At 44.4% G+C, this 57,671-nt stretch carries 52 protein-coding genes (1 of these 52 running past the window's edge); 25 read left to right on the forward strand and 27 right to left on the reverse strand.

Features of this window, described 5'->3' with window-relative positions; all coding sequences use genetic code 11:
- Window positions 1-94: IS3 family transposase (locus DUK53_RS15580; protein ID WP_141087949.1), on the forward strand; the 94-nt coding region annotated here is incomplete at its 5' end.
- 67 nt (window positions 95-161) lie between these two features.
- Here the strand turns inward: DUK53_RS15580 and DUK53_RS15585 are convergent.
- The 4 genes from DUK53_RS15585 to DUK53_RS15600 all read right to left on the reverse strand — a co-directional run bounded on the left by DUK53_RS15585 (window position 162) and on the right by DUK53_RS15600 (window position 3,540).
- Window positions 162-578 (reverse strand): organic hydroperoxide resistance protein, encoded by a 417-nt coding sequence (locus tag DUK53_RS15585; protein WP_036130535.1) that lies wholly within the window; start codon window positions 576-578, stop codon window positions 162-164.
- The gene (locus DUK53_RS15590) at window positions 562-1,026 is read right to left on the reverse strand and encodes a MarR family winged helix-turn-helix transcriptional regulator (RefSeq protein ID WP_036092416.1); all 465 of its coding nucleotides are present in this window, start codon (window positions 1,024-1,026) and stop codon (window positions 562-564) included. Before DUK53_RS15590 ends, DUK53_RS15585 begins: the two co-directional genes overlap by 17 nt.
- 117 nt (window positions 1,027-1,143) lie before the next feature.
- Window positions 1,144-2,382 (reverse strand): beta-ketoacyl-ACP synthase II, encoded by a 1,239-nt coding sequence (gene fabF / locus DUK53_RS15595; RefSeq protein ID WP_036130532.1) that lies wholly within the window; start codon window positions 2,380-2,382, stop codon window positions 1,144-1,146.
- Between the two features lie 219 nt (window positions 2,383-2,601).
- Complete coding sequence (locus DUK53_RS15600; protein ID WP_036092411.1) at window positions 2,602-3,540, reverse strand: beta-ketoacyl-ACP synthase III; 939 nt, start codon at window positions 3,538-3,540, stop codon at window positions 2,602-2,604.
- Between the two features lie 877 nt (window positions 3,541-4,417).
- Here DUK53_RS15600 and DUK53_RS15605 point away from each other — a divergent pair.
- Entirely contained in the window at window positions 4,418-4,606 is a 189-nt protein-coding gene (locus DUK53_RS15605) for a YjzD family protein (RefSeq protein ID WP_036066947.1), read from the forward strand.
- A gap of 217 nt (window positions 4,607-4,823) precedes the next feature.
- Here the strand turns inward: DUK53_RS15605 and gpmA are convergent, their stop codons facing one another.
- Window positions 4,824-5,513 carry a 2,3-diphosphoglycerate-dependent phosphoglycerate mutase gene (gene gpmA, locus DUK53_RS15610; protein WP_036130543.1) on the reverse strand — a complete coding sequence of 230 codons (690 nt, stop codon included), beginning with the start codon at window positions 5,511-5,513 and terminating at the stop codon, window positions 4,824-4,826.
- A gap of 101 nt (window positions 5,514-5,614) precedes the next feature.
- On the reverse strand, window positions 5,615-8,209 hold the full coding sequence (gene clpB, locus DUK53_RS15615) for an ATP-dependent chaperone ClpB (RefSeq protein ID WP_036130530.1): 2,595 nt from the start codon (window positions 8,207-8,209) through the stop codon (window positions 5,615-5,617).
- A gap of 223 nt (window positions 8,210-8,432) precedes the next feature.
- On the opposite strand from clpB, the gene DUK53_RS15620 reads away from it, so the two are divergent.
- A complete protein-coding gene (locus DUK53_RS15620) occupies window positions 8,433-10,772 on the forward strand; it encodes a helix-turn-helix domain-containing protein (RefSeq protein ID WP_036092405.1) in 2,340 nt (779 codons plus the stop codon).
- Between the two features lie 46 nt (window positions 10,773-10,818).
- On the opposite strand, the gene DUK53_RS15625 is transcribed toward DUK53_RS15620, so the two are convergent.
- Window positions 10,819-12,021, reverse strand: coding sequence for an MFS transporter (locus tag DUK53_RS15625; protein ID WP_036130527.1), 1,203 nt, complete (start codon window positions 12,019-12,021; stop codon window positions 10,819-10,821).
- 245 nt (window positions 12,022-12,266) lie between these two features.
- Between DUK53_RS15625 and DUK53_RS15630 the strand changes: the two genes are divergently transcribed.
- The 4 genes from DUK53_RS15630 (at window position 12,267) to DUK53_RS15645 (ending at window position 18,459) form a co-directional block, all read left to right on the forward strand.
- On the forward strand, window positions 12,267-13,445 hold the full coding sequence (locus DUK53_RS15630) for a M20 family metallopeptidase (RefSeq protein ID WP_036092399.1): 1,179 nt from the start codon (window positions 12,267-12,269) through the stop codon (window positions 13,443-13,445).
- Between the two features lie 15 nt (window positions 13,446-13,460).
- A complete protein-coding gene (locus DUK53_RS15635) occupies window positions 13,461-14,648 on the forward strand; it encodes an amidohydrolase (RefSeq protein WP_036092396.1) in 1,188 nt (395 codons plus the stop codon).
- 345 nt (window positions 14,649-14,993) lie between these two features.
- Window positions 14,994-16,580 carry an immunoglobulin-like domain-containing protein gene (locus tag DUK53_RS15640; RefSeq protein ID WP_124893030.1) on the forward strand — a complete coding sequence of 529 codons (1,587 nt, stop codon included), beginning with the start codon at window positions 14,994-14,996 and terminating at the stop codon, window positions 16,578-16,580.
- A gap of 217 nt (window positions 16,581-16,797) precedes the next feature.
- A complete protein-coding gene (locus DUK53_RS15645; protein WP_036130521.1) occupies window positions 16,798-18,459 on the forward strand; it encodes an immunoglobulin-like domain-containing protein in 1,662 nt (553 codons plus the stop codon).
- Window positions 18,460-18,525: 66 nt separating this feature from the next.
- Here the strand turns inward: DUK53_RS15645 and DUK53_RS15650 are convergent, their stop codons facing one another.
- Together DUK53_RS15650 and cas6 are read right to left on the reverse strand one after the other, a co-directional pair.
- Window positions 18,526-19,194, reverse strand: coding sequence for a Bax inhibitor-1 family protein (locus tag DUK53_RS15650; RefSeq protein WP_036092393.1), 669 nt, complete (start codon window positions 19,192-19,194; stop codon window positions 18,526-18,528).
- A gap of 157 nt (window positions 19,195-19,351) precedes the next feature.
- A complete protein-coding gene (gene cas6 / locus DUK53_RS15655; protein ID WP_036092391.1) occupies window positions 19,352-20,074 on the reverse strand; it encodes a CRISPR-associated endoribonuclease Cas6 in 723 nt (240 codons plus the stop codon).
- Window positions 20,075-20,228: 154 nt separating this feature from the next.
- Here cas6 and treR point away from each other — a divergent pair, with 154 nt between their 5' ends.
- The 7 genes from treR to DUK53_RS15690 all read left to right on the forward strand — a co-directional run bounded on the left by treR (window position 20,229) and on the right by DUK53_RS15690 (window position 28,548).
- Entirely contained in the window at window positions 20,229-20,948 is a 720-nt protein-coding gene (gene treR / locus DUK53_RS15660) for a trehalose operon repressor (RefSeq protein WP_036130516.1), read from the forward strand.
- Between the two features lie 67 nt (window positions 20,949-21,015).
- Window positions 21,016-21,684 (forward strand): response regulator transcription factor, encoded by a 669-nt coding sequence (locus DUK53_RS15665; protein ID WP_036092385.1) that lies wholly within the window; start codon window positions 21,016-21,018, stop codon window positions 21,682-21,684.
- Window positions 21,659-23,113, forward strand: a complete 1,455-nt coding sequence (locus DUK53_RS15670) for a sensor histidine kinase (RefSeq protein ID WP_052164826.1) — start codon at window positions 21,659-21,661, stop codon at window positions 23,111-23,113. Before DUK53_RS15665 ends, DUK53_RS15670 begins: the two co-directional genes overlap by 26 nt.
- Before the next feature lie 66 nt (window positions 23,114-23,179).
- The gene (locus DUK53_RS15675; RefSeq protein WP_036092382.1) at window positions 23,180-24,601 is read left to right on the forward strand and encodes an ABC transporter permease; all 1,422 of its coding nucleotides are present in this window, start codon (window positions 23,180-23,182) and stop codon (window positions 24,599-24,601) included.
- 17 nt (window positions 24,602-24,618) lie between these two features.
- Complete coding sequence (locus DUK53_RS15680; protein ID WP_036092379.1) at window positions 24,619-25,296, forward strand: ABC transporter ATP-binding protein; 678 nt, start codon at window positions 24,619-24,621, stop codon at window positions 25,294-25,296.
- Between the two features lie 147 nt (window positions 25,297-25,443).
- Window positions 25,444-26,862 carry a PTS trehalose transporter subunit IIBC gene (gene treB, locus DUK53_RS15685; RefSeq protein ID WP_036130514.1) on the forward strand — a complete coding sequence of 473 codons (1,419 nt, stop codon included), beginning with the start codon at window positions 25,444-25,446 and terminating at the stop codon, window positions 26,860-26,862.
- 12 nt (window positions 26,863-26,874) lie between these two features.
- Entirely contained in the window at window positions 26,875-28,548 is a 1,674-nt protein-coding gene (locus DUK53_RS15690; RefSeq protein WP_036130511.1) for an alpha,alpha-phosphotrehalase, read from the forward strand.
- Between the two features lie 242 nt (window positions 28,549-28,790).
- On the opposite strand, the gene DUK53_RS15695 is transcribed toward DUK53_RS15690, so the two are convergent.
- Together DUK53_RS15695 and DUK53_RS15700 are read right to left on the reverse strand one after the other, a co-directional pair.
- Window positions 28,791-29,561, reverse strand: coding sequence for a Cof-type HAD-IIB family hydrolase (locus DUK53_RS15695; protein WP_036130538.1), 771 nt, complete (start codon window positions 29,559-29,561; stop codon window positions 28,791-28,793).
- A gap of 126 nt (window positions 29,562-29,687) precedes the next feature.
- The gene (locus DUK53_RS15700) at window positions 29,688-30,035 is read right to left on the reverse strand and encodes a hypothetical protein (RefSeq protein WP_036092373.1); all 348 of its coding nucleotides are present in this window, start codon (window positions 30,033-30,035) and stop codon (window positions 29,688-29,690) included.
- Between the two features lie 247 nt (window positions 30,036-30,282).
- Here DUK53_RS15700 and DUK53_RS15705 point away from each other — a divergent pair, with 247 nt between their 5' ends.
- Window positions 30,283-30,507, forward strand: coding sequence for a hypothetical protein (locus tag DUK53_RS15705; protein WP_036092370.1), 225 nt, complete (start codon window positions 30,283-30,285; stop codon window positions 30,505-30,507).
- A 59-nt stretch (window positions 30,508-30,566) separates the two neighbouring features.
- Here the strand turns inward: DUK53_RS15705 and hemY are convergent, their stop codons facing one another.
- Genes hemY through hemE form a run of 3 tightly spaced genes read right to left on the reverse strand, consistent with a single transcriptional unit; the run spans window position 30,567 to window position 33,994 of the window.
- A complete protein-coding gene (gene hemY, locus DUK53_RS15710; protein ID WP_036092366.1) occupies window positions 30,567-31,982 on the reverse strand; it encodes a protoporphyrinogen oxidase in 1,416 nt (471 codons plus the stop codon).
- Window positions 31,983-32,015: 33 nt separating this feature from the next.
- Window positions 32,016-32,939, reverse strand: a complete 924-nt coding sequence (gene hemH / locus DUK53_RS15715; RefSeq protein ID WP_036130508.1) for a ferrochelatase — start codon at window positions 32,937-32,939, stop codon at window positions 32,016-32,018.
- On the reverse strand, window positions 32,936-33,994 hold the full coding sequence (gene hemE / locus DUK53_RS15720; RefSeq protein WP_036130505.1) for a uroporphyrinogen decarboxylase: 1,059 nt from the start codon (window positions 33,992-33,994) through the stop codon (window positions 32,936-32,938). Before hemE ends, hemH begins: the two co-directional genes overlap by 4 nt.
- Before the next feature lie 213 nt (window positions 33,995-34,207).
- Between hemE and DUK53_RS15725 the strand changes: the two genes are divergently transcribed.
- Window positions 34,208-34,711, forward strand: coding sequence for an antibiotic biosynthesis monooxygenase family protein (locus DUK53_RS15725; RefSeq protein WP_036092356.1), 504 nt, complete (start codon window positions 34,208-34,210; stop codon window positions 34,709-34,711).
- Window positions 34,712-34,764: 53 nt separating this feature from the next.
- On the opposite strand, the gene DUK53_RS15730 is transcribed toward DUK53_RS15725, so the two are convergent.
- Both DUK53_RS15730 and DUK53_RS15735 read right to left on the reverse strand, forming a co-directional pair.
- The gene (locus tag DUK53_RS15730) at window positions 34,765-35,982 is read right to left on the reverse strand and encodes an ABC transporter permease (protein ID WP_036092353.1); all 1,218 of its coding nucleotides are present in this window, start codon (window positions 35,980-35,982) and stop codon (window positions 34,765-34,767) included.
- A complete protein-coding gene (locus DUK53_RS15735; protein WP_036092350.1) occupies window positions 35,972-36,721 on the reverse strand; it encodes an ABC transporter ATP-binding protein in 750 nt (249 codons plus the stop codon). Before DUK53_RS15735 ends, DUK53_RS15730 begins: the two co-directional genes overlap by 11 nt.
- Before the next feature lie 165 nt (window positions 36,722-36,886).
- Between DUK53_RS15735 and DUK53_RS15740 the strand changes: the two genes are divergently transcribed.
- The 4 genes from DUK53_RS15740 to DUK53_RS15755 all read left to right on the forward strand — a co-directional run bounded on the left by DUK53_RS15740 (window position 36,887) and on the right by DUK53_RS15755 (window position 39,669).
- Window positions 36,887-37,306: an HIT family protein gene (locus DUK53_RS15740; protein ID WP_124893032.1), complete on the forward strand. Its 420-nt coding sequence runs from the start codon at window positions 36,887-36,889 to the stop codon at window positions 37,304-37,306.
- A 13-nt stretch (window positions 37,307-37,319) separates the two neighbouring features.
- A complete protein-coding gene (locus DUK53_RS15745; protein WP_036092345.1) occupies window positions 37,320-37,691 on the forward strand; it encodes a YtxH domain-containing protein in 372 nt (123 codons plus the stop codon).
- 198 nt (window positions 37,692-37,889) lie between these two features.
- Complete coding sequence (locus tag DUK53_RS15750) at window positions 37,890-38,432, forward strand: DUF3267 domain-containing protein (RefSeq protein ID WP_036092343.1); 543 nt, start codon at window positions 37,890-37,892, stop codon at window positions 38,430-38,432.
- 346 nt (window positions 38,433-38,778) lie between these two features.
- Window positions 38,779-39,669, forward strand: a complete 891-nt coding sequence (locus tag DUK53_RS15755) for a peptidylprolyl isomerase (protein ID WP_036092337.1) — start codon at window positions 38,779-38,781, stop codon at window positions 39,667-39,669.
- A gap of 50 nt (window positions 39,670-39,719) precedes the next feature.
- Here DUK53_RS15755 and DUK53_RS15760 read toward each other — a convergent pair whose 3' ends face one another.
- From DUK53_RS15760 to DUK53_RS15775, 4 genes are all read right to left on the reverse strand, one after another.
- Window positions 39,720-40,100, reverse strand: coding sequence for a VOC family protein (locus tag DUK53_RS15760; protein ID WP_036092335.1), 381 nt, complete (start codon window positions 40,098-40,100; stop codon window positions 39,720-39,722).
- A gap of 395 nt (window positions 40,101-40,495) precedes the next feature.
- Complete coding sequence (gene yhaM, locus DUK53_RS15765; protein ID WP_036092427.1) at window positions 40,496-41,437, reverse strand: 3'-5' exoribonuclease YhaM; 942 nt, start codon at window positions 41,435-41,437, stop codon at window positions 40,496-40,498.
- A 51-nt stretch (window positions 41,438-41,488) separates the two neighbouring features.
- Window positions 41,489-44,296 (reverse strand): ATP-binding protein, encoded by a 2,808-nt coding sequence (locus DUK53_RS15770; RefSeq protein WP_036092332.1) that lies wholly within the window; start codon window positions 44,294-44,296, stop codon window positions 41,489-41,491.
- Complete coding sequence (locus DUK53_RS15775; RefSeq protein ID WP_036092328.1) at window positions 44,293-45,531, reverse strand: metallophosphoesterase family protein; 1,239 nt, start codon at window positions 45,529-45,531, stop codon at window positions 44,293-44,295. The genes DUK53_RS15770 and DUK53_RS15775 overlap by 4 nt, the downstream gene beginning before the upstream one ends.
- A 162-nt stretch (window positions 45,532-45,693) precedes the next feature.
- Between DUK53_RS15775 and DUK53_RS15780 the strand changes: the two genes are divergently transcribed.
- Complete coding sequence (locus DUK53_RS15780) at window positions 45,694-46,128, forward strand: NUDIX domain-containing protein (RefSeq protein WP_052164825.1); 435 nt, start codon at window positions 45,694-45,696, stop codon at window positions 46,126-46,128.
- A gap of 59 nt (window positions 46,129-46,187) precedes the next feature.
- Here DUK53_RS15780 and DUK53_RS15785 read toward each other — a convergent pair whose 3' ends face one another.
- The 4 genes from DUK53_RS15785 to DUK53_RS15800 all read right to left on the reverse strand — a co-directional run bounded on the left by DUK53_RS15785 (window position 46,188) and on the right by DUK53_RS15800 (window position 51,434).
- The gene (locus tag DUK53_RS15785) at window positions 46,188-46,541 is read right to left on the reverse strand and encodes a YlbF/YmcA family competence regulator (protein WP_036079920.1); all 354 of its coding nucleotides are present in this window, start codon (window positions 46,539-46,541) and stop codon (window positions 46,188-46,190) included.
- A gap of 72 nt (window positions 46,542-46,613) precedes the next feature.
- The gene (locus DUK53_RS15790; RefSeq protein ID WP_052164824.1) at window positions 46,614-47,747 is read right to left on the reverse strand and encodes a DUF445 domain-containing protein; all 1,134 of its coding nucleotides are present in this window, start codon (window positions 47,745-47,747) and stop codon (window positions 46,614-46,616) included.
- A gap of 97 nt (window positions 47,748-47,844) precedes the next feature.
- Complete coding sequence (gene fumC / locus DUK53_RS15795; RefSeq protein ID WP_036092421.1) at window positions 47,845-49,203, reverse strand: class II fumarate hydratase; 1,359 nt, start codon at window positions 49,201-49,203, stop codon at window positions 47,845-47,847.
- Between the two features lie 92 nt (window positions 49,204-49,295).
- A complete protein-coding gene (locus DUK53_RS15800) occupies window positions 49,296-51,434 on the reverse strand; it encodes a transglycosylase domain-containing protein (RefSeq protein ID WP_036130502.1) in 2,139 nt (712 codons plus the stop codon).
- Window positions 51,435-51,964: 530 nt separating this feature from the next.
- Here DUK53_RS15800 and DUK53_RS15805 point away from each other — a divergent pair.
- The 3 genes from DUK53_RS15805 (at window position 51,965) to DUK53_RS15815 (ending at window position 54,972) form a co-directional block, all read left to right on the forward strand.
- Window positions 51,965-52,384 (forward strand): arsenate reductase, encoded by a 420-nt coding sequence (locus tag DUK53_RS15805; RefSeq protein WP_036092322.1) that lies wholly within the window; start codon window positions 51,965-51,967, stop codon window positions 52,382-52,384.
- A gap of 95 nt (window positions 52,385-52,479) precedes the next feature.
- Window positions 52,480-53,355 carry a cation diffusion facilitator family transporter gene (locus DUK53_RS15810; RefSeq protein WP_036092320.1) on the forward strand — a complete coding sequence of 292 codons (876 nt, stop codon included), beginning with the start codon at window positions 52,480-52,482 and terminating at the stop codon, window positions 53,353-53,355.
- A 294-nt stretch (window positions 53,356-53,649) separates the two neighbouring features.
- On the forward strand, window positions 53,650-54,972 hold the full coding sequence (locus tag DUK53_RS15815; protein ID WP_036092317.1) for a hemolysin family protein: 1,323 nt from the start codon (window positions 53,650-53,652) through the stop codon (window positions 54,970-54,972).
- A gap of 41 nt (window positions 54,973-55,013) precedes the next feature.
- On the opposite strand, the gene DUK53_RS15820 is transcribed toward DUK53_RS15815, so the two are convergent.
- From DUK53_RS15820 to DUK53_RS15830, 3 genes are read right to left on the reverse strand one after another with little or no spacing between them, the layout of a single operon-like run.
- The gene (locus DUK53_RS15820; RefSeq protein ID WP_036130499.1) at window positions 55,014-55,400 is read right to left on the reverse strand and encodes a VOC family protein; all 387 of its coding nucleotides are present in this window, start codon (window positions 55,398-55,400) and stop codon (window positions 55,014-55,016) included.
- Window positions 55,401-55,412: 12 nt separating this feature from the next.
- The gene (locus DUK53_RS15825) at window positions 55,413-56,039 is read right to left on the reverse strand and encodes a DNA alkylation repair protein (RefSeq protein ID WP_052164828.1); all 627 of its coding nucleotides are present in this window, start codon (window positions 56,037-56,039) and stop codon (window positions 55,413-55,415) included.
- Window positions 56,040-56,093: 54 nt separating this feature from the next.
- Entirely contained in the window at window positions 56,094-56,963 is an 870-nt protein-coding gene (locus DUK53_RS15830; protein WP_036092312.1) for an aldo/keto reductase, read from the reverse strand.
- Window positions 56,964-57,442: 479 nt separating this feature from the next.
- On the opposite strand from DUK53_RS15830, the gene DUK53_RS15835 reads away from it, so the two are divergent.
- Window positions 57,443-57,671: the start of a DUF47 domain-containing protein gene (locus DUK53_RS15835; RefSeq protein WP_036079902.1), read on the forward strand. The gene runs 392 nt beyond the window's last position; 229 of the gene's 621 nt are visible here — the first part of the coding sequence; its start codon is at window positions 57,443-57,445; its stop codon lies beyond the right edge, outside the window.

A 57,671-nucleotide genomic window follows, 5' to 3' on the forward strand; every position in this document is an offset into this window, starting at 1 on the left:
GTATATTGACTACTACAATCATCGGCGTATCAAATTAAAATTGGCTGGCTTGAGTCCGGTAGAATACCGTCTTCAGGCCAGCCAAGAAGTCTAATTAAATTTGGTCCAACTTTTGGGGTTCAGTACATTTTTAGAAAAGGTATGGCAGGATTTTTGTGTATTTAGATAATGTTTAATTCTACTTCGATATTACCGCGTGTTGCTTTCGAGTACGGGCATACTTGGTGAGCTGTTTCTACTAGTTTTTGCGCAGTTTCTGCATCAACGCCTTCGATGTGGACAGCTAGGACAACACCAATTTTGAAGCCGTTATCTTCGGGATCGCTGTATAACGATACGGTTCCTTCTACTGTGCTCGCTGCTTCGATTTTTTGTTTGGACATTACTAATTCTAGCGCGCTATTGAAACATGCGGAGTAGCCAGCTGCAAATAATTGTTCTGGATTTGAGCCTGAACCGCCCTCGCCGCCTAGTTCTTTTGGTGATGCGATGTCTTGGAAGAAAATGTTGTCTGGAGAATGTACTTCTCCTTTACGTCCACCGGTATTGATTACTGTTGTTTCATATAATTTTTTCATGTTTCGTTCCTCCATTATTTTCTTGAATTTTGGTCGTCAGTTCTTTTATTCCCTTTAGCATCTGTTTGTAATCTTGCTCGGTAAATGCGAGCTTGGAGATGCAGTCGGCTACACTTTCTAAAACGGCTGGCTTCATATCCACTGCTTTTTTGGTGAGCTCGATGTATACTTTTCGTTCGTCTTCTGTACTGCGTGATCGTTTGACTAGTTCCATGCCTTCCATTCGCTTCAACATCGGCGTTAAGGTTCCGCTGTCGAGTGAGAGGTTGCTTCCTAGCTCTTTCACCAGCTGCTTCGGTTCTTCCCAAAGCGCCAAAAGGACTAAATATTGCGGATAAGTAAGTTGAAAAGGTTCCAATGCTTGTCGGTAAAATTTCGTGAATTCACGTGAGGCGGTATAAATAGAAAAGCAAAGTTGTTCGTCTAGGATTCGTTTTTGACTGGCCATCGTTCTTCCTCCTAATTAATTTGTGCACAATTTAATTGTAAGCTATTTTTATAAGAAATGCTAATTTATTGCTCAAAAAAAGAGAGACACCTCCAAATTGGGCGCCTCTCTTGCGTTTTATTGATACTTTTTAAATACTAGTGTTGCGTTGTGTCCACCGAAACCAAAGGAATTGGACATCGCCACATCGACGTTCATTTCGCGAGCTACGTTTGGAACGTAATCTAAATCGCAAACTGGGTCTGGATTGTTTAAATGAATCGTTGGTGGAACGACACTGTCGCGGATTGCTAGCACGCTGAAAATGGCTTCAATACCGCCAGACGCGCCTAGTGTGTGTCCTGTCATTGATTTTGTGGAGCTGATTGCGAGTTTTTTAGCATTATCGCCGAACACAGTTTTGATTGCTTGTGTTTCGTAATCGTCATTATACGGCGTGCTTGTTCCGTGGGCATTGATGTAGTCCACGCTATCCACGCCGATTTCTGCGTCATTTAACGCCATTTGCATCGAACGAGCGGCACCTTCTCCACCTGGAGCTGGCGCTGTGATATGGTACGCATCGCCTGTCGCGCCGTAACCCACCACTTCCGCATAAATTTTTGCACCGCGGGCTTTGGCATGTTCTAATTCTTCTAAAATGAAGATACCAGCGCCTTCTCCGATGATAAAACCGTCGCGATCCACGTCGAATGGACGGCATGCTGTTTCTGGATCAGGATTAAGTGACAAGGCTTTGTTGGCAACGAAACCAGCCACAGACATTTTTGTGATCGGCGCCTCGGCACCACCTGTAATCATCACATCAGCATCCCCACGTTGAATAACTTTAAAAGCGTCACCGATCGAGTTTGTTGCCGTCGCGCAAGCCGTAACCGTTGCTGAGTTAATGCCTTTTGCGCCGTGACGAATCGATACTTGACCACTCGCCATATCCGGAATCATCATTGGCACGAAAAATGGGCTAACACGGCGATGTCCGCGATTTAAAAAGGTTTCATATTGCGTCTCAAATGTTTCCATACCGCCGATCCCCGAGCCAATCCAAACACCAACACGTGTTGCATTGGAGTCGTCAATCACTAGACCAGCGTCCGCAACCGCCATATCCGAACTTGCAATCGCATAATGCGTAAAGCGGTCCATTTTGCGCGCATCTTTCTTATCGATATACTTCTCAATATCAAAATCTTTCAGTTCCGCAGCGATTTTAACCGGGAAATCATCTTTATTAAGTCGTGTAAGTTCTCCAACACCGTTCACACCTTTTTTGGCATTTTCCCAGGCTGTATCGGCGTCATTACCTATCGGCGTAACAGCACCAACACCCGTTACTACCACACGTTTCTTCTCCATTTTTTCATCTCCTCATCTACAATTATCACACAAAAAATAACTTCCGCTAATCTAGCAGTAGTTGGTCATACAAAAAATGCTATTCCTCATAACAAAATATAAAAAGACACCTTCATTATATCATAAATGAAATCCGATTTCTCAAAAAGACGTATTTCCTTCCTAATTTGAAAAATAGTCTGGGATTGAATCGTGCGTTATCCCAGACATTGTTTTGCGTTATTTACCCCATTTAAGGATTAGCGCGCCCCAAGTTAAGCCGCCGCCGAATCCGACTAATAATAAGTTGTCATCGTCTTTAACACGACCTTCTTCTACCGCGTCAACTAAAGCTAGCACAATGGAAGATGCGGATGTGTTACCGTATTTGTGGACGGTTTTCATCAGTTTTTCTTCTGGTAAATCTAAGCGTTCGCGCGATGCTTCCATGATACGAATGTTCGCTTGATGCGGGATAAGCAAGTCTAATTCTTCTTTTTCCATACCCGCTTTTTCAAGAACGCGTAGGGATGCTTCACCCATTTGGCGTACAGCGAATCGGAAAACTTCGCGGCCGTTCATGTACAGTTTGCGTTTTTCGTTGAGGTTGAGGTATTTTCCACCTGATCCGTCTGAACCGAGGTCAAAGGATAATAAGCCACGTCCATCAGATACTGGTCCCATAACGATTGCGCCTGCTCCATCACCGAAAAGAACCGCGGTACTGCGATCGTCCCAATCCGTAATTTTGGATAGTTTATCTGCGCCGACAACGACGATATTTTTGTACGCGCCTGTTTGGATGAACTGAGCGGCTGTCACGGTTCCGAATGTAAAACCAGCACATGCGGCTTCAAGATCCATTGCTGCGGCTTTGTTGGCGCCTAGACGGTCTTGAATAATATTTCCCACAGACGGGAAATTGGATTCTTGCGTTACTGTTGCGACGATAATTAAATCGATGTCTGCCGGTGTTAATCCTGCGTTCTCGATCGCTGCTTTGGCTGCTTCATAAGCCATATCGTGCACATATTCATCATCACGAGCGATGCGGCGTTCCTCGATTCCTGTTCTCGAGCGAATCCACTCGTCGGATGTATCCATCATTTTTTCTAAATCTGCGTTTGTAAGGACGCGTTCTGGTACATATTTACCTACACCTAAAATACCTGCATTCATTTCGTATTCCTCCAAGAAAAATTAGTTGTGAAGCGCCTTAACTCGCTTCGGGATATGACATATAAAAAAAGGATAATTGCTGGTTTTTGCGAATGAGTTGGTGGCAATTTTTGGGTTTTCCGGCCTCGCGTATTTTGTTTGGTGAATTGGCGAGGCTTTTGGTTTTGTAGCCGGTTCCCAATCCAGCCTTACACGCCATCCCCTCGGAAATAGTGACAAAATTAGTCTAGAGTATACCCAAGATAAATCGGCGACAAGCGTTCGCATTCAGGGAGTTTGGCGGACTTCCGGTTCTCACATACACCAGTATGCTCCGCTTCCGGCTTCCACCAAACTCCCTGAATACAAACGCTTTCGCTCGATTTGCGTAAAGCATAATTTTTTGTCCTACCCGAAGAAATGAGTATGGCGATTTTGCTTTACCTTGGAGTCAATCCCAATTTCATGCTTGTCACTATTTCTGTCGGGGATAGACGGGCATGTTCGGCTTTTTTTATTACCTGGTCCTAATTTTAACAGAGATTCATATTTTTAACAATAGAAATCTTCTAGTTTACTTTATCGTTTACCTATAAATCTTAAAACAACCTATGATTGTCAACTTTAGATATTACATCGAATATTTTCCTCAAGGGTTCTATTTTCATAGTCAACTACCTTTCAATTTATCACGATAATTGTATTTTATCATGGTGGTTAATAAAACACGATTATCATGATAATTTCACAAGACCTTTTCCATTTTATTTATAAGCCCGAGATTATTCTTATACTTGAAAGCTAATCTTATCCTAGCTTGCCATAAACAAATACTTGTTCAATCGCTCCTTTTTATGCTAGAATGAATCGAGGAATCCTTGAACGGAGGTGTTGTGTCATGCGTTATATCATTACATTTTTCTGGGTGTTTATTTTAGCTCAAATGTCTGAGTATGTTGCGGCTTCGGTTATTGCAACGACTTACGATTTCACAATGGGGACAATTATGGCGGTCGCTATCTCTATCGCGATTTTCCTAATTCCTGTATTGATGCCAAAAGAAAGCGAAACCTACGATATTAAATAAAAAAGTGGTGTTGAGCCTAACCCGAGTAAAATCGGCGGCAAGCGCTCGCATTCAGGCAGTCTGGCGGACTTCCGGTTCTCACTACACTAGTATGCTCCGCTTCCGGCTTCCACCACACTGCCTGAATACAAACGCTTTCGCTCGATTTGTTGTAAAGCAAAAAAAACGTCCTACCCAAAAATTGGGTTGGGCGTTTTTTGTCTGATTTTGCATCCAGTCATTCACCTAAGTAATATTTATTCGTCGGTTTCAAGTCATCATCCAATTCGTACACTAATGGCACGCCAGTCGGAATCTCAAGTTCCATAATATCGTCGTCGCTAATGCCTTCGAGGAACTTCACCAATGCGCGCAAACTATTACCATGTGCGGCAATAACCACGCGTTTACCACTCTTGATTTCAGGCGCAATCGTGTCCATCCAATATGGAATCACGCGCTCTAATGTTACTTTCAAATTCTCACCGGTTGGAATCGCACTCGTATCTAACAACTGATAACGGCGATCATTTTTTGCTTGACGTTCGTCATTTTCTTCCAAAAGTGGTGGCAATGTATCATAGCTGCGGCGCCATAGTTGGACTTGATCTGCGCCATATTTATCAGCGGTTTCTTGTTTATTCAAGCCTTGGAGCGCGCCGTAGTGACGTTCGTTTAAGCGCCATGATTTGTAGACGGGAATCCATAATTGCTCGGAGCCTTCTAGCACATAATCCAACGTCTTAATCGCGCGGGTTAGGACGGACGTGAAGGCAACGTCAAATTGGAGGCCTGCTTCTTTGATCAGTTCTCCCGCTTTTTTCGCCTCTTCTACGCCTTGTTCTGACAAATCAACATCATGCCAGCCTGTAAAAAGGTTCAGTTTGTTCCATTCACTTTGTCCATGACGAATCAATACTAATTTCATTTCTTTCATCCTCTCCACGTTTCGTTTCATATTCCTTGTTCCCTACTTCACCAATTATAAAACGCCTGACCCAGAATGCAAGTCTGAGCCAAGCGCTTTTTTTATTCCCCTAAAATTTCAAAATCAAATCGGCCGTCTTGTAGTGTAATCGCGACTTCGGAATGTGGCATGATTTTTCCAGCGACGATTTCGCGGGCAAGCGGGGTTTCGATTTGACGCGTAATATAACGTTTTAAAGGACGCGCGCCGTAAATTGGATCGTATGCCTCTTCAGCGATAAAGCGTTTCGCATCGTCGGTCATCGTAATCTTGATTTCTTGACCCGCGAGGCGGACTTGCAATTCGGCGACAACTTTCTCCACGATGCCTTTAATATTGTCCAGTGTCAGCGGTTTGAACAGAATAATATCGTCTACACGGTTCAAAAATTCAGGCTTAAACGAGGCTTGCAAAACTTCGAGGACATCTTCTTCCAGTTTTTCAGAAATTTCACCATCCACCGTTCGTTCCAGCAACATCGTAGAACCGATATTCGACGTCATAATGATCACCGTGTTTTTAAAGTCAATCAGGCGTCCTTGGGAATCGGTAATCCGGCCATCATCCAGCACTTGAAGCAAGATATTGAACACGTCGGGATGCGCTTTTTCAATTTCGTCTAGCAAAATAATCGAGTACGGGTTGCGGCGAACGGCTTCGGTTAACTGACCGCCTTCTTCATAACCGACATAACCAGGCGGCGCACCGACAAGCCTTGATACCGCGTGTTTCTCCATGTATTCCGACATGTCAATCCGAATCATATGATCTTCCGAATCGAAAAGATTGAAGGCCAGCGCTTTGGCAAGTTCGGTTTTTCCGACACCAGTTGGGCCTAGGAAAATAAACGAACCGATTGGGCGTCGCGGATCTTTAATCCCAGCGCGCGCACGAATCACTGCGTCACTTACAAGCCCGACCGCGTTTTCCTGACCGATGACTTTTTCTTGGAGCGAATCTGCCAATTTCAGCAACTTCTCCCGCTCTCCTTCGACCAATTTCGCCACTGGAATCCCGGTCCATCTGCCAACAATATCCGCGATTTCATTCTCTGTAACTTCTTCTTGCAAAAGTCGATCCTCATTTGCCGTCTTCTCGCGGTTCTCCTCTTCCAATCGCACCAATTCCTTCTCAACCTCAGGAATGCGACCGTGACGGAGTTCAGCGGCTTTATTCAAATCATAATTGTTCTCCGCTTCCTCTAATTCATGACGCAAATGATCGATCTGTTCGCGAACTTCACGGATTTGGCTAATTTCATTCTTCTCAGATTCCCATTTGGATTTCATCTTGTGGGCTTCTTCTTTGTAATCTGCGAGTTCTTTTTGCAACATTTCCAAACGGCGCTCACTCGCTGGGTCCTTCTCTTCTTTTAGCGCTGCTTCTTCGATTTCCAGCTGCATCACTTTGCGCGTTACTTCGTCAAGTTCACTTGGCATCGAGTCAATTTCCACGCGAATCGTAGCGCAGGCCTCATCGACCAAATCAATCGCCTTATCTGGTAAAAAACGATCCGTGATGTAGCGATTCGACAAGCTCGCCGCCGCAACAAGCGCGTTATCGTGAATATTAACCCCATGATGAATTTCAAAACGTTCTTTCAAACCGCGCAAAATCGATACGGTATCCTCGACGGTTGGCTCTGGAACAAGAACCTTTTGGAATCGGCGTTCTAAGGCTGGGTCTTTTTCAATGTATTGGCGGTATTCGTCCAATGTTGTGGCGCCGATACAATGAAGTTCACCGCGGGCAAGCATTGGTTTCAGCATATTTCCGGCATCCATCGCGCCATCCGTTTTTCCAGCGCCGACAATCGTGTGGATTTCATCGATAAATAGCAAAATTTCGCCGTCGCTGTCTTTCACTTCTTGTAAAACGGCTTTCAAACGCTCTTCAAATTCACCGCGATATTTAGCGCCGGCAATCAAGGAGCCGATATCAAGCGAGATAATCGTTTTATCTTTCAGTCCTTCTGGCACATCTTTGCGTACAATCCGTTGCGCCAAACCTTCCACAATCGCAGTTTTACCAACGCCTGGTTCCCCGATTAAGACTGGGTTATTTTTCGTTTTTCGCGATAAAATTCGGATGACGTTGCGAATTTCGGCGTCACGACCAATGACTGGATCGATTTTTCCCGTGCGAACTTCGGCGACTAAGTCACGACCGTATTTTAATAACGCTTCATATTGTTCTTCTGCATTTTGTGTTGTCACTCGTTTTCCTCCTCTGATTTGTAAAATTGCTTCGTTTAGTTGTTTTTTCGGAATCCCTATCGCTTCTGTGATTGGGCTTTTTTTCTGATCCATCACGGCTAGCAACAAGTGCTCCGTGGATACGTAATCGTCTTCTAATTTTTGACGTTCTTTCTCGGCATCTGCAATCAGCTCGTAAAGCGAAGAACTCACCGCTTGGCCGTACTGCACATTGCTTCCCGTCACGCTCGGTAATTTCTCTATTTCGTTTTGTATTGTTTTTAGTAACTGTTTCGCGTCTACTTCCGCGACTTCATACACCCGCTTCGCAAAATCGCTATGCTCTAAAAGTGCCGCGAATACATGTAGCGTGTCGATTTGTTGTTGTTTGCCTTCGATGGCTAATTGTTGAGCTGACGCGATCGTCTCCTGGACTTGTTGTGTAAATTTCTGCATTTCCATAAGTTTGACGCACCTCGTTTCAAATGATTATAGTTTCCATTATAAGTGGTCATCCGTGAAAAATCCTCCGCTCTAAGAACGAGTTTTTTCTAATCTGACCTTTACTGACCATATAGTTATTATAGTCTTTTTTATCCTTTTTGTCCAAGGAAAACGGTCGAAAAACGGATACTTTTTATTTCCAATTTTTTCGGTATAATAGAGTTATCAGGAGGCGATTTTTGTGGGGAGAAAAGATGATTACTCGATTCAGCTTGAAAACGTAACGTATTTGGCGCCGGAGGATTATGCTGGCACAACGATTCTCTTTGTGATTCAGGGCGAGCTGGTGGTTTCGCTTTCGGAGCATGATCTTTCGCTTGGTGAGGATGATTTGGTTGTTCTGAATCATAATGAAGCCTACACTGCGCGCGGTGCCAAAGATACGATTGTGATTCGCTTACATATTACGAGTCCTTTTTTCACGTCGTATTATGCGGATTATTTTCAGCTGGCTTTCGATTGTGTGTCGAGTCGGATTGATCCTGGCCGGGAAAAAATGATGACGTTATTGCGGAAGTATTTGGCGGAAATGATGATTGCGCAGTCGCATAAAGCGGAAAGTAGTAAATTGGAGATGCAGAGCGCGCTTTTTCAGATTATGTTGCTTCTGACACGATTTTTCAAGAAAGAGTTGCCGGCGCAGGATGGTGTTAGCGTTCATGATACGCGGATTACACGCATTACGCAGCAATTGGAACAGCAGTTTGATGAGCCGATTACGTTGCAGGATATCGCGGAGCAGGAATTTCTGTCTACCTCTTATTTATCGCGTTATTTCAAAAAAGTGACGGGGCTTGGCTTCCTGCAGTATTTGACGCAGATTCGGTTGAAGCATAGTTTGGAGGATTTGCGCACGAGTTCGGCTAATATTTCGCAAATCGCACAGAAAAACGGTTTTTCCTCGCCGAAGAATTTCACGACGTCTTTTAAGGCTCACTATGGAAAAACGCCTGCTACGTATCGGCAGGAAGCGTTGGCTGGTGGGGTCGCCGTTGCTGAGAAGTCGGAAGTGTTGACGACGCAAACGAAGCGTGTGGCGCAATCGCCGAGTATTTTGGCGCGACTGGTATCGTACCGCCAAGCTGCGGAGCAAGTGCATTTTGTGGATGAGGCGCCGTTTGAGAAAAAGACGATTTCGATTGCTTCTAGTAAGCCGACTGCGATTCCGGACGCGATGCATATTTTGACGATTGGTGAGTTGCGTGAGGTGTTGAAGGAGAATGTACAGACGCAGCTTGTGATGGCGAAGGATGAGCTTTCTGTGCGGTATGTCGGGATTCGGCATTTGATTCAGGGCTCGACGCTTCTGCCGGATAAGGAGACGGATGAAAAACTCCCGACTTCTTCTCCGTATGCGAACGCGGATTTGGCGATTGGGTATTTGAAAAAGCTGGATTTGGGATTGTTTATTCGGATGGAGTATCAGGAAATTGCGGTGGATGAGGAGGCTTTTTTTGAAAAATTGGAGCATTTTCTTCGTCACATGATGCACGTTTTTGGACGGCAATTTGTGAGTCGATGGTATTTTATGTATTTCGAGAAGCATTTGACAGTGATTCCTAAGAAGGAGTTGCAGCGTGTGTATGTGAGGTTGCGCGCGGTTTTGAAGCGTTTTGACGTGCGGATTCAGGTCGGGAGTTATTTGCCATTTTCGGAGCGACGGGAGGCGCCACTTTCGAACCATGAATGGATGGCGGAGACGGCGAATCAGATTGATTTTATCGCGTTTAATGCGAACCAAAATGAGGCGGTTGATTTTAGTAAGAGTGCGCACGAGGAATTCATGGTGACGCGGGATTATGTGTTGTCGAAAACGCGGAAATTGAAGCAGTATTTGCGGTCGCATCACTTGGATAAGCCGCTCATTCTCATTAATTGGAATACGTTGACGGGAAACACGCGTTATACGAATGGGACTTTTTTTCGGGGGGCATTGATTTTTCAGACGGTGCTTGCTGTGAGTTCGGAAGTAGCTGGGCTTGGTTTTTGGATTAATACGGAGCTGCATGAGGATGAGTGGAAGGAACGGAATATTCGATTGGATGGCCTGGAATTGTTCCATTTTTTCAACGGGAAACGCCCTGCTTTTTATGCGCTAAAATTTAAGGAACGGCTGTGTGGGGAGCTTGTGGCTTGTGGGAATGATTTTGTTTTGACGGAGTTTGAGGATGGGTATCAGTTGGTTTTGCTGAACTGTACGCATTTTAATCCGCTTTATTCGGTGGAGGATTCGCTTTTGCAGGATTATCGGAAGGAGTCGCATATTCGTTTGAAGGGGCTTTTGCCGGGGCATTATCAATTGCGGATGTTTCAGTTTGATCGGGATAATGGTGCGCTTTATTCGATGTATTGGGAGCTGAATAGTCGGCATGGATTAGATCAGGAAGTGCTAGATTATGCGGCACAGGCCTCGGTTCCAAAGCTTTCGGTGAGCGATGAAGTGATGACGGATGATTGGTCGTTTTATGCTTATTTGGATGTGAATGCGATTCATTTTTATGAGTTTCGGAGGACGATTTAAGAGTAGAAATGTGCCGGCGAAGTAGGAAAGCTCGCCGGCACATTTTTTATGCTTTTTGGATGGTTTTCATGTTGGGTATAAATACGACGAATAAGCATGTGACGAGCGCGGCTACTGCGATGGCTACGAAAACGGCTTGGTAGTTGCCGAATGCGCCTACGAGTTGGGCCACGATCATTGGTGCAAAAACGCCGCCGAGTGTTGCGCCTGTGTTGACAACGCCGGTCGCTGTGCCGACAATGGATTCATGCAACCGCTTGAGTGGTAAGGTGAACATGGTTGAGAAAATCATGACGGAGCACATGTAGCATAGGAAAAGCCAGAATGTGAGCACCGCGATGCTTTCGGATTGGTACACGAGGAGCGCGGAACCTGCCGTGATGAGCGCCAAGACAAAGATGACGCGTTTTTCGCGATGTTGGAAAAAGCGCCCGACGATGTAGGCTGTTCCGAAACTTCCGAGTAAACTGCCCAGTCCTGCGATGGCGACGATGATGGAGATCATGCCGAGTGAGACGCCGCGCTCGTCTGCTAAATAGGTCGGTGTCCAGTTGGCGATGGTGTATAGGACGATATTGATGCTACACATCGCGATAAATAGCAGGACAACGACGGGATTCGTGACTACTTTCCAAAATGGCATCGCAGGTTTGACTTTTGGCTGGTTGCTTTGTTTTTTCTCCTTATGCGTATTTGGCAGTTTCCAGATGACGAGGATTAAGGCTAATACGAATAGAAACGCGATGCAAAAGACGGCGCCGCGCCAGCCGAATGCTCCGATAACAATCGGGATAAGTAGCGGTCCAACGATGGATGCAATGCCTGATGTGGAGATTAAGATGGATTGGGCCCACGTTCTTTTTTCCATTGGATACGTGTCGGTGACGGTTCTGGCTGAGGATGTTGGATAGCCTGCGTGGCCGATTCCCGCGAAGAAACGGGCTGCTATAAGGGCTATGAGCGTTGATGCTGAGCCAAAGACGATGGACGCCACGGTAATGATAGACAGCGAAATAATGAGCACGAATTTGGAGCCTAATTTGTCATTTAAATAGCCGAACGGGATTTGCATAATGGAGTAACCGATAAAAAAAGCTGAAAATATGTAACTCTTCTCGTCGATGCTAAGATGCAATTGTTCTGCGAGCGGGACTGCGATGACACCAATTACCAGTTTATCGATGTAAATCGCGATGTACCCTAGAAATAAAATCGGCAATATACCTTTTCGTTGTTGCGTTTTCTCCATGTTTCTCTCCTCCGAATGTAGCGCTTTCTTTTTATTATAGCACCATAATTTATCGTAACAAGGAATTATCTAAACATTTGAAAAATAGTAAAGAAAAGACGCCCCTTTTTGTCCATCGCTACTTTTACGATTTTCGAGAGGACAAAAATTAGCCGTTTTGATAGCAAAAATTCTCTTATATATTCACCGTGTTGTGTCTATAATGGACGGTGAGGGAACTTTTTAATAGAGATGGAGGAGATACGATGAAGCAACAATTATTGAAGAAGTTAACGGAAAAACAGGATCGAATGGTTGAGATACGGCGGTTTTTGCATGCGCATCCCGAACTTTCTTTCCAAGAGGAGAATACGGCGGCTTATATCGCGGATTTTTATAAAGGAAAAGACTGCGATGTGCGGACAAACGTTGGTGGGCATGGCGTTGTCGTGACGATCGATAGTGGCAAACCTGGTCGGACGCTCGCGATTCGCGCGGATTTTGATGCGCTGCCGATTCAAGAAGAAACTGGGCTTCCCTTCGCCTCCGAAAACCCTGGCGTGATGCATGCTTGCGGGCACGATGGGCATACGGCATACATGCTGATTTTGGCGGAAACCTTGATTGAAATGAAAGATCAGCTCCACGGCAAAATTGTGGTGTTGCATCAGCCGGCCGAGGAAACGCCTCCTGGTGGCGCGATCGCGATGATTCGAGACGGTTGTTTGGACGGTGTCGATGAAGTGCTTGGTATCCATGTCATGTCAACGATGCCAACTGGTGAAATCGCGTATCGGGAAGGTCCAATTCAGACTGGGCGAGCCTCATTCAAAGTCAAAATCACAGGTCGCGGCGGGCACGGTTCTTCGCCACATATGGCCAATGACGCGATTGTGGCGGCGAGTGAGTTCGTTGTCGCACTGCAAACGATTATTAGTCGCCGGCTCAATCCTTTTGACGTCGGTTCCATCACGATTGGTTCTTTTGATGGAAAAGGCAGTTTTAACGTGATTAAGGATGCGGTGACGCTGGAAGGCGATGTGCGTGCAATGACCGAGGCGACTCGAATATTGATTGAAAAAGAAATCCGCCGTATTTTAGACGGGCTAGCCGTGATGTTTGGCATTACGTATGATTTAGACTATAAAAATGATTATCCGGTACTTGTAAACGATGTGGCACTGACCGAATTCGTGGCGAAATCTTTGCAAGAAACAGCGATTGCAGAAGTAACCGAGATTACCCGATGCGAGCCACAGCCGCCTTCTGAGGATTTTGCGTATTACGCGCAGGAACGCCCAAGCTGTTTCTTTTACGTAGGTGCAATGCCTGCGAACGGCGTTTTTTATCCCCATCACCATCCTAAATTCGATATAAACGAAGCGTCACTACTCATTGCAGCTAAGGCGATGGGCGCGATTGTGGCGGACTATACAACCAAATAACAAGGAGTGAATACGATGCGTGCAAAATTAATGCAAATGATTGATCAACGAAGTGAGGAAATGATTGCAATCCGGCGCCACCTTCACGCCCATCCAGAGTTATCGTTTCAGGAACAAGCGACAGCCGACTACGTAGCCAAATTTTATGAGGGAAAAGATGTGGTGGTTGAACGCGAAGTTGGCAATGGGCACGGTATCATCGTCACGATCACAGGCGACAAACCAGGAAAAACATTGGGATTGCGTGCGGACTTCGATGCGCTTCCGATTCAAGAAGAAACCGGCCTCCCCTTTGCTTCAGAGAATCCAGGCGTCATGCATGCGTGTGGCCATGACGGGCATACCGCTTACCTACTAATCCTTGCCGACTGCTTGATTCAACTAAAAGACGAACTTCCCGGCACAATCAAAATTATTCACCAACATGCAGAAGAAACACCACCCGGAGGCGCGAAAAGCATTGTAGAATCTGGACTTTTAGATGATGTCGATACTATTTACGGCATTCATGTTTTCCCTTTTTTCAATGCTGGAGAAATCGGGTATCGGAGCGGTTTTTCAATGGCTGGTCGGAGCTATTTCAAACTCGGCATCCAAGGCACTGGCGGGCATGGCTCCTCGCCACATATGGCCAACGACGCGATTGTAGCCGCATCCTATTTTGTCACTGCGATTCAAACCATCGTCAGCCGTCGCCTCAATCCTTTTGATACCGGCGTTGTGACAATTGGTTCCTTCGATGGAAAAGGCAGTTTTAACGTGATTAAGGACTATGTCGAGCTGGAGGGCGACGTTCGCTACATGACGAGTGAGACGCGCGAGCTGATTGACAAAGAAATTCGGCGTATCGTGGCCGGTTTAGAAGCCATGTACGGCATCACCGCCACGCTTACTTACACCCATGATTATCCCCCACTTTACAACGATCCCGAAGCAACAAGCGACGCTGTAACCTACTTACAAAAAGGGCTGGGCGACTATCTCATCGCCGTATCCGAAGCCGAAATGCTCTCCGGTTCAGAAGATTTCGCCTACTACCTCGAAAAAATTCCTGGCGCGTTCCTCTATGTCGGAGCAAAACCAAAAGGCGTCGAAAACCCGTATTTCAATCACCATCCAAAATTCGATATCGATGAAGATTCGTTGCCAGTAGCGGCAAAATCGGTTGCTGAGATTGTATTGGGATATTACGATTTGAATTAAGTTCACAATTACTTGTACTTGAGCTACAATACCAATAGGCCTATGAAAAACTTTTCCATGCATTTTTGGAGAAGTTTTTTTACTTATGAATTTTGTTATTTTTTTATCGACACATTTCCCACGCATTTGTATGATAGCTAAAGAATGCATAGGATATTATGAATCTTTCGTGTCAAGTCATTATATTAACTATTATTATTCCTCTCACCATGCTAAGATACGTTGGTAATCGATTTAAAAATAACTAGAAAGGGAATTGTTAGAAAAATAGCATAGAACACCCTTGTCTTACTAACATATTTTCCACAGCAGCAAAAACAAAAAATGAAAGAGGTATATAACAAAATGAAGACTCCAATGAAGAAAATAGTCAGCTTTTTGACTGTAACATCCATATTAGGAATGGGTATTGTAACACCATTTAACGTCCTCTCTGAAACACCTGTACAAGCGGCATCCGCCAGCTCTAAAATGGCGAGCGATGCCGTAGTAGCACTTTTCGCAAACAATAACCCAAGCACCAATGTCCTTAAAGTGACGACCGATCAACAAGCCATTGATTCCGCACAACAATTAGTGAACCTTGCCGTAGGTATAACCGAGGACGTAAGAGCAAACATGCAGGTAGCTATAGATCAAGCAAAAGATCTACTGAAAATAAGAAATACACCAGCAGATTATAGTCTTTTTGCAGATGATGCAGATATAACATCCGTAGCTATTACAGGAATAATGGGTAAAGGAATTACAAGTGTACGCCTACTTATAGACGGTGTTGCGAAGGCGACTGGAACACTGCATCCGGATGGAACCTACAGCATTTCCACAAACGATTTCATCACACAAGGCTCAAAGGTAGAAGTAGCGGGATATAATGGTACAAGTGAAGTATCACGCAAAACAGTAAGAGTCAGCAACAATGAAAAACCTCTCGTTCCTGGAACCAATGACACTTTAGCAAAGAAAATGGCATCCGACGCAATATTGAACCTGTTCCAAAATAATAATCCCAGCACAAATACACTTAAACCGACGACTGCTCAAAAAACAATTGATTTTGCCCAAAATTTGATTAACGTAGTCATTGATCCAGTTGTAAAAGCAAATATGCAAAAGGAACTAGATAACGCACAAGTTTTACTGAATGCTGCGAATATTAGCTTAACCGTCACTCCATTTAAACTAGGTAGCGACAACTATGTCACTGGTCAATTTTCTGGTGATGTGGCCAAAATCAGCCTTACTGTCAATAACAAAGAGGGCGTTAAGGTTGGCGTTACACCATCAGTCCTTAAATATTACGCAAAAAATGTTATTCTAAAAGATACAGATGACGTGCTGTTGACCGCTTATGATACAAAAGGTACTGTACTAGGCACGAAAAAGGTCACTGTTGAAAAACAAGTGGTTACAACTGGATCTATTGATTCTATTACCCCATTTAAGATTGGCACAGATAACTATGTTACCGGAAAATATTCTGGCGATGTGGCGAAAATCAGCCTTACTGTCAACGGTGTGGAAGGCACTAAAGTCGGTGTCACTCCACCAGACCTTAAATACTATGCAAAAGGTGTTATTCTGAAAGATACAGATATCGTGAAGTTAACAGCATACGATGTCACTGGTAAAGTGCTTGACACAGAAACTGTCACCATCGCAAAACAAGTTGTCACAAGTGGATTTATCACTTCCATCGCTCCATTTAAAATTGGGACAGATAACTATATTACTGGACAATACACTGGGGATGTCGCAAAAATCAGTCTAACTGTCAATGGTGTAGAAGGTGTTAAAGTTCCCGTTACACCACCAGCCATTAAATACTACGCAAAAACGGTCATTCTTAATACAACGGATAAAGCTGTATTAACGGCATACGACATCACCGGCAAAGTACTCGATACGAAAATAGTTAGCGCAACAAAATAAGAAAATTTCATAAAAAAGAAGTTTTTTCCTTAACGTGGTAAAAAACTTCTTTTTTGACTATTGAACATTTAGAGTTCACATGACAATAAATCACCTCAATATATAGATTGTTTCTAGCATTAGAAACAATCTGAATTATAAAATAAGAAATATTAGAGCTACACATATTTTCGTAGTAAGTAAAAAAATCAAACAAATGAAAGAGGTTATAAGCAAAATGAAGAAGCACATGAAAAAAATAGCCAGCGTATTGACTGTCGCGTCTATACTAGGAACAAGTGTTATAACACCATTTAATGCACTTTCTGAAATACCAGTAAAAGCGGCCGTATCAGCCACGGCACCAATTTATACAGCACCAACGGAATTCCCAGCATATAAAGAGTTTTCAAAAACTAACGTCTCTGTGTATTTACCATTAATCGAGTTTTATGGTGTATATTTAGAAATTGACATGACTAAATTAAGTAACGGATACGGCTTGCAGGTGAAGCTTCCAGATGGAACTACTAAAACGCAATATTCTACTACAGCTGCAGGTGTATCTGAAAAAATGTATATAGATGTGCTTAGCCAAGAATACACTAAAAATACACGTATCAGTATAAATGTAATCTCCCCAGCCGCGAAAATAGTAGAACAAAATGATGTAGCTTTAACCGGAGCCGATTTTATAGGGGACGCTGAAAAAGGGCTTCAAGATTTCGGTCAAAAAGTCTATAACTTGTATCAGAATCAAATGTTTGTCACACTTGCGACTGGAATCACAGCAGCGGACGTGGATGCAGCAGAAAACGCCGCGCTAACTGTCGAGGAGTCCTCAGAAAAATTCCGTTTGATGAACCTTTTAAATGAGGCACACCAACAATTTGATACTCTTACTTATATAAAAATAAAACAACAAAATGAGGTAGCTCGTAAAGCTGTTAATGAATTATTCACTAATAATACACCGACAAGTGGCACTATTAAGTCCACTTTAACACAAAGTGCGTTTGATGCAGCCAAAACTTTGGTAAATCAGTTAATAGACTCTACACAAAAAACAGCGATGTTAGCAGATCTACAACAAGCGCAAAATCTACTGAAGGCGTCCAGCGTCAGCTTAACCGTAGCCCCATTCCAACTTGGTAAAGACAACTATGTCACTGGACAATTTTCTGGCGATGTGGCCAAAATCAGCCTTACTGTCAATGGTGGCACAGAAGGCGTTAAAGTCGGTGTTACACCATCAGTCCTTAAATATTACGCAAAAAACGTCATTCTGAAAGATACAGATGACGTGCTATTAACCGCTTATGACACAAAAGGTACTGTACTAGGCACGAAAAAGGTCACTGTTGAAAAACAAGTGGTTACAACTGGATCTATTGATTCTATTACCCCATTTAAGATTGGCACAGATAACTATGTTACCGGAAAATATTCTGGCGATGTGGCGAAAATCAGCCTTACTGTCAACGGTGTGGAAGGCACTAAAGTCGGTGTCACTCCACCAGACCTTAAATACTATGCAAAAGGTGTTATTCTGAAAGATACAGATATCGTGAAGTTAACAGCATACGATGTCACTGGTAAAGTGCTTGACACAGAAACTGTCACCATCGCAAAACAAGTTGTCACAAGTGGATTTATCACTTCCATCGCTCCATTTAAAATTGGGACAGATAACTATATTACTGGACAATACACTGGGGATGTCGCAAAAATCAGTCTAACTGTCAATGGTGTAGAAGGTGTTAAAGTTCCCGTTACACCATCAGCCATTAAATACTACGCAAAAACGGTCATTCTTAATACAACGGATAAAGCTGTATTAACGGCATACGACATCAATGGTAAAGTACTTGATACAGAGACAGTCAGCACAACAAAATAATAATAGCTTATTGAAAAAGAAGAATTTCTCCTCTGTGGGTGAAATTCTTCTTTTTTGACTATGAAATTAACTACGCCCCGTAAACAAACGCAACAAGAACAAGAATAAATTCAAGAAATCCAAGTACAGACTAAGCGCCAATACCGGCACATCTTGCATCGTCACATCGCGCTTCATAATCTGGTTGAAATCAAACAGGATATACAGCGAGAACAGCAACGTCCCTGCTCCTGCAAAAATCGTTGACATCAGCGAGCTCAGCGGGAAGAAGATCGAGATCAGCGAAATAACAACGACAATCAGCAACGCCGCGAACAATCCTTTTGCCATGAATGATAAGTCTGTTTTCATTTTCGCTCCAACAAATCCGAGTACAGTGAACGTAACGGTTGCCGTCGCGAACGCCATCAAGACTGCGTTTCCGGCCCCTGCATCTAAATAATATTGTAACGTTGGCGCCAAGACTAGCCCGGTCACAAACGCGAAGGCGAGTAATAACCCGTATCCAATTTTAGATGCGCTCTTGCTTTTACGTACGAAAATCATCGCGATCAGTAAGGCGAACTCCAACACGACAAGCGGGATATAAAACGCCCACGGTATTCCTCGTCCGATTACAGTTCCAAGCGTTGCCATTACTAAAGATATGACGAACCAGTTCAGTACTTTTTGCATAATTTCTGCTTTCGTTGCGCCTGTTACCGCATGCTCGGCGCTTCGATATGTTTCATTCATTATATTCTCTCCCATCCTTTGATTCTTCCGCTAGTATACCATGTTGCATCCAATTTTAAAAATAAATTCTGTGCCAAACAGCACTACTCCCAAATCGTTGAAACAGCGCTTCTTCTTTATTATAAATGGTTTTCATTTTGATTAGATTAAAGATGTTCTAAATCACTTCGATCATGCCAAAACCCATACCGCGCATCGAGCCGATACCGCCTTGGACAAAGTGGTTCAATAAGTATGGCTGTCCGACAAGTTCAAATTTACCGAGCGAACAGGCCACGTGAAGATTATAACAAATAACGACAGTTTTCTTAATCGCGACTTTGCGAAACTCTAACGCGTCGATGTCTGATTTGACATATTCCCCGAATTTATCACGTAGCTGAAAATATAAATTCCGCTTTAAAATGGCTTCGAAATCTTCTTCTTCCCACCAATAAAACCAGTCTTTCTTCGTTTCCTTGTTATGATCACGACATACGATGGGTGACAACGTTTTGAACGCCATGCGCTCTGAGACGATTTGTTCTTCCTGTACAATCTGGATATTTTTCACTTTGATTTGGTTCATCTGCGAAAATGGAAGCAATTTATCTTTCACATTCACTAATGCATTATAATAATTAATACCAAGTTCGGCGTCGGCCGTCGCGAAATTAATCACGATTTTTTTCTGTTCTAACTCAATGATTTCCCCATTAAACTTTGGTTTTGGAAGGTATACAGAGAACGTGAAGTTTTTTTGTTTATTCCCGCTGTACATTTCTTTGTATTTTGCCTCGTTTGATTTTGAGAGCCCTGCCTTCATCACGCTGACGACTTTACGCCGGTAGTCTGCGGGAATCTTATTGGAACTAAGCTCGCAACTTATTTTTAGTCTCATCCCAATCCTCCTCTTGATTGTTTCCACCCGATACTAATATATCACTATTTGCCATATACATCCAATGAAAACCTTCTCTTTCTTTCTCAAACTTTCTTTAGTACAATAAAAGCAGATGCTGTTTAAACAAATCAGCGAAATCGGAGGGAAAGACATGGGTAAAGCAGTGTATCATGATATATATTTAGAATTGAAAAAAGAAATTGACGAGGATCACTACGCTTTCAAGGAAATGTTACCTACAGAACATGTTCTTGTTGAACGCTTTCATTGCAGTCGCAACACGGTTCGGCGTGCGATTTCAGAACTGGTCAAAGATGGCTACGTCCAAAGTGTGCGTGGTAAAGGCGTCATGGTTATTCATCAACATGAGTCGATTGAATTCATGTTTGGCGGCGTGGAAAGCATGAAGGAATCCCTGACTCGTAACCACAAAACTTTTCAGACCAAGGTCGTTCATTTTGAGGAATTGACGGTCGATGTGGCTTTGTCAGAGAAAACGATGCTGCCTATCGGGACCGAAGTTTACTATATCAAGCGCTTACGTTTGGTCGAAGAGGAAGCGCTCATTCTTGACGTGAATTATTTTGACCGGAAAGTCGTGCGTGATTTGACGCCTGAAAAAGCCGCGCAGTCCATCTATGAATACATTGAAGACGAGCTCCGCGTGAAAATCGTGACTTCCAAACGCTACATTGTCGTTGAAAAAGCACTCACCGATGACAAGCAATATCTCGATTTAGCCGACTACGATTGCTTGGCGGTCGTCAAAAACTATGCGTACGACGCCGATGGGACCATGTTCGAGTACACCGAATCACGCCATCGCCCTGACCGCTTCGTTTTCTTTGATTCTGCGCAACGATTAAAATAAACTACTCCACCGTAACTCCACCTTTGTACGCTATAATGAGGTGAGTCGTGTTTTCAAGGAGGTTTACATGAAGAAAATATTAGTTGTAGAAGATGATCCGAATATTCTGGAAGTCACCCGCGCATTCCTGATGGCAGAGGGATACGAGGTCTTTACATCCGAAAATGGGATGGAGGCTTTTGGCATTTTCGAATCGCAGACGTTTGACCTGATTATCATGGATATTATGATGCCAAAAATGGACGGCTACACGCTTTGTGAGCTCATTCGGACCAAATCAGACACCCCTATTTTAATGCTAACCGCGCTTGGTGAAGAAGATTCCGAATTAAAAGGTTTCGAACTAGGCGCCGATGATTATATTCAAAAACCTTTTTCCTATAAAGTGTTACTAAAACGCGTGGAGGCCTTACTTCGCCGTACTTCTTTGGGTCAGACGGATGAAGATGCGTCGGTTTTGAAACTGGCTGAAATCGAGCTAAATACCGAGACATTTCAAGTCACATCAAACGGTCAACCGGTCGAATTAACCCGAAAAGAATTCGATATTTTACGATTGCTGATGAAAAATCCAGGCCGCGTCTTCACTCGCGAAATGTTGCTGGAACAGGCCTGGGATTACGAATACATCGTTGACACGAAAATCATCAACACCCACATCAAGAATCTGCGCAAGAAACTCGCCACCGACAAAATCCAAACAGTGAGGGGTGCTGGCTATAAAATGGATCACTAAAATTCGCGCTAAAATCAGTGCTAAGATTTTTTTCATCACGTTGGCGCTATTACTCGTATTCACCGCCCTGATTTACGCGATGTTGCTCTTATTCCTGCCTAACTTTTACCTCGATTATAAAAAACAAAAATTAGAAAATGGCGCGGATTTGGTCGTGGCGGCATCAAAAACTGGCACATTAGATGACGTCGAATCCGCGATTGATGATTTTGCGTCGACGAATAACATCTCGCCGTTCTTATTGAATAGCATGAATCAAATTATTTACATCCCTTTTACCGAGATTAATACGATGGGGAAAGCTACAACTGCCATTACCACAGAAGCTCCTGTCGCCACTTTTTCATCCACGGGTGATACGAGTGTTGAGAAGAATTTGACGATTGATGGCGTCCCTTACACCTTACGTTATTTTATTAATATTCAACCGTTGACGGATATTTCGTCTGTATTACTGCTTTTTGCCCCCTACTTCTTGATTTTTGTGCTCATTCTCAGTTTTATCTCGGCTTACTTTTTCTCGAAAAGAACCGTGAAGCCGCTCTTGCGTATGAATGCTGTCGCGAATAAAATGGCGCGACTCGACTTCTCTGAGAATTTGCCGGTCAATTCAACGGACGAAATCGGCCAATTATCGCAACATCTCAATGAAATGGCGCATGAATTAGAAGGTACTTTAATCGATTTACAGCGAGTCAATGTGCAACTCGAAACGGAAATTGCGAAGGAACGTGCGCAGGAAGAGACGCGAAAACAGTTTATCACTGCTGTGTCGCATGAACTGAAATCACCTATCGCATCCGTGATGGGGCAACTCGAGGCGATGATTCACCGTGTTGGACCTTACAGCGATCGCGATACCTATCTGAAGCTTTCATACGAGACGATGGAGCAAATGTCCGCGCTCGTGCAAGACATGTTGGAAATATCTCGCGTGGATAGCGCTGATTTTGAGACGAGCAAAACTACCTTCGACCTTTCCGCTTTTATCACGGATTGCGTCCAACAAGAACAGTGGCATCCAGAAGCTGCGAATCGTCGCCTGAATAACCAAATCACGCCTGATATACACATTCATGCTAACCAAAAACTCGTCGAAAAAGCGATTTCGAACGTCATTCATAACGCCTTCCAATACTCTCAAAACGACGATACAATCGCCATCACGCTAACCACAACAACAGACGGCTGGCATTTTTCCATCTATAATGACGCACCAAAAATTCCAGACGAAGAAATCGCCAAACTTTTCGATGCGTTCTATCGTCTCGAGAAATCTGGGAATAAAACAACAGGCGGGAGCGGCATCGGGCTCTTCATCACCGCAACTTTCCTTGAGAAGTCAAAACTCGCCTATGCACTCGAAAATCAAGAACACGGCGTCCTATTCCGTATTTGGGAACCCAAATCCACTAAATCTACACATTAGGTCCACCATATCTCCATTTTCTTTCGGTAAAGTTAGTTTTATCAAAGAAATTGGAGGTTTTTTTATATGGATTTTATCAGAAGAGCATGCATCAGCATTTGGGCCAAGAAAGGGAAGTCGCTTCTCATGCTGATCCTACTATTTGTACTGTGTAGCCTTGTATTCGCAGGTTTCGCGATTCAATCAGCTACCGAAAAAAGCGCAGATATCGCCCGCAAAAAACTCGGTGGTGACGTCACGCTAAACTTAAATATGGACAAGCTAATGAAAGATATGGAAGCTGGAAAACAACCCGGCGAAATTCCCCCGCTTAAACTGGAAGCAATCAAAAAAGTAAAAGACTTAGAGCAAGTCGCAAGCTACCAATATCTCGTCGATGCTTCAGCCGCAAAAGTCGACAAAGGCCCCGTCAAATCCGAGAAAAAAGAGGATGCGGATGGCGGCGGAAATAGTATGACAGTCGCTGGTGGCGCAGACGGCCAAGCACAAATGCCAGACTTCATGCTGAGCGGTACGAACAACACGGATGGCCTCTCCACTTTTAAAAAGGGCAAAGAAAAAATCGTCTCTGGAAAAGGTATCACGAACAAAGATAAAGGCAATCTCGCTGTAATCGAAAAACGCTTTGCTGATCAGAACAAACTCAAAGTCGGCGATACGTTCAAACTAAAAGAAATGGAAACCAATAAACCTATCGAATTTACCGTTCATGGTATTTATACGAGCAATCAAGCCACCGGTTCCCAACAGTTCCCTGTAGATTTCATGGAGCCTGCCAATAAAATATACATGCCTATCGATGCCGCGATGCCATTCTCACATAACGGTTCCCTGACATCAGCAACCTACACCATGACCGATCCACAACTCATCAACGCCTTCAAAAAAGCAGCTTCTAAAGTAAGCGAGGTCGACAAAGATTTCTACAGATGGGATGCTAACGACGAAGCCTACAAAAAAATGATTACACCTATCCAAAATGTCGCTTCCTTCGCGAATATTATCGTTGTCATCACGGCACTTGCAGGCGGACTTATTTTAGCGCTACTCGTTCTACTATCGATTCGCGAACGCCGCTTTGAAATGGGTGTCCTACTATCACTCGGCGAAAATAAAGCCAAACTCATCGGACAATTCCTTGTCGAAGTCATCATTATCGGCATGATCGCCTTCTCCATCGCCTGCTTCACGAGCCAACCAATTGGGCAAGCGGTCACGAATCAAATGCTCGCAAAAGAAGTTCAACAAGCCAAAGATGACGAAGCTAATGAACCAAAATCAGGCGGAATGGTCGCCTCATTCGGTGGTTCCGACGAAGCCGATAAACCAAAAGGCGAAGCTATCGATTCAGTAAACGTCACCATTTCAAGACAAGACATGGTCGAAGTTGGCGGCATCGGCATGCTCGTTGTCATCATCGCAACCTTACTCCCATGCTTATTCATCATCAGACTCCAACCAAAAATGATCTTATCAAAAAATGATTAAAGGACAGGTGAACCAATATGGAAAACATTCTAAGTTTGAATAATATCTCGTACAAATACCAATCCGGTGGCAAAAGCCAAACCATTCTACTCGACACATCCTACTCCTTTGATGCCGGCACGTTCTATACCATTCTAGGCCCCTCAGGATCTGGAAAAACAACGATACTCTCCATCGCGTCAGGTCTCGATGTCCCAAGCGCCGGCCAAGTTTTATTCCAAAAACAAAGCCTCAACAAATCACTCAGCTTGCAAAAGTACCGCAAAAACCATTGCGCCATCATTTTTCAAGCGTACAATCTCATTCCCTACATGACCGCGCTGCAAAATGTCATCACCGCCATCGGCATCCAACACCCCGGCATGAAAAATAAGCGCGCCCATGCCGTCAAAGTTTTGACCGAAGTCGGGCTCACCGAAGACCAAATCAAGCGCCCAGTCTTGCAACTCAGCGGCGGACAACAACAACGTGTCACCATCGCCCGAGCCCTTTCCGGTAGCGCCCAGATCATCTTCGCCGACGAACCGACTGGAAATCTAGATGGCGAAACCGCAGAGAAAATCATCTACTTGTTCAAAGCACTCGCACATCAAAAAGGAAAATGCATTGTCATGGTAACGCACGATAAATCCATCGCTAAACAATCCGACATCACCTTAACACTAAAAGAAAAACAATTAATCCAAACATCGTAACCCCGAAACCTCGCCTTGGCGGGGTTTCTTTAAATTTGTTTAAACAAATTTAAAGAAAAGGCTTGCATAAGTTGTTTAAACAACTTATAATAAATCTAATGAAATCGATTACATTTTATAGTTAGCTCAGAAAGAGGGGAATTTAAGATGGCAAAGGTTACAAAAAAGAATGTTGCAGCGATTATTGAAGCAATTGGTGGCGAAGATAATATCAACATGGCGACGCACTGTATCTCCCGTCTCCGTTTTCAGCTCAAAGACGAATCCATTGTGGACGAAGAAGCACTAAAAGAAATCGACATTGTACGCGGTAATTTCAGCTCCAATGGCCAGTATCAAGTCGTTATCGGCCAAGGAACCGTCGACAAAGCTTACGAAGAACTCGTTCGCCAGACAAATGTCAAAGAAGTCACAACCGCAGAACTAAAAGAAGAAAACGCGAAAAAATTGAATCCACTGCAAAAAATCGTGAAAATGCTGGCCGATGTTTTCATTCCAATTTTGCCAGCGATTGTTGCTAGTGGTCTTTTACTCGGTATTAATAATGTGCTTGTTGGTGTTGGCATTTTTGTTGAGGGTAAATCGCTTGTTGATATGTATCCGAACTTGGCTAGTATTGCCGGGATGATTAGTATGATTGCTGGGACCGCCTTTGCTTTCTTGCCAGCGCTTGTTGGTTGGTCGGCGGTGAAATATTTCGGTGGAAACCCGCTGATGGGGATTGTGCTCGGGCTTGTGCTCGTGAATCCTGCGCTGATGAGTGCTTATGATATTGGCGTGAAGGAGCCGCATTACTGGAATTTCTTCGGGCTGGAAGTCGCGCAAATTGGCTACCAAGGTCAAGTATTGCCGGTTCTCGTGGCCTCTTGGGTATACGCTTCCATTGAAAAAGCGTTGCGTCGTGTAGTTGCGGATGCCTTCCAATTGTTGGTTGTCGCTCCTGTGACGCTGCTTGTGACGAGCGCCCTTTCCCTGATTGCGATTGGTCCGATTACATTATGGATTTCCAATTGGATTACGGACGGTATTGTTCATCTATCTAACATCTCACCGATGATTACCGGAGTTCTATTCGGCGCATGTTTTGCCCTACTCGTTATTACAGGAATGCATCACGCCTTTCTTGCCGTCAATTTGCAACTTATTTCAACAACTGGCAGAACGATGTTTTGGCCAATCCAAGCGCTTTCCGATACCGCACAAGGCTCGGCAGCTCTTGCCATGGCTTTTGTCACACGTGATAAAAAGAACCGTAGTATCGCGCTCACTTCCGCGCTTTCCGCCTATCTCGGCATCACAGAACCCGCGATGTTCGGAGTCAATTTACGCGCCAAGTACGCCTTCGTTTGTTCGATGATTGGCGCAGGGCTCGCAGGTGGTTTCATCGCGTACAATGGTGTCATCTCCCAATCCATTGGTGTCAGCGGCTTGTTCTCGATTCTGTCGATTACACGGGCTGGTTGGGGCGCCTACGCTATTGGCATGCTAATCGCGATTGGCGTACCATTTGTACTCACATTTATTATCGGAATGGCAAGACGAAAACAAGGAAATGCAGGATTTTAGGAGGATTTTTAGATGAATAACGAATGGTGGCAAAAAGGAACGGTTTACCAGATTTACCCGCGCAGTTTTAACGATACGAACGGTGATGGCATCGGGGATATCCGCGGTATTATTGAAAAATTAGATTACCTTGCAAAACTCGGCATCGATTTACTCTGGTTAACGCCAATGTACGTGTCGCCACAACGCGATAACGGCTACGATATTGCGGACTATTTCGCGATGGACCCGCAGTACGGAACGATGGCGGATTTTGAAGAACTTTTAGAAGAAGCGCACCGTCGTGGGTTGAAAATTATGATGGATATGGTCGTCAATCACACGTCCTACCAGCATCATTGGTTTCAGGAAGCGCTAAAGGGCAAGGATAATCCGTACCGCGATTACTATATTTGGAAAGACCCGGCGACAGGCGGCGGACCTCCGAATAACTGGCTATCGAAATTCAGCGGTTCGGCGTGGGAACTCGACGCGGCATCTGGCCAATACTACTTACATCTCTATGAAGTCGGCATGCCCGATTTAAACTGGGAAAACCCGAAACTGCAAGAAGAAATCTATCAAATGATGGCTTGGTGGGGCGAAAAAGGCATCGACGGCTTCCGTTTGGACGTCATTAATAATATCTCGAAAAATCCCGATTTCCCGAATGATTCCTTGGCAACCGCGCAAGACGATGGTCGTAAATTCTACGTTGATGGGCCGCATGTCCACGAGTATTTGCATCACATGAACCGTCGCGTTTTTGATAAATACAACCTCGTGACGGTTGGCGAAATGTCATCCACGACGCCGGAGCAATGCATCAAATATACGAATCCAGAACGACAAGAGCTTTCGATGGCCTTTAATTTTCATCACATGAAGGTCGATTATCCAGGCGGGAAAAAATGGGCTAGCGCGAAGTATCGCTTGACGGACTTGAAACGCATCATGGCAGAATGGCAATTAAAAATCGCGGCTGGCGGTGGCTGGAACGCCCTATTTTGGACGAATCATGATCAACCGCGGGCGTTGGCGCGTTTTGCTGATGATCAGGCGTATCGGGAACAGAGCGCGAAACTTTTAGCGATTATCCTGTTCGGCTTGCAAGGAACGACGTACATCTATCAAGGAGAGGAAATCGCGATGACCGATGCGAACTTCACGGATATTTCGCAGTATGATGACGCAGAATCACGGAATGCGTACAAGCAAATGCTTGCGGATGGCGTCTCCGAGACCGATGCCTTGCAGATTTTGCGTGAGAAATCACGTGAGAATTCGCGGATTCCGATGCAGTGGAATGACGGTCCAAATCATGGTTTCACAGATGGGACGCCTTGGCTGGCACCGATTCACGAAGATAGCTGGACCGTCGAGAAAGCCCTCGCGAATCCCGACTCGATTTTTTACACGTATCAGCGTTTAATCGCCTTGCGCCGCGGTCACGATATTTTTGCGAATGGTGATTTCGCGTTACTGGACGCCGCCAGCGAAACGATTTACGACTACGAGCGCCAATGGAACGGCGAAACATTGCTCGTAGTTGGTAATTTTAGCGCGGAGGAACAAGTTTGGAACCTTCCAGAACGCCACCACGATAAAAATTGCCAAATTCTCGAGTCCAACTATCCGCATAAGGCGATGACAAATAAGATCGTACTGCAACCATACGAGGCTTTGATGCTCCACCTAACAATCTAGAAAAACGGCTTTTTCATGATTTCCCGCACCAAAGACTACAAATTCGCTTTGCTTCAAAGAACCACAACAAATAAACCTTTACATTCCCCTTATCGCGTGGTAAGATTACTTCATGCGATGAGCCTACAAGCAGTGTGAAGATTCCACTGCCAACCTCTTAAACATCAATGCTTTGTGGAAGGCAGTTTAAGAGCGCTAGAAAAGACCAGATGAGCAATCATCTGGTCTTTTCATGTCTTCTTTTAAAGTAAACCACACAATCGCAGTCCTTTTTCAATCCCATCGCTATTATTATCCGCTGTCACAAACTCGGCTTTTTCCTTAAGCGCTGGCACTGCATTCTCCATCGCAATCGCGTGATCCACCGCCCCGAACATCTCCAAATCATTCATGCCATCGCCAAACGCATAAGTCGGAACATCCTCAAAACCCATCACTGTAAGCAACTTAGCAATGCCCTGCGCCTTCGAACCGCCCTTTGGCACCACATCATTACTAAACGGCGTATTGCGCACAAATTGGAAATAAGGAAAGCGCTCCGGAAAATAATCGTCCCCTTTTTCCAACAACAATAGCAACATATAAATCGGTTCCTTCAAATAAAGCGCCGCATCCACATCCGGCGATTCCTCACCCAAATACCGATAATGCTTCTCCATAACCTCATTTTGCGCCGTTCCACGAATTTTTGCCTCCGTATAAAAAGCCATTTCCACGTTTTGCGACTGCGCACCTTGGTGAAGCGCCTTAATCTCCTCCACATCAATCGGATTCGTATAAACCTCTTTTCCATCATACAAAACATACTGCCCGTTCATCGCAATCACAGACGTCATCTCCGTCGTCGCGAGTACATGCTCAATCTCGCATAACGTCCGCCCCGTCGCAATAATCGGCATGACATTTTTCACGCGCAATTCCCGTAACGCCCTCACCGAACTCTCCGCCACGACCGAATCACTCGTCAATAACGTCCCATCCAAATCAAAAAAACAAATCGCTGCTGGTTTCAACTCATCAAATCCCTTCTCCAAACAATGTATCTTCTCACAATACCATAACTTTGACATGCACGCATCGTTCCGCTTCCCAATCAAAAAACCGATTCGCATCCTATTTGGACACCAACCGGTTTTCGCTTACAAGTTACTATAATAAACATCACCAATTTTTAGCATTGCGCTAATCGTATTGTATTTCTCGTCACCAATATGAATCTTATCTTCTTCCTCTTGATAATGAATCGGCATGGACAAGATTGTTTCCTTATCCTGTTTAAAATAATGAGCATCCAAACCTAGCTTTTCAGTTATATTCACTATGTATTTATTGAATTTCGCATTACTTATGACTTTGCCATTCAAAATCGCTTCCGCCGTACTTTGAGAAAAATTCGTAGCCTTCGCAAAAGAGCGTTTCGTAAAGCCGTTCAATCTTATATATAAATTGATATTCTCTGCAATTCTTTTCTTTTCTAATCTATTCATTGTTTTTTCCTCCCGTAGTGGGTTTGTCTATAATGCTAGTATGCCCGAAGAAAATGAGAATATGATTAAAACTAGATAGTATTATGATAACAATTTTGAAAGCGTTTTATTTCATTGCGCTACAAGCTTTTCTAAGTACGCCAAAACCGACGCTTCCCAACCGAGTTTGAGTCTCTTAGATCTGCTCTCTCTATTTTTTTATGCTATGATTGGATTATAATACAAAAATAAGGAGATCCTACTTATCATGAATCACACAAAAATTCTATACAGTATTTTAATTTCTGGGCTTTTACTTTTATTAGCCTTTGGAGGAACGTATGCCGCTTTTATCGGATTAGGTTTCGTCTACGTCATTGCTCTTTTGGACGATATATTGGGTCGTAAACTCAGCGTGAAATCACTCCTCACCAAAACATTGCTATTGATCATCGGGCTACTATTATTAGCCTTGGTTCTAAGCTTCCTATGAAAAGATGCTTGTCACCGAACCAGATGTCAAGCATCTTCTTTTTTTATTGCCAAATCCCTCTAAACCCGCACGTCTAAATCATCCAAAAACGCCAAAACCGACGCCGTCCCGTCTTTCCCCTGCCGTACACATTCTGACAACTCGACGCCGTCAAACGATGCACCACCAGCAAAGACGCCCGGATAGGCTTCCCTAAATTCTTCAAAAATCGCTTCTTTGCGCTGCACATGTCCCACGGTATATTGCGGGATACTATTCCGCCACCGCGTAACCATCGTGTACTCCGGCGCCTGATTAATCGTCATAATCCGATTCAAATCGCTCAGAACCGTCTCCTCAATCGCCTTATCCGCCAGCTCCACGATCGATTCCTCTTTCCTACGACCAACAAACGCACGCAGCAAAATTTTATCATCAGGAACCGTATGCGGCCATTTTCGGTGAATCCAAGAACACGCCGTCATCGAAAAATCCTCATTTCGCGACACAACAAAACCGCTTCCCTTGATATCCTTCTCAATCGCCTCTTTCGGAAAAATCATCCCGACCGTCGCCACACTCGCAGCTGGAATCTCGCCAATATCCTCAAAAATCGCGTCATCTCGGAACATCGGAATAATCTCATGATACGGTAACGCGATAAAAATACTATCCGCCAAAAGCTTCTCCTGATTCGTCACCGTTAACTCATAGCCGCGCGTCTGCTTCGAAATTTTATGCACACGTTTGCCTTTTTTAATAATTTTAGCAGAGAGCTCTTTTTCCAGCGCCTCTACAATCGTCGTCAAACCTTGGCGCAGGGTCAAAAACGTCGATTCTGTGCTCTGTTTCGCCGTCGTTTCATTATAAATCGCGCGAATCCCTTTGATCAAACTACCATGCTCCCGCTCCAATTTTAAAAATTGCTCACCGGTCGCCTCAGCACTCATTTCATCCAGATCCCCTGCATAAATTCCTGACATCAGCGGCTCTAAAACATTGTCGACCATCTCATCCCCAACACGCGCACGCAAAAATGCCCCCAAAGACATATCCGCGCCGTCCACTTGCTGCTTTCCCATAAACAAATCACCCATCACGCGCAGTTTCCCACTCGCCGATAATAATCCGGTCTTGAAAAACGGACGGTATCGCGCTGGAATCCCCATAATCGAACCACGAGGAATCGCATGCAGTCCCTGTTTCGCGAGCACATAATTATCCCCCGTCGCATTCTCCACCAACTGGTCCGCAAGTCCAAGATCCCGTACCAATTCCTGCATCTCCGGTTTTCGCCGTAAAAACGAATCAGGTCCCCGCTCAATCACGTAGCCATCACGCCTCACGGTTTCGATCTTTCCCCCAACTTTTGTTCCAGCCTCCAACAACACTAATTCGTAGTCCAGTCCTTTTTTTTCAAGCTCCCTTTTCAAGTAAAACGTACTGGATAATCCTGTAATACCTCCACCAATCACAACTATCTTTTTCTTAACCACAGGAAACACTCACCTTTTTAATCATATTTCTCTCTATTTACTCCAATTTTTCCATACAACCGTTGCCAGCACATCTAAAAACTCTTTATCATCATTCGGCATCGGTGGACGGTGATATGTCGCTCCAATTTCGTCCGTCACAACTTTACACTCATAATCATTGTCGTACAGCACTTCCAAATGCTCCGCCACAAACCCCACCGGCGTATAAATGAAATGCTTGTAGCCATGCTCCTCAAATAAAGCACGCGTCAAATCCTGCACATCAGGGCCAAGCCAAGGCGTCCCAGTCTTGCCCTCACTTTGCCATCCCAACGCATAATGCGGCACGTCCACTTGATCAAAAATAAGTTTCGCCGTCTCCGCCAACTGGTCAGGGTACGGATCGCCGTGCTCTTTAATCTTCTCCGGTAAACTATGCGCCGAAACAACAAGCACCGTCTGATCCAGCTCCTCTTTTGGAATCGCCACATCATTAATACGTTCCGCCCACATCTCGATAAACGTCGGCTCATCATACCAACTATCAATCGTCTGAATCGTGGGCCCGCCAATCTCTTCCGTCTTCTTCAGCGCACGCCCATTATATTCCTTCACGCTAAAACTCGAATAATGCGGCGCCAAAATAATCGAAATTGCCTCTTCCACGCCATCATTTTTCATTTCCTGCACCGCATCTTCAATAAACGGCTCGATATGCTTCAACCCAATATATGTCTTAAATTCAACATCCGATTGTATACTATTCAACGTATCCGCCAACCCAAAAGCCTGTGCTTGCGTAATTTTAGCGAGCGGTGAAAGCCCCCCAATCGCATGGTAACGCGAACGAAGATCATCAATCAAATCCTGACTCGGCGTACGACCATGCCTAATATCCGTATAATAACGCTCAATATCCTCATCCTTATACGGCGTTCCATAAGCCATTACCAACAATCCAACCTTTTTACTCACTTGTCTCCACCCCTTAGTAAAATTTCACTTTGCGCGTGTACAAAAGCCGTTAATTCCTTCAACATCGCAGGCGACACCTCTGGAAAAACGCCATGTCCCAAATTAAAAATAAAGCCCGGTTCCTGCGTTCCTTCTGCTAAAATAAGTTCCGCTTGCGTCAAACACTTCTCACGCGCCAAAAGTAGCGATGGGTCCAGATTCCCCTGTAACGCCATGCCACCAGCTCGCGCTCTCGCATCCGCAATCGACATCCGCCAATCCACGCCAACAACGTCAACGCCAAGGTCTTGCCATTCCGCTAACAAATGCGTCGCGCCAACTGCTTGCATAATCACAGGCGTCATTGGACTCGCTTTCTTCACGGTCGCCACGATTTGCATGATTGCCGGTTTAATATATGTACGGTAGTCCGCCGCACTAAGCGCTCCAACCCACGAATCGAAAATCTGCACAGCACTCGCGCCAGCTTTAATTTGCGCTAACAAATAATCCGCCGTCATGACTGCCAATTTTTGCATCAGCATATGCCATTCCGCCTCGTGCGTATACATAAACGCCTTCGTTTGGTGGTAACTTTTCGATGGACCGCCTTCGATCATGTAACTCGCGAGCGTAAACGGCGCACCAGCAAAGCCAATAAGCGGTACACGAAGCTGCTCCTCCGTCAACAAACGAATCGTATCCAGTACATACGGCACATGCTCGTCCGCCTGAAACAACGCCAACCGTTCAATATCTTGGCCCGTTCGAATCGGATTCGCAATCACTGGCCCAACCCCACTCTTAATCTCCACATCCACACCCATTCCAGGCAGTGGCGTCATAATATCTTTATACAGAATCGCTGCATCCACACCATACTGCTCCACAGGAAGGCGCGTCACATAAGCACATAGCTCCGGCTGATGCGTAATTTCAAATAATGAATACTTTTCCTTAAGCTTACGATATTCTGGCTGTGAGCGCCCTGCTTGCCGCATATACCAAACCGGAATCCTATCCACAGATTCTTTTCTAGCGGCACGCAAAAATAAGTCATTCTCTAACTTTTTCATAACAAAACCCCTTCATTGTTCATTAAAGCACATAAATTTCGAGCACACTTTATAATTATTACAATGTACAGCATACCAAAAAATCGACGCAAAAACCAGATAAGTAGCTCCATAACGTTTTATTTTTGCAGAAAGAGGAATATAGTTGTACTATCTAGGTATGGAATAATTTATCCCTATTTTGTATAACATTTTAGAAAGAAGGCCATTATTATGAAATATGCGTATATCACAAGTGGAACTGAACATTATCTTCGTCAAATTCTTTCGGACAACCCGACCCGCGACATCATCCTGCTACACAATTTCGGCGACTCCCTTTTACTCGAAGAAACGACGGAATCAACCGTTTTCAAAGAAGGAACAGCTTACCGTATCAATCAAAGCTTTGGCGAAATAAAAGGCCATGGCACAGTGACATTCGAGTACCTATACCTACGTTCCGAAGAAATTCCGATTTTCCAGAAATTATACCAATCCATTTCGTTAACACTACACGAAGCACGCGGCTTACAATGCATGCAATTACTACAATCCAGAACCGAAAACAAGTATTTAATCATCACCTTCTGGAATAGCGGCGACGACTACCAACACTGGAAAAACGGCGCAGCACACAATAAAATCATGGATCTCATTCGCACCAACAGCTCACAAAGCGGTTTCTCGCACGTAGATGTTTATCACTTCCCAGAATACTTCCATGATGAGAAATAAAACCATTAAAAAATACGTTGTTGAAGCACGTTTTCAACAACGTATTTTTTTGCTCACTGGTAAATCTTCTTCACCCGATACGGCACATACACAAACGTAAACACCGCAACAAACGCCAAGTTTATCCCCAGTATAATCACGCCGCCAATCGATCCATTCTGCGCAATCCCGACAATCCCAAACAACAACGCCTGAGCCACGAGTAAAATCCGCAAAAAGTGAATGAACGAACGCCGTCTGAAATGGTCATCAATCGGATACAGTTTCAACATGACCTGCCCATCGAAATGGCGCAACATCGGGATGAACTGGAATCCTGTCAAATAAATAAACAGCAGCGAAAAGATAATATTGAGATAGAATCCTTGTACAAAAACGAGCAACAAGAACGCAATCACAGTTAAACGCACATACAATCCCATAAATTCATTCGTCCGCACAAACGTACGGCTCCACAAATACGCAAAACTCTTCTCTTTCGCATACGGAATCGGACGATACAAGAAATCCAAATATGCACGACGGCGCACGGTTCCTTTTAGATGAGGGACATCCGTAAACAAGTTCGCCAGACGATAGAACCTGTTCATCCGCGCTTCCTCTTTATCAATCAAGTACTCCCACTTAATCGTCAGCCCCACCGTTTTGCGCTTCATCCAAACATAACTCGCGAGTAGCACAACCAATGCGACCGGAATCGACCAAATCAAGTTGAACGCCAGCACCAAATAAAGCAGCGCCGCACTCACGATAACCCGCGTAAACAACCACGTCGTATCTGTATTCTCAAGCTTCATCGTCTCCCACTGGAAATACACATTCCACAGTTTGATCAAAAGCATCACGAGTAATAACGGGAAAAATCGCGAAAAACTAAATCCAGTCACGGCGGCGTACATCGGCATACATGCGGCTAAAACTAAAATAAAGATATAAATCTGCATCCAGAAACTAGCTATATTCGCCTTTTTGAAATACTGATTCATCGCTTTTTCCTGTACAATCAAGTAAACCGCATCCGGCCGTTTGAGCAACGTATTAATCGTCGTCACCGCAATCGCCGCCGTTAACAAAATCACCATCAACGGAATCGCCGGAAACACAGGCGTCAGCGTCTTCACCCAGCCAGAATACGAGTAAACGAACGCCCCAACACCAATAATCAACACGAACAGCAGATGGTCATTCAACATATAGCGCATGTATCGGCTAACTTCTTCCATATAACTACCAAAACGCTTCTTAAACAAACCTACCGCATCAAACTTCATCGGCCTGCTCTTCTTCCCTTGTTAATTGTACGTAAATCTCATCCAACGAGGCTCCTGGCATTTCAAAATCCGCCTGCAAATCAGCGAGTGTCCCTTGCGCGCGAATAATCCCATCATGCAAAATAATAAAGCTATCACAATACTTCTCCGCCGTAGCCAAAATATGCGTCGACATCAAAATACTAGCACCCGTATCCTTCATCTCCTCAATCCACTGCAACAGCGACTGAATACCAAGCGGATCAAGTCCCACAAACGGCTCATCGATAATATACAAATTCGGCTCAATCAAAAACGCCGACATAATCATCACCTTCTGCTTCATCCCTTTTGAAAAATGCGCAGGAAACCAGTTCAGCTTTTTCTCCAAACGAAATTCTTTAAGCAACGGCGCCATTCGCGTCTTCATTTCCTCTTCCGTCAAACCGTAAGCCATCGCCGTCAGCTCCAAATGCTCTTTTAGCGTCAACTCTTCATACAGCACCGGCGTTTCCGGAATGTAGGCGAACTGTTTGCGATACTCCTCCGTATTTTCCGTCAGCGTATGCCCATTAATCGTGATAGTGCCTTTCTTCTGCTGCATCAACCCTGTAATATGTTTAATCGTTGTACTTTTACCAGCACCATTCAAACCGATCAACCCGACGATTTGGCGCTCCTCAATTGTAAAGGAAATATCTTTTAAAACCGGACGTTTCGTATAGCCACCAGTTAAATTCTGAACCTCCACTAAAGCCATGTTATCACTCCTATTATCCATCTTATTGTCCCTATAATAGCACAGTTGATACCGTTTTCGCTATAAATTCACTATTTTGACCTTGTTTCAGACATGCGTTTTCCGCGTTTTTATGGTACATTAGATACAAAGAGAGTGAATTTATTCGGAGGTGTCTAATTCAATATGGATGATTGTATTTTCTGCAAAATAGTAAACGGCGAGATTCCTTCTGCTAAAGTTTACGAAGATGACCAAGTATACGCTTTTCTTGATTTAGGACAAGTAACAGAAGGCCACACGCTGGTCATTCTAAAACAACACGCGCGCAATATTTTTGATTTGCCGGAAGAAACGGCCGCAGAAATTTTCAGACGTGTTCCGAAGATCGCGGCAGGCCTCAAAAAAGCCTTGCCATTAAAAGGACTCAACATTCTGAATAACAATGAAGAAATTGCGTCACAAAGCGTCTTTCATTATCATATTCATCTTATTCCCCGCTATACAAATAAAGATGATTTCGGCTTGAAATGGGCGGACAATGCCAACTGGTATTCCAAAGAAGCCTTCCAAGAGCTAGCCGACAAAATTGCCAAAGAAGTCTAAAGGAGTGTTAAATATGAATGCAAAATCCGTACTACTCGGCGTACTTATCGGCGGTCTCACAAGCGCCGCGACAGCTATTATGTTAGCACCTAAATCAGGTCGCGAACTGCGTCAAGATATCGCCTCTAAATCAGGTGAAGCGAGCGTTATTTTGAAAGAACTAGCCTACAATGCGACAGATTTATTCCAATCCGTTCAAGTTTTAGGAACAGAAGGCACGACTTTACTAAAAGATTTATCTACAGACATCAAAGAATCCGTTGCCAACTGGAACGAGGAAATGGAGCCCGAAAAAGCCCGCCTCAAAGACGAGATTAAAGATATGCAAAAAACGATCTCAGATTTAGAAAAAACACTAAAAAAAGACAAAAAAGAAAACAAATAAAAGAAAAGGCGCAAATCGTTCTCTCGCAGGACTTTTGCGCCTTTTCTAATAGTGTAAAAAGCTACATTTGTCACAGTTTATTCACAGCGCATGATTTATTAGTCGAAAAGGGGTTGAAAAAAAGCGCCGCAGGGACTACAATACTAAGGTGATCCAAGGAGGTTACTATTTTATTATGTACTGGAGGATTAGTTATCCATGCGTTGTTTAAAGACAATTAATGTGGAACGAAGAGATGAGTATAATCGCGTCTTTTTTAAATCCAGCTTAATTTCACTTCTCGTGATGTGCATCCTATTTTTAATTGAAAATCTGGTTTTTCCTGGCCAATTTGTGATGGTTTTTGAATTGCCGACGTTTATTGCTTTGCTTCTATTGTATCCGATTCATAAAGGGCTTCATTTACTCGCCTTATTGCGTTATCGTGATGGCGTGCAGATGCGCTTTAAACGGCACTTCTACATCGTGCCATGCTTACAAGTGAAAGTAAAACGCGTCATCCCGAAATGGCAATACATTGCGTCACTTGCCTTGCCATTTGTCGTTATCTCAGCGCTACTAATTGTTGCCATGATTGCGACACCTGTACTCCACTCGCCACTCTTTCTTATTTTGATTGCGATCCATGCAGGCATGTGCTACCCAGATTTCATTCATATTAGAAACATTATCGGAACACCAAAACACACTTTTGTAGAAGATGCTGATCGCGGCTTTTCGGTGCTTGTTTCAGAAGAGTAAGGAGGGATACAGTGTTACTTTACGTCTTGTACACCGTTTTTGGAGTCGTCGCTTTATTAGCTTTTAATTTGTTAGTCGAGCGTTACGCCACAAAACAAGATTTTAACCCAAGACAATGTCAATTATTTTATCGAATTGTGAATGTCACCGTCCTGTTGCTTCTGTTTTCAGCGACCTTAGAAGGAACTATGTTATCCTGAGGAAACGCCATGTGAGAGAAGCAACTGGCAAGATTAGAAATAGATTAGATTTTTGACATTTTACTTTATTATCACCCATTATGTGGTATGATAAGTATGTAGTTAAGCAGAACTTATTTAAAACTTTGAGGAGCGTGTATTATTTAATGAAGAAGAAATTAGTATTAGGTATGGTATCAATGATGGGTCTATTCAGCTTAGCAGCTTGTGGAAATTCAGCGAACGATGCTGTTGTTGAAACCAAAGCAGGAGACGTAACACAACAAGAACTTTACGATGCAATGAAAGCTAAAGTCGGCGATCAATATGTATCGCAATTAGCCATGACGAAGATTCTTGAAGATAAATACAAAGTAACAGACAAAGAAATCGATGCAGCTTACAAGACTTTCGAAGACCAATATGGTGACCAACTTGCGAGCATGTTACAACAAAGTGGTTACACTGAGAAATCATTCAAGTCTGACTACCTGAAATTCGATCTATTAAGCACAAAAGCAGCAGAAGCTTCTGTTGATACTAGCGATAAAGCATTAGAAGCATATTACAAAACGTGGCAACCAAACATCACAGTAGAACACATCTTAGTTGCTGACAAAGCGAAAGCAGATGAGCTTCACAAGAAAGTAACAACTGGCGGTAACTTTGAAGAATTAGCAAAAGCTAACTCTACAGACACAGGTTCTGCTACACAAGGCGGTAAATTAGCTCCATTCGGTCCTGGTAAAATGTTACCACAATTCGAAAAAGCAGCTTACGCATTGAAAAACAAAGGTGACATCAGCCCAGTTGTTAAAACAGACGCTGGTTACCACATCATCAAAATGTTAGACCACCCAGCAAAAACTGACTTTGCAAAAGACAAAGCACAAGTGAAGAAAGACTACTTGGCATCAAAAGTAACTGCTGAATCAAAAACTGCAGCACTAGAAAAACTTTACAAAAAAGCTGACGTTAAAATTGATGACAAAGATTTGAAAGATGCATTCAAGCAATATGACGGATCCGCATCAACTGATTCATCAACAACTAAGTAATAAATAGTAGAAGACCTGAAATCTGTGATGGATTTCAGGTCTTCTTTTGCTTATTTTTGAAGGATTGCAAAATAATTGTTTTCAGGATCAGCGAAGTTGAAAACGCGGCCCATGTTTGGAATATCTACAAGCGCACCAACTGTAACACCTTTTGCTTTAAAGTCTTCATACATTGCATCTAGATTATCCCCATAGAGTAAGATTGATGGCGTTCCCAAGTTCATCTCAGGTTGAGCTTTGGCCACTGCCACTTTATCTTGAAGAACAAATGTCGTTGCAGCATCTTTGGTTGGCGCGATTTCAATCCAGCGTTCTGGTGCACCGGCTGCGTTTTCAGATTTAATTACGAATCCTACTTTTTCTGTCCAAAATTTCGCAACTGCCTCTTGATCGTTGACGTAAATCATCACTTGCCCGATTTTATTAATCATGTCTTATTCCTCTTTTCTTTTGCTTTTTGATTGCTTGTTTGAGCGCATGTTATGAGTCTTGGAAAATATATCTCCATTTCAAGTGAATAATGAAGCTATCTTCCCGTTCTCCGCCTCTCGCACTCATATGGAGATACTATGCTGCTTTTTAGAGTCTCCATATGAGTGCGAGAAACGTGAGCATGTAACCCCATGACCTGCGCCTCCGATCTAGCTTCAACGACCAACTCCTCGAAAACATCATGCCCTCCACAAAAAGCAAGTACGGCTTTTTGTTGTAACTCTTATGGGGCATCGTTTGCCGATTTAGAGCCTCAATACGAGTGTGAACAGAGTGAGCAGAGTGAGCATTCGTCCCTTGCCTTCTGTCGAGTCTAACGGGCCGTTTCAGCTTTTCATTTAAAATTAGGATTATAAAACGACCGATTATCCAACCCAAACACCCGCTCTGAAAACTCGCCAGGTTTCGTATGACGCAACGCCTTGTCCATCATGTTCATCGTCGCATCCATCAAATCAATCTGATGCAAAATCTCAGCCTCTCTCACAAGCGGCGGTTTAGGGCTACCCCACTCGCCTTTCCCATGATGACTCAAAAGAACATGCTTCAATATCACAACTTCCTCACCATCAATCCCAAGCTCATCCGCCATCTTGCTCACTTCTTCTACCACAATCGAAATATGACCAATCAAATTCCCTTCCAATGTATATGTAGTAGAAATCGGCCCAGAAAGCTCAATCACTTTTCCTAAATCGTGCAAAATCACGCCAGCATACAATAAATCACGATTCACTGTCGGATACAAATCCGCAATCGATTTCGCCAATCGCAACATCGATACCACATGAAAACTAAGCCCCGAAACAAATTCATGGTGATGCCTCACAGCCGCCGGATAATCAAAAAAATCATCCTGATACTTCTTCAAAAGCGCCCGCGTAATCCGCTGTAAATTCGGATTTTGCATCTCAAAAATATACTTCGTTACCTCTTCACTCATCTCCGCCTTATCAATCGGCGCCGTCTCCATAAACTGTCCAATACTCACACCATCAAGCCCTGATGACTGACGAATTTGGCGAATTTTCAACTGTTTTCTACCACGATAATTCTGCACTTCCCCAACAATATTCACGATATTTTGGCTCGCATAATTTTCCTCATCACTGTCCGAGATATCCCACAGTTTCGCTTCCAATTCCCCCGATTTATCCTGTAAAACTAATGATAAAAAAGGCTTCCCATTGCTCGCGATTCCCTTCGTACTCGATTTTATTAATAGAAACAAATCAAGTCCTTCTCCAACTTCATAATCCAGTAATTTCTTATCCATCTTCAGATCGCCTACTTTCTCCGATTCCATTTTCGCCTCTACTTTACCCCTTTAGTATAGCATGTGTTGCTCTTCCTTGGAAAAATATTTGCTAAGCTGCTTATGACACGTAAAAAATATCACCTGATTTTCCCGCCGTATCTCCTGCAATAATACCATAATTTCTTCCAAACGTTCCTCATCAAAATTCACAAAACTATCATCAATAATAATCGGCAATCGCAATTCCCCATGCAGCATCTGAATCACCGCAAACCGAATCGCCAAATACAACTGTTCCTTCGTCGCCTGGCTCAACTCCTCAGGGAAAAAGCGCATCCCATCATACCGTTCCACCTGCAACCTATTCTCCGAGAACCTAACCAACTTATAGCTCCCCATCGAAAGCACATCAAAGAAATGCGTCGCACGCGTCAACACTTTTGGTAGCTTCTCCTCCTGTAACTTACGCATAATCTGACCAACCATTTCCTTCGCCAACTTCACACGCATCCATTCCTTCGCCAAATCCTGAAAAGACTCCTGCTCCGAATAGAAATGCTGCATCCGATTCGAAAAACTTTGCCCATCCTCAAGCGTCTCCCGTGCCAATTCCTTCTCCGCAATCACCTTCCGATAACGATCCAAATCCGTGTCCAGCACACGCAACCGATCCTTACGCTCCAAAACCTGCGCACTAATCTCACTCTCCTGCTGAATCCCCGCTAAGCTCTCCAAATGCGAATCTGTAATCTGCGCCCGAAGCAACACAGCCCGCTCCTGCCATTTCCACTGCTGCTCCACCTGCAACCCCTTCTGACGGAAAAATTCCTCATTCTTCACATTCGCCGCTTTCAACAATTCCGACTTATCAAACGCAATCGAAGCCTTCTCCCGCTCCAAAATGGCAATCTGATTCCGCAATTGCTCCTCTTTCTCCTGCGACTTCGCAATCTCCGCGACAAACGTTTTCCGAGCCTTCCGCTTTGTTTTCAAAAGCATCACTTGCTCATTCACAGGCAACGATTCCAGATCCAACTGCTGTACCAACTCCTCCAATTTCGCCTTCCATTCCGCCATTTTCCCATGAAGCAACTGCGCATCTTCTGAAATCTTCCTCTTATTCTCAATCCCCTGCCTAATCTCGCGCCACACAAACAGAATACTCTCCAAACGCTTCCCAGAAAAATCACTAGGTAAGAAAAACAGCTCCCGATACGTCTGCCATTTAGCATCCAAATCCGCATCCACAGCCTGCCATTCCCTCAAACGCCGCTCATTCTGCTCCACCTGTAACGCCAAATGATCCATCCCGTCATAGCATTTCTTAAGTGCCGCTCTAGCCTGCTTCTGCTCCATAAAAGCACCATATTCCGCCGGATCATAAGAAGATTTCCCTCCCTGTTTCCGAGCAAATCCAAGCAAAGCAAAGCCCATCCCAACAAGAAATAACGCCGCAACACCATACAAAATAACCCACTGCAAAACACCAGCTAAAATCAAGCTCACTAAAAACAATAAAGCAAAACCAATTACTGGAATAGGATAAACCGTTCGCTTCCTCGTTTCACGACGCTCCACTTGTTGCTGAACCTGTTGAAATTTCGCCGAAGACCACAGATCCCGCTCCAAATCCTCACATTGCTTTTGAAGCTGCTCCAACTCACGCTTCTTCCACGCCTGTTGCTGTTCCAATTCCGCAACCTGAACCCGATTCTGCTCAGACTCCTGCTGCAGCATCGCCAAATCATGTTCCACCGAAACATCCAGTCGCATCGCCAAAATATCCTCGTCCTCTGGAATCACTTTCACCGCATCCAACGAAGCAAACTGTTGCGACTCCTTCTGGTCCAAATAACGAATATCCTGCTCTAACTCACCAGCACGCCTCTGCCACTCCTGAAAAAGCGGCCACGTCTCAAGCAAACCATCCACTTTCTCCGCATCCGAATCACTCCACAAATCACTCGTCCGCTGCTGCTCCACAAGTTGCACCAATCGCTCTTGCCACTGAATAAGCTGCGCGTTCAACTCCTTTTCCCGCGACTCTAAATGCTCCAATCGCACAATTCCATTCGCCGGAAAATCCAAATCACCCAACTGCTCCATCTGCTTCCGTAAAAACTGCCACTCCTCATAAACCGGCCAAATCTTGAGCAGCGCTTCCTCCTGCTCCATCTCCATCCGCAGCGCCTGCCGCTCCGTAAATACCTGCGAAACACCAGCCTGCGCCTCTTCCAATTCCTCCACAATACGCAAATACTGCTGATTATTCCGCTTCCCATCCTGATACGTCGCAAACGCCTGCTTCACCTTCAACAACTGCTGATTCAACTTCGGGTTTTTCCCACTCGGTTTAAAAAGTTCATCCAAACGCTTCTGCAACCGCTCCTCCGCCCGAATCAGCACATCCGAACCAATCGTCCCAGTTGCCAATAAATACCTCTCGAAATCCACTTCCTTCAAATTCTGCACATTCTGCAACCCATGAATATCAAACGAAAAAATAGACTGGTAACGCGCCCGATCCATCCCGCCAAGCATCTGCTCCAAATAAGCCTCTGTCCCGGTCGTTCCATCCTCAAAATAAACCGTAACATCGCCCGTGGCCTTCCCGCGCAATCGCTCCACCGTCACCCGACCAAATATCGTATCCTCCAACACCAGTTTCCCGCCATAGGCCCCCTTACTCTTTGGCTCCATCCGCGGCAAACTCTGCTGTTTCGTCGGAAAACCAAATAAAATACTATGAATAAAAGCCATAATCGTCGACTTTCCAGCTTCATTCGCTCCGAAAAACAATTGAAAATCCTGTAATCCTTCTATCTTCTTACCTTCCCATTTACCATATCCGACAATTTCCAACGCACTAATCTTCATTTGATGTCACCCTTTAACTGTTCCAACATATTTTCAAGCAAACTTGCCGATTCTTCCACAAGTCTTTCTCGATCCGTCTCCCCTAAATCCTCCAAAAAACGATTCGTCGCCCCATTTGCAACTAAACTCTCTGTTGCCTGATAAAACGCACTCTCTTGTTTCAAATCCGCTTTCGCCAGCTCCCACTCATCCAAAAGCCCCGATGTAGCTAACCAATCCGTGTCCAGTTTCGCCACCTCATATGTCACCCGCATCACCCAAACAAAATTAGGCTCGTCCATCCAAAGCTCCTGCAACATATCCAGCCATTCACCACTATCCATTCGCTGCTTCACATCACTACTAAGCGCAACTTCCGACTTCACAACCAGCGACAATAACACAGCCTTATTCAGTCTCGTAGCCTCTTTCACCGCCTGCATCAACAACTGAAAAAGCCCCGAAAAATCCATTTCCGTCTGAATCTCAAGCGTTTTCTCCTCCCAAATAATTGGCGCCGTATCAACAAACGTCAATTCCGCTCCCGTTTCACACAACGAAACAAGCGTCACACCTTTCTCACCCGTTTCCTTGCGATGTCTTCCTTGAATATTTCCCGGGAAATAAATCATCGGATCCTCCGCCAAAACCTGACGCATATGAATATGTCCCAATGCCCAATAATCCATCTGCTTCATATCACTCACTCGAAATGGCGCATACACATCCTGCACTGGATTTCCCGTCTTCTCCGAACCATGCAACAAGCCAATATGAAAATCCGCTTCCCCTTCACGCTTATATCTCGTATAAACAGCCTCTCGAATATGCCGTTCCCCATAACTAAATCCATACAAATTCACCTTGTATCCCTGTGCACTGAGAAACGTATGGCATTCCAATTCCGTATCAAAAACCGTCACATTATCAGGCAATTGCAACCGATCCTGATATTTCGCCACATAATCATGATTACCGTGAATCATATAAACCGGAATCCCACTTCGCTTCAGACGCTCCATCTCCCGATAAAATCGCGCCTGCGCCTTAATACTCTGATCTTCTTCATCATATATATCCCCTGCAATAATTACAAAATCAACTATTTCTTCCATCGCCACATCCACAGCCTTCGCAAACGACACAAACGTGCTATCCTTTAACTGTCTAAAAACCGCATCCGGCAATTGCTTCAAGCCTAAAAACGGGCTATCCAAATGTAAATCCGCCATATGTACAAATCGTATCTCTTTCATTGTAGCCCTCCCAAATTACGAATATACGTTCTATTATACCCTGAAATCCCTTATCACACAATGAATTCCCTCCCAAACTTTGATAAAATTTTCCCAAAAGGCTCCCATTTAGAAAGAAAACATGCTATCCTAAACGTAACAACATCACAGGAGGTAAGAACAATGGGCAACTGGCACCGAAGTTTTGGCGTATATGGCGTCGCAGAAGATAACGGCAAACTTCTCATGATACAATGCGAAAACGATCCGTATAAGCAGAAATGGGATTTACCTGGGGGCAAACTAAACGACGACGAAACTCTGATGGATTGCCTCAAAAGAAATGTAGCGGAAATTGGCGGAAAACCTGATATCACAGCTAATCTTGGCGTCTACGATTTCCTTGTTGGCTATCCTTTTCTCGATAAACGAATTTTGCAACATATTACCGCACTTTTCTACATGAGCGTTGATTTTTCAGCGGAGAAAGCCGTTCCGCTCATCTTCCAATCCGAACCTACGAAAACGCGTGCCTATCAATGGGTTCCAATGGATTTACTCACAGACAAAAATGCAACACCAGCTGCCCTAAAAGCCGCTGAAATCCTGCAGAAATAAAAAGAAACGCCGCACAAAAGCCACTCATTCGCAGCTTTTGTACGGCGTTTCCCTCATTCTTACTTCTCTTTTACATCATATAATTCTTGCAACGGGGTCATGATGATGCGGTTTAAGTCATTGATAATCAGGCTCATCGCTTGCTCTTTTTCCATCAAGTTCGTGATTGCCGCGTTGCTTTGCACTTCTTCTGCCACTTCTTGCGCTAAGTCAATCGTTTCATCATCGATTTCTTGACCACTCATTTGTTTCTCTTGAATCGTTACTTGTACTTCGCGGAAACGGTCGAATTTCACTTTTGCCTCAGCATCAGCATTCACATCCGCATACGCTTGTTTCAAGTTCGTAAATTGTTCTGTTTCACGAATACCACGTTCTAATTCGTTCGCAATGTCATAAATATTGATAGTCATTTTATGTTCCTCCATATATACGAAATTTTCTTCCTTCCCCACTATATCAAATTTCACGGACAAGGGCAAAAGTTAAAACCAAATAGCAATAATCCCTTGAAGTATCCCGATAAATCCTCCTAAAAAACCGCCCAAATACGTAATCATTTTCAGCTCTTTTCCAGAAATATCAAGCACAATCTGCTCCATTTCCCGCAATGAAAAAGCTTCAATCTGATGTTGCACCATCTTCCCAATTTCCAAACGCTGCATGACCTCTGCGCTATGCTCACTCGCAAACTGCAACACCGCATCCACCAAAAATGGCACGACTTTATCCAAAATATCCTGCTCATACGGACGAATCCAGTCCTGAACCGGCGTATCCATCCACTTTTCCAACTGCACCGTGCGCATAATCTCCGCAATCAACTGCTCGGAAAACTGCTCCTGCTTCTCAATCGGCATCACGTCCACCAAAGCACGCTCCGAAAACTGCTGCCATTCCGATACAATCAATGCCTCCAAAACAGCCTCCGTCTCCGGCTTCCCGATAAATTTCACGACCTCTTTTTGCATCCGGGTCACGAACGTATCATTATTCAAGAAAAGCCCGACCATACCGCCGACTTTCCCGCGTTCCGCCAAAATCCGCTCAATCATCGCCTTAATCTGAAGTTTCCCAGCATCACTCGCCGTAAACAATCCGATTTTCGCCAATGTTTGCGTCGAAATCGCCGGAATTTTTCGAGCCAACTCTTCGTGCACCACATCCGGTAACACATTTTTCACAGCCAGCTCATTGCGCTTCACAAAAAACTGGTCCAACTGTCCTTTTAAAACCGTCGCGATTTTGTCATGCGCTGTGTCCCCAATGGCCGTCATATCCCACTGCGCCAACAGTTCCCTCGGTGTCGTCTCAATCGCCAACTTCTCCTGAACCAGCTCGTTTGCCGTCACAATCAACTCCGCTCGCAGTTCTTCCTCCGAAAGCTTCGCCTGCACCGCCTCATTCGTCAACAAATGTTCCGCGACAACTTCACCAATTTTCACAGCCAATTCCTCGCGTCGTTTCGGAATCACACCCGGCGTAAATGGAATCCGCCACTTACCAATATATTTTGCCTCGAACGGTCTAAAAAGCATCCGAATCGCAATAAAGTTCGTCGCAGCACCGATAAATGCCCCAACAATCACCATAAATAAAATCGTCATCCAGCCACTCAAAATAGCATCACCCTCTAATTTCCATGTAGTGCTATCATCTTACGGCATTTTAGCCAGCGATACAATGGTTTCGCCCAAAGTTCAGCCTAAAGTATGATTATGCCTCTAAATTCGTCATTTTCAGCGGATCAATCCACAAATCAAACTGTTCTGCTGTCACAAAACCTGACTGAATCGCCGCCTCTTTTAACGACAAATCCTCCGCAAACGCGCTCTTCGCAATTTTCGCCGCTTTCTCATAACCAATATGCGGATTTAGCGCCGTCACAAGCATCAGCGACCGATCCACCAACTCCTGCATCACCGCTTCGTTCGCCTCCAAGCCCTCCAAACAATGCACCCTAAACGACCGCATCCCATCCGCAAGCAAACGCACCGACTGCAAGAAATTGTAAATAATGACAGGCTTATACACATTCAACTCAAAATTCCCTTGACTCGCCGCCACATTTATCGTCGTATCATTGCCCATCACTTGCGCCGCAACCATTGTGAGCGCCTCACATTGCGTCGGATTCACTTTTCCAGGCATAATCGAACTACCTGGCTCATTCGCTGGAATCGTCAACTCACCAATCCCACTACGCGGCCCACTCGCCAAAAACCGCACATCGTTCGCAATTTTCATCAAGTCAGCAGCCAGCGCCCGCACCGCACCATGCACAAAGCTAATTTCACTATGACTCGTCAACGCATAGAATTTATTCGACGCCGAGCGGAACGGATATCCCGTATCAGCCGCCAAATGTTTCGCGACCCGATCACCAAAATCCGCCGTCGCATTCAGCCCAGTACCAACCGCTGTGCCACCAATCGCAAGCTCCAGCAAATGATCACTACTTTGCGAAATAAACGTTTCCGCGTGCGCAATCATGCTCTCCCAACCGCTTATCTCCTGGCCCAGCGTCAGCGGCGTCGCGTCCTGCAAATGCGTCCGTCCAATTTTGACCATCCGCCAATATTTCTCTTTTTTCTCCGTCAACACTCGTCGCATCGCCTCAAGTTCCGGCATCAACTGCTCCACAACCGCCGTATACGCAGCAATGTGCATCGCCGTCGGAAACGTATCATTCGAACTCTGCGACATATTCACGTCATCATTCGGATGCACTGCCTCCCCCGCAACATGCGCCACGACCTCATTCACATTCATATTCGACTGCGTCCCACTCCCCGTCTGCCAAACCACAAGCGGAAAATGCGCATCCAGATCCCCAGCTACGATTCGATCACACACCGTCGCAATCGCCTGCGCCTTCTCCGCGCCCAGCTTCCCAAGATCCGCATTACTCCAAGCCGCCGCCTTCTTCAACCGCGCAAAAGCCTTCACGACCTCATCCGGCATTCTCTCCTCGCCAATTTTAAAATTCAACCGACTCCGCTCCGTTTGCGCGCCCCAGAACTTATCCTCCGCAACCGCAATCTCACCAATCGTATCTCGCTCCATTCTCACCATCAAAAAATCCCCTTTCAAAACTATGTACTTCCTTATATCCTACCAACAAAAAAGACCCAAAGCAACAATCCGCCTTGAGTCTTTGTAATTATTTAATTTCCAAACGAGTCGAGAATATTATGGAATCCATCCGCAATCTGTCCACCAATTTCTTTCGCCTTATCAGCGCCTTTTTTGATGGTTTCGCCTGCACCTTTCGCAGAGTCCTTAATAGAACCCCAGAAGTCGCCAGCTTGCTCGGTTACTGCATTCTCCTGATTCTTCTCTTCTGTCTTAGCAGATGCGCTCTTCGTTCCAAAGTCCACCGGTTTTTGATACTTCAACCCGCTCTTCATCACGTAATGCGCAAGCGATGCCACACCGTCAGAACTCGTCGTTTTCAAATAGTGCGCTTCGTCTGTTTTATCAAAACCAATCCAGACTGAGCCGACCAATTCTGGTGTATAACCAACGAACCACTGATCTTTCGTGCCGTCTGTTGTGAACGGTACTTGTGTTGAACCAGTTTTACCAGCCATTTCGTAACCAGAAACGCCTGCATTTTCACCGGTACCACCATTATTAATCACGTCAATCAGCATGGACGTCATATCCGTTGAAACTTTCTTAGATATAATCTGTTTCGTCGACGCTTCATTCTCATACACTACTTTTCCGGTCGGATCGACAATTTTGCGGATGAGATGGGATTCTGGTTTCGCGCCATCGTTTGCAAATGTCGCATAAGCCGTTGCTAGCTCTACTGGTGAAACACCTTTATTCAAGCCACCCAGCGTTAAACCTAGGTACTCATCTTCCTTCGTCAATTGAATGCCAAAACGCTTCACGGAATCGACACCTTTTTGTAAGCCAATCTTATCCAATAGCCAGACTGCTGGTGCATTAATTGATTTCGCTACAGCTGTGTACATCGGCACTTCACCGCGATAAACTCCACCAACATTGGTCGGCGTATATTTGCCGTACGTTGTCTTTTTATCCTGCAACATATCGTCTACTTTCCAACCTTCTTCAAGCGCTGGAACATAGGTCGCAAGTGGTTTCATCGTAGAACCTGGTTGAGCTTTCATTTGCGTCGCGCGGTTAAATCCACGGAAAACGTGCTTGCCACGACCGCCGACAAGCGCGCGAACACCGCCACTCGCAGGGTCCATCAATACAGCGCCACCTTGCACAAGCGTACCATCCGCCGCATTGGACGGGAACAAGCTATCATTTTCAAATGTGCTCTCTAGTGCTGCTTGGTAATTCTGATCAAGTTCGGTATAAATTTGATAGCCTTGCTTCATAATATCATCTTGCGTCAGATCCGTTTCTTTCAAAGCCTCATTGATGACAGCATCGGTATACCAAGGATAGTGATAGTTATCCGGATCATTCGATTTATCCGTCAACACAAGCTTCGTCGCCTGATATTCCTTCATTTGTTCCTTCGTAATCTTGCCATTTGTGTACATCGCACCAAGCACGATATTACGTCTATTTACTGCTTTATCTGCGTGCGTATACGGATCATAGGCAGACGGAGCTTGCAACAGACCAGCAATCGTCGCAGCTTGCGGAATCGTTAAGTCAGAAGCACTCGTTCCGAAATATTTCTTCGCCGCATTCTCCACACCCCACTCATTATTCCCAAAGTAGGACGTATTCAAATACATCTCCAAAATTTCATCCTTCGTATACGTCTTCTCAATTTCGCGCGCCATAAATAACTCTTTCGCCTTCCGCGTAAAAGTCTGATCCTGCGTCAAGAGCGCATTCTTTGCTACCTGTTGGGTGATTGTACTACCACCACCCGTGATGTTTCCTGTCGAAGCGAGTCCCCAAATAGATCGGAAAATCCCTTTCATATCGAAACCACCATGTTCGTAAAAACGTTTATCTTCAATCGAAATAACAGCATTTTGCAGATTCGGAGAAATATCCTTAATGCTCACAAACGTAGCATCCGAAGCGGAAAGTTCGCCCGCCTTGTCGTTATCCTTATCATAAATGACTGTCGTCGTTTCAAGTCCCTTTTTTAAAGCATCGATATCGGCTGTTTTGGCTACGATGACCAGTGATACGATAAAAATCAGTACACACGTCAAGCCGATAAGTGTTAAAAATTTCCCGATATGCTTATTCTTCCAAAAACGGCGGAATTTACTCCAACCGATCCCCAACCACTTCTTTAGAAAGAGAAAGAAGCTTTTTAAATAGGTCAAGATAGATTTGTTCTCATTATTCACGCATATCTCCTAGCTTTCTACATTTAGTTTGGTAAGTTAAACTCAGCTGTATACATCCATTTTACGGCAAAAGCCTGATTTGCGCCACCAACTTTAGACCGATTTTTGTAATAGCTTTGTAATAATACACAATTTCGTAACAATATTTACGCTTTTTTAATTTTATTTTCGAAATCAGGTTTTTGTCTTTTCATATGGGGTATTTACCTAGTGTTAACGGGAAAGGCCAAACGAATGAATCGTATATATTATCACGTCTTTCATAGAAGGCACTTAAACTGCAGAAAAACTACTTACGTGATTTTTCGCAAAACCTCAGCGTGTCGACAAATGCTTAGTTTTTAGGCAAAAGCGAGTACCAGTGCGGAGCGTACTGGGGTACGTGAGCACTGGAACGGAACTTTTAACGACGAAAATGAGCGTTTGTCGACACGCGAAAGGCGTTATGACCTGCTTCCATTTAGACCTAATTGAAAAATAACGCAAAAATCGCATTTTTTCAGTCTAAAGAGCAAGAAAGGATTTGGAGCATGAAGAAAAAACTCATTTATTTCTTATCACAAAGACACATTCGCAGTTCCATGGCAGAAGCCTGGGCCTCAAAACTCGCCATCAATAACGCCCAATTTATTAGCGGCTCTTGGTGTCACACACAGACATCACCATTTGTCGCCGATGCACTTTTGGAATACGCCATGGAACCACCAGCAACAATGCCCGTAACTCCTAGTCAAAAATTGTTAAACGAGGCTGACCTAATCGTCACGATTTACGACTCCGCCTCTGAACTCGCCCCTGGATTTCCAGACGAGTTGCGCGACAAAATCGTGTATTGGGACATCAAAGACCCTGAACAAAGTCCCGATGAACCTGTGAAATGGGCGTATTACCAAGAAGTTTGCGACAATATTGCCACATCCGTTAAAGGTTTAGAAAAAGCACTCTTATAACTTTTCTGATCTCTCTAGCCAATCGTATTTCGATACGCCTCGCTAGTGGGATTTTTATTATCTAACATATAATGAGGGAAACGAGGTGAAGTCAGATGGAAAATTACGAAGACCTAAAAAGAGGCGAACGAGGCGCATGGCTCAGTATCATCGTCTACATTTTCCTAGCTACGCTAAAAATCGTCGTTGGTGTGGTGGGGCATTCCGACGCGCTGCAAGCCGATGGTTTAAATAACACGACCGATATTATCGCTTCTGTGGCCCTACTTGTCGGCCTTAAAATTTCCCGCATCCCGCCAGACGAAGATCACCTGTACGGTCATCGGCGCACCGAAACCATCAGTTCCTTACTCGCCTCCTTCATCATGTTTCTCGTCGGTCTCCAAGTTATTTGGCAAGCGTTTCTGGCCTTTATCCACCAAGAATTCGCGACCCCATCCGCGCTTACCGCAGTCGTCGCCCTATTTTCTGGCGTTGTCATGTATATCGTCTACTTAATCAATAATAACCTCGCGAAAAAAGTCGATAGTTTAGCCGTCAAAGCCGCGGCCTACGATAACCGCTCCGATGCTTACGTCAGTTTTGGAACCTTCATCGGGATTACCGGTGCAATCATCGGCATTTCCTGGCTTGATAACGTCACCGCATTTCTTGTCGGCGTGCTCATCATCTACACCGCCTGGAAAATTTTCTACGACGCTGCACACACGCTCACCGATGGCTTTGATATTGGTAAAATCGAGGATATTCATACTATCATCGCAGCCGTCCCGCAAGTCCATGAAGTTTTAGATATTAAGGCTCGCATGAATGGCAACCGTATCTGGATTGACGCTACCATCTCTGTGAAAGCTGAACTGAGCGTCGCCGAAAGCCACGCCATCACAGAGCAAATCGAAACCGTGATCCGCGAAACCTACCCAAACGCCTATACACTCGTCCACATCGAGCCTTATTTTGATAGCGATTAAAATGTAAAAATTTAGATTAAACACATTATCTTATTCGCTTGTCTTATTCCCCCGTTTGACTTATAATTTAGATTAAGTATATTCTACGCAAAATGGTTAGGAGGGAAAAACACAGTGGGGCAGACAAACTAAGAAACCGTATAAAAAGAAACAATAAATATAAATCGTTGCTGTCTCGTGTTTCCTTACCGAATGGATAAACCTTCCGGAACAGACACAAACACAGCATAAAAAACTTTAGAACCCATAGGAGGTGTTCGCCATTTCTGGTGCTTTATCAGGGGTGGCCATTCATTGATACTAACCACTAAATTTTTAATTATCGCTTTACTAATTGCAATTTCCGCATTTTTCGTCGCGACCGAGTTCGCCATCGTGAAAATGCGTCCGAGCCGTTTGGACCAACTAATTTCAGAAGGTAACAAACGCGCGACCTTAGCAAAACATATCTACGCGCACATGAACGCCTATCTTTCTGCCTGTCAGTTAGGTATCACGATCAGTTCTCTTGGACTTGGTTGGCTAGGAGAATCGACCGTCGAAGCAGCCCTTCATCCACTTTTTGTGATGTTTGAACTGCCAAGCTCGGTGACATCCGTTCTTTCCTTTACCATCGCGTTCGTCCTCATCACGTTCTTGCACGTTGTCGTTGGTGAGCTCGTGCCAAAAACGCTTGCTATTGACAAAACGGAGGCTGTCGCGCTTGCCGTTGCACGCCCATTGCATATTTTCTACAAAGTGATGTTCCCGTTCATCTGGCTTTTAAACGAATCTGCGGTTGTCATCGCGAAACTATTCGGTTTAGAAACAGCGAACGACCACGAAATTGCGCATACAGAAGAAGAATTGCGCATCATCGTCGGCGAAAGTTACAAAAGCGGTGAAATTAATCAATCCGAATTCAGCTACGTAAATAAGATTTTTGATTTTGACGAACGAATGGCAAAAGAAGTCATGATTCCGCGTACAGAAATCGTTACCGTAGATACAGGTGGCACGATTGCCGACCTATCCGATATTATGAAATACGAACGCTACACTCGCTATCCAGTTATCGAAGGCGACAAAGACCATATTATCGGCGTACTGAACTTGAAAGAAATCCTTTCCGCATACGTCGAAAATGGCTCCGATCCATTGTTTAGCATCGATCCTTACGTAAAACCAATCATCCGCGTTATTGAAACGATTCCAATTAAAGAATTACTTATCCGGATGCAGCGCGAACGTTCCCATATTGCGATTCTGCTTGACGAATACGGCGGAACATCTGGACTTGTAACGGTTGAGGATATCGTCGAAGAAATCGTTGGTGACATTCGCGACGAATTCGATGCGGACGAAATCCCAGAAATCCGTAAAATCAAGGACGGCCACTTCATCATTGACGCAAAAGTTCTGATTGATCAAGTCAACAACATGCTTGGCACAGACATCGAAGAAGAAGAAGTGGATACCATCGGCGGCTGGTTCCTAACACATAACTACGAAGTCGAAATTGGTGACGAAATTGAAAACAACGGCTACATTTTCCGCGTAAAAGAAGCCGAACCTCACCACATTTCCTACATCGAAGTTTTCAAAAAAGAGAAACACAAAGAAACACCAGAAGCATAAAAATATCCCGAAATCCGGCAAAAATGGGTTTCGGGATATTTTTATTTTTTCGCGACTAATTCTACCTTTATTCGATCTGGTCCTTCCGCGAAAACGGCATAATAATTCGGTCCTCCAGCAAACGGATGGCGGTCTTCATACAGAATCGGAATCCCCTGCGCGCGAAAACGCTCTGTCCAAGCATCCACGTCGGCCCGCGTTGCCACATGAAACGCCAGATGATTCAGTCCCGTATGCCCGCGATGATACCCAGCCTCCAAAAAGCGTTCCTCCGTCTGAACAAACACCAAATACGTCTCCCCGTACATCCAACTAACGCCCTTCTCCCACTCCGAATAAAGCGTATAACCCAGTCGCCCCAACAAATCATCCCAGAACAACCGCGCCTCTTTCAAATTCGAAACATTCATCTCCACATGATGCAACAATCCGCTCTCCTCCTAAAAATGCTTCAGCGCCTCTCTCCGACTCAGTGGTGCCAACGCGTGCGACTCCACAAATTCAAGCACTGCCTCCGCATCAAATTTTGCATATTGACGCAACGCCCAGCCAATCGCCTTTTGAATGAAAAACTCATCCGAGTCCAGCCATTTCTCACAATTCGCAAATAACAGCGCCACGTCCGTTTTTTCCTTATATTTCAGCTGAAACAAGATCGCCGTGCGCGCCAGCCAAATATCGTCCCCTTTAATCCACTTCGCATTATACTTCTCAATCAATTCCGGATACATCGCAAAATGCCCACCAACGAGCGTACTCGCCAATAAATCCACCGTATCCCACCAAGGCTCCGTCCTAATCAACTGCTCATAAAAGTCCACAACCTCGACTGGCTGCTTCTTCACATTTTTCGCCAAAATATCAATGGCCATATAGTAAAATTCCCGCTCCGCCTGCGCATAAAGCTCTTTTGCAACGACCATCACATCTTGTGGCTTCCCGTATTCCGCCACAAAATCCCGATAAATCAAACGTCGCTTAGGGCTTCGCAATCCAAGAAAAACAAACTGGTTTCGCATATACTGCTCCATCACCTGCTTCTCCTTAGAATTCGCATGTTCTTTCATATATAAAATTAACTGCTCCGTATAATTATCCATCTAAGCCTCCTTACAAGGATATTATGAAAACATCGCCCGTTCCTTCTCCATGCTCGCTATCATGAACTCCACATCATCCGGATCTGGCCCCACACGTTTCCCGCTCTCTAACTGACCAATCCGCTTTCTATCACTCGCATCCAACGAAAAATCAAACAATTGCGTATTCTCAAGTGTCCGTTTTGCACTGATCGACCGCGTCATCGTAATCGTTCCCCGTTCCATATGCCACCTTAAAATCACCTGATCCACATGAACGCCATGTTTCGCCGCAATTTCACCAATCACCGGATTTTGAAACAACGCACCTTTTGCAAGCGGCGACCAAGCACCATGCGCAATACCGTGCTCCGCCAAATACGACCGCAACTCATTTTGAGGCAATAACGGATGCGTCTCCACCTGATCAATCGCCGGCTTCACATTCGCCTTCACAGCCAAACTCGCCAAATGATGCTCCTTAAAATTCGCCACCCCAATCGCGCGCACCATTTTTTCATCATATAATCGCTCCATCGCGCGCCAAGTTTCCGGATACATTCCCGTCAGCGGCCAATGAATCAAATACATATCCAAATAATCCACGCCCAAATTTGCCAATGTATGCTCAAATGCAGTCAAAACCTTATCATAGCCCTGATCCCCATTCCAGATTTTCGAACTAATAAATAACTCATCTCGCGGCACGTCACTGTGACCAATCGCTTGCCCGACCAGCTTTTCGTTGTTATAAACCGCACCCGTATCAAACGACCGATAGCCGAATTCGAGCGCCTTCTCAACCGCGCCAGCCACATGTTGCTGATCTGTCACCTGAAAAACACCCATACCAAGATAAGGAATCATCACACCATTATTTAAACGATAACGTGCTTGAAAGGAATTGACCATTGATAAAACCTCCTGCTTTTGTAGTTTAACCGATACTTGCCGCATTTTCTTTCATTAATACTTAAAATCAGTATACAGAAATCCGTCTCCCTTATCCATTAAAATGCAACCCCCACCATCATACTACGTGAAAAAACAAACTTTTTCCCTTTCCAAATAATGCTTCCTTACACCGTCTTTCCCAGCATAAACAATAATCGTCCCTTTCTACTAAAAAAAATACAATTACCAGTTCATCTCAAAAACCCGTCACATAGCAATTGTAACCGATTTCAACTAGTTTTTGCCTATTTCCCCTCAAAAAAAAGATACCTATTGCCGCCATCCTATGTTAGTATTAATGTGTAGTAAATTTCTATCCTTGTTATGATTTTTTTACGTATATTTTTTGTAAACATCCGCTCACTAAACATCAACGAAAAAGTGGGCCCTATTATACTGGGAAAAATCACACAAAAAAGATCGGGGGAATTAAAAAAATGGCTTTTAAAAACAAAAAGGACCGTTTTGCTTCATTATTACATGATATGGCAGTAAACCTACGTGAGGGCGCCAACTATTTCGCTTCTTACAACATCGAAACTGGGGAAGACTTACATACTTTTTCGGAGAAGATGAAGGAATATGAAACACACGGTGACTCACTGGTTCACAAAATGATTTTAGAACTAAATGATGCCTTCATCACGCCAATCGAGCGCGAAGACA

Source organism: Listeria sp. SHR_NRA_18 (assembly GCF_003856515.1).
GTDB lineage: Bacteria > Bacillota > Bacilli > Lactobacillales > Listeriaceae > Listeria_A > Listeria_A newyorkensis.

Coding starts and splice junctions, on each gene's coding strand:
- DUK53_RS15585 (WP_036130535.1), bottom strand. CDS start 578: ATGAAAAAATTATATGAAACAACAGTAATCAATACCGGTGGACGTAAA.
- DUK53_RS15590 (WP_036092416.1), bottom strand. CDS start 1,026: ATGGCCAGTCAAAAACGAATCCTAGACGAACAACTTTGCTTTTCTATT.
- fabF (WP_036130532.1), bottom strand. CDS start 2,382: ATGGAGAAGAAACGTGTGGTAGTAACGGGTGTTGGTGCTGTTACGCCG.
- DUK53_RS15600 (WP_036092411.1), bottom strand. CDS start 3,540: ATGAATGCAGGTATTTTAGGTGTAGGTAAATATGTACCAGAACGCGTC.
- DUK53_RS15605 (WP_036066947.1), top strand. CDS start 4,418: ATGCGTTATATCATTACATTTTTCTGGGTGTTTATTTTAGCTCAAATG.
- gpmA (WP_036130543.1), bottom strand. CDS start 5,513: ATGAAATTAGTATTGATTCGTCATGGACAAAGTGAATGGAACAAACTG.
- clpB (WP_036130530.1), bottom strand. CDS start 8,209: ATGGAAATGCAGAAATTTACACAACAAGTCCAGGAGACGATCGCGTCA.
- DUK53_RS15625 (WP_036130527.1), bottom strand. CDS start 12,021: ATGGAGAAAACGCAACAACGAAAAGGTATATTGCCGATTTTATTTCTA.
- DUK53_RS15630 (WP_036092399.1), top strand. CDS start 12,267: ATGAAGCAACAATTATTGAAGAAGTTAACGGAAAAACAGGATCGAATG.
- DUK53_RS15635 (WP_036092396.1), top strand. CDS start 13,461: ATGCGTGCAAAATTAATGCAAATGATTGATCAACGAAGTGAGGAAATG.
- DUK53_RS15640 (WP_124893030.1), top strand. CDS start 14,994: ATGAAGACTCCAATGAAGAAAATAGTCAGCTTTTTGACTGTAACATCC.
- DUK53_RS15645 (WP_036130521.1), top strand. CDS start 16,798: ATGAAGAAGCACATGAAAAAAATAGCCAGCGTATTGACTGTCGCGTCT.
- DUK53_RS15650 (WP_036092393.1), bottom strand. CDS start 19,194: ATGAATGAAACATATCGAAGCGCCGAGCATGCGGTAACAGGCGCAACG.
- cas6 (WP_036092391.1), bottom strand. CDS start 20,074: ATGAGACTAAAAATAAGTTGCGAGCTTAGTTCCAATAAGATTCCCGCA.
- treR (WP_036130516.1), top strand. CDS start 20,229: ATGGGTAAAGCAGTGTATCATGATATATATTTAGAATTGAAAAAAGAA.
- DUK53_RS15665 (WP_036092385.1), top strand. CDS start 21,016: ATGAAGAAAATATTAGTTGTAGAAGATGATCCGAATATTCTGGAAGTC.
- DUK53_RS15675 (WP_036092382.1), top strand. CDS start 23,180: ATGGATTTTATCAGAAGAGCATGCATCAGCATTTGGGCCAAGAAAGGG.
- DUK53_RS15680 (WP_036092379.1), top strand. CDS start 24,619: ATGGAAAACATTCTAAGTTTGAATAATATCTCGTACAAATACCAATCC.
- treB (WP_036130514.1), top strand. CDS start 25,444: ATGGCAAAGGTTACAAAAAAGAATGTTGCAGCGATTATTGAAGCAATT.
- DUK53_RS15690 (WP_036130511.1), top strand. CDS start 26,875: ATGAATAACGAATGGTGGCAAAAAGGAACGGTTTACCAGATTTACCCG.
- DUK53_RS15700 (WP_036092373.1), bottom strand. CDS start 30,035: ATGAATAGATTAGAAAAGAAAAGAATTGCAGAGAATATCAATTTATAT.
- DUK53_RS15705 (WP_036092370.1), top strand. CDS start 30,283: ATGAATCACACAAAAATTCTATACAGTATTTTAATTTCTGGGCTTTTA.
- hemE (WP_036130505.1), bottom strand. CDS start 33,994: ATGAAAAAGTTAGAGAATGACTTATTTTTGCGTGCCGCTAGAAAAGAA.
- DUK53_RS15725 (WP_036092356.1), top strand. CDS start 34,208: ATGAAATATGCGTATATCACAAGTGGAACTGAACATTATCTTCGTCAA.
- DUK53_RS15730 (WP_036092353.1), bottom strand. CDS start 35,982: ATGAAGTTTGATGCGGTAGGTTTGTTTAAGAAGCGTTTTGGTAGTTAT.
- DUK53_RS15735 (WP_036092350.1), bottom strand. CDS start 36,721: ATGGCTTTAGTGGAGGTTCAGAATTTAACTGGTGGCTATACGAAACGT.
- DUK53_RS15740 (WP_124893032.1), top strand. CDS start 36,887: ATGGATGATTGTATTTTCTGCAAAATAGTAAACGGCGAGATTCCTTCT.
- DUK53_RS15745 (WP_036092345.1), top strand. CDS start 37,320: ATGAATGCAAAATCCGTACTACTCGGCGTACTTATCGGCGGTCTCACA.
- DUK53_RS15750 (WP_036092343.1), top strand. CDS start 37,890: ATGCGTTGTTTAAAGACAATTAATGTGGAACGAAGAGATGAGTATAAT.
- DUK53_RS15755 (WP_036092337.1), top strand. CDS start 38,779: ATGAAGAAGAAATTAGTATTAGGTATGGTATCAATGATGGGTCTATTC.
- DUK53_RS15760 (WP_036092335.1), bottom strand. CDS start 40,100: ATGATTAATAAAATCGGGCAAGTGATGATTTACGTCAACGATCAAGAG.
- yhaM (WP_036092427.1), bottom strand. CDS start 41,437: ATGGATAAGAAATTACTGGATTATGAAGTTGGAGAAGGACTTGATTTG.
- DUK53_RS15770 (WP_036092332.1), bottom strand. CDS start 44,296: ATGAAGATTAGTGCGTTGGAAATTGTCGGATATGGTAAATGGGAAGGT.
- DUK53_RS15775 (WP_036092328.1), bottom strand. CDS start 45,531: ATGAAAGAGATACGATTTGTACATATGGCGGATTTACATTTGGATAGC.
- DUK53_RS15780 (WP_052164825.1), top strand. CDS start 45,694: ATGGGCAACTGGCACCGAAGTTTTGGCGTATATGGCGTCGCAGAAGAT.
- DUK53_RS15785 (WP_036079920.1), bottom strand. CDS start 46,541: ATGACTATCAATATTTATGACATTGCGAACGAATTAGAACGTGGTATT.
- fumC (WP_036092421.1), bottom strand. CDS start 49,203: ATGGTGAGAATGGAGCGAGATACGATTGGTGAGATTGCGGTTGCGGAG.
- DUK53_RS15805 (WP_036092322.1), top strand. CDS start 51,965: ATGAAGAAAAAACTCATTTATTTCTTATCACAAAGACACATTCGCAGT.
- DUK53_RS15810 (WP_036092320.1), top strand. CDS start 52,480: ATGGAAAATTACGAAGACCTAAAAAGAGGCGAACGAGGCGCATGGCTC.
- DUK53_RS15825 (WP_052164828.1), bottom strand. CDS start 56,039: ATGAAAGAACATGCGAATTCTAAGGAGAAGCAGGTGATGGAGCAGTAT.
- DUK53_RS15830 (WP_036092312.1), bottom strand. CDS start 56,963: ATGGTCAATTCCTTTCAAGCACGTTATCGTTTAAATAATGGTGTGATG.